Source organism: Yinghuangia seranimata (assembly GCF_029953285.1).
Taxonomy (GTDB): Bacteria; Actinomycetota; Actinomycetes; order Streptomycetales; family Streptomycetaceae; genus Yinghuangia; species Yinghuangia seranimata.
On the sequence record NZ_JASAOI010000040.1, the window covers coordinates 56,975 to 114,645 of the forward strand.

52 protein-coding genes (2 of these 52 running past the window's edge) are annotated in these 57,671 nt (G+C 70.6%); 32 read left to right on the forward strand and 20 right to left on the reverse strand.

All coding sequences use genetic code 11. The features are described from left to right. A protein-coding gene (locus QI554_RS25345; RefSeq protein WP_281472635.1) for an FAD-dependent oxidoreductase crosses the window boundary here: on the forward strand, positions 1-840 show its 3' portion. It extends 753 nt beyond the left edge of the window; 840 of the gene's 1,593 nt are visible here — the last part of the coding sequence; its start codon lies beyond the left edge, outside the window; its stop codon occupies positions 838-840. Next, on the forward strand, positions 837-1,091 hold the full coding sequence (locus QI554_RS25350) for a hypothetical protein (protein ID WP_281472636.1): 255 nt from the start codon (positions 837-839) through the stop codon (positions 1,089-1,091). Before QI554_RS25345 ends, QI554_RS25350 begins: the two co-directional genes overlap by 4 nt. 354 nt (positions 1,092-1,445) lie before the next feature. On the opposite strand, the gene QI554_RS25355 is transcribed toward QI554_RS25350, so the two are convergent. Then, complete coding sequence (locus QI554_RS25355) at positions 1,446-2,198, reverse strand: DUF3152 domain-containing protein (RefSeq protein WP_425528047.1); 753 nt, start codon at positions 2,196-2,198, stop codon at positions 1,446-1,448. A 310-nt stretch (positions 2,199-2,508) separates the two neighbouring features. Here QI554_RS25355 and QI554_RS25360 point away from each other — a divergent pair, with 310 nt between their 5' ends. From QI554_RS25360 to QI554_RS25370, 3 genes are read left to right on the forward strand one after another with little or no spacing between them, the layout of a single operon-like run. Then, entirely contained in the window at positions 2,509-3,183 is a 675-nt protein-coding gene (locus QI554_RS25360; RefSeq protein WP_281472637.1) for a response regulator transcription factor, read from the forward strand. Beyond that, positions 3,180-4,709 carry an ATP-binding protein gene (locus QI554_RS25365; RefSeq protein ID WP_281472639.1) on the forward strand — a complete coding sequence of 510 codons (1,530 nt, stop codon included), beginning with the start codon at positions 3,180-3,182 and terminating at the stop codon, positions 4,707-4,709. The genes QI554_RS25360 and QI554_RS25365 overlap by 4 nt, the downstream gene beginning before the upstream one ends. Continuing rightward, positions 4,706-5,272, forward strand: coding sequence for a GerMN domain-containing protein (locus tag QI554_RS25370; protein WP_281472641.1), 567 nt, complete (start codon positions 4,706-4,708; stop codon positions 5,270-5,272). Before QI554_RS25365 ends, QI554_RS25370 begins: the two co-directional genes overlap by 4 nt. Before the next feature lie 99 nt (positions 5,273-5,371). On the opposite strand, the gene QI554_RS25375 is transcribed toward QI554_RS25370, so the two are convergent. Continuing rightward, on the reverse strand, positions 5,372-6,097 hold the full coding sequence (locus QI554_RS25375; protein WP_281472644.1) for a FadR/GntR family transcriptional regulator: 726 nt from the start codon (positions 6,095-6,097) through the stop codon (positions 5,372-5,374). Between the two features lie 109 nt (positions 6,098-6,206). Here QI554_RS25375 and QI554_RS25380 point away from each other — a divergent pair, with 109 nt between their 5' ends. The 3 genes from QI554_RS25380 to QI554_RS25390 are packed head-to-tail and all read left to right on the forward strand — an operon-like array spanning position 6,207 to position 9,042. Further along, positions 6,207-6,947 carry a (Fe-S)-binding protein gene (locus tag QI554_RS25380; RefSeq protein ID WP_281472646.1) on the forward strand — a complete coding sequence of 247 codons (741 nt, stop codon included), beginning with the start codon at positions 6,207-6,209 and terminating at the stop codon, positions 6,945-6,947. Further along, positions 6,944-8,392, forward strand: coding sequence for a LutB/LldF family L-lactate oxidation iron-sulfur protein (locus QI554_RS25385; RefSeq protein ID WP_281472648.1), 1,449 nt, complete (start codon positions 6,944-6,946; stop codon positions 8,390-8,392). Before QI554_RS25380 ends, QI554_RS25385 begins: the two co-directional genes overlap by 4 nt. Then, positions 8,389-9,042: a LutC/YkgG family protein gene (locus tag QI554_RS25390; protein WP_281472649.1), complete on the forward strand. Its 654-nt coding sequence runs from the start codon at positions 8,389-8,391 to the stop codon at positions 9,040-9,042. The genes QI554_RS25385 and QI554_RS25390 overlap by 4 nt, the downstream gene beginning before the upstream one ends. A 3-nt stretch (positions 9,043-9,045) precedes the next feature. Here the strand turns inward: QI554_RS25390 and QI554_RS25395 are convergent, their stop codons facing one another. Genes QI554_RS25395 through QI554_RS25425 form a run of 7 tightly spaced genes read right to left on the reverse strand, consistent with a single transcriptional unit; the run spans position 9,046 to position 16,074 of the window. Beyond that, positions 9,046-9,927 (reverse strand): amidohydrolase family protein, encoded by an 882-nt coding sequence (locus tag QI554_RS25395; protein ID WP_281472650.1) that lies wholly within the window; start codon positions 9,925-9,927, stop codon positions 9,046-9,048. A gap of 40 nt (positions 9,928-9,967) precedes the next feature. Then, positions 9,968-10,939 (reverse strand): aldo/keto reductase, encoded by a 972-nt coding sequence (locus QI554_RS25400; RefSeq protein WP_281472652.1) that lies wholly within the window; start codon positions 10,937-10,939, stop codon positions 9,968-9,970. Between the two features lie 14 nt (positions 10,940-10,953). Then, entirely contained in the window at positions 10,954-11,709 is a 756-nt protein-coding gene (locus tag QI554_RS25405; RefSeq protein WP_281472654.1) for an SDR family NAD(P)-dependent oxidoreductase, read from the reverse strand. A 37-nt stretch (positions 11,710-11,746) separates the two neighbouring features. Then, entirely contained in the window at positions 11,747-12,916 is a 1,170-nt protein-coding gene (locus tag QI554_RS25410) for a Gfo/Idh/MocA family protein (protein ID WP_281472656.1), read from the reverse strand. Between the two features lie 36 nt (positions 12,917-12,952). Continuing rightward, the gene (locus QI554_RS25415; RefSeq protein ID WP_281472657.1) at positions 12,953-13,804 is read right to left on the reverse strand and encodes a carbohydrate ABC transporter permease; all 852 of its coding nucleotides are present in this window, start codon (positions 13,802-13,804) and stop codon (positions 12,953-12,955) included. Then, entirely contained in the window at positions 13,797-14,771 is a 975-nt protein-coding gene (locus QI554_RS25420; RefSeq protein WP_281472659.1) for a carbohydrate ABC transporter permease, read from the reverse strand. The genes QI554_RS25415 and QI554_RS25420 overlap by 8 nt, the downstream gene beginning before the upstream one ends. Before the next feature lie 4 nt (positions 14,772-14,775). Continuing rightward, positions 14,776-16,074, reverse strand: a complete 1,299-nt coding sequence (locus QI554_RS25425; protein ID WP_281472661.1) for an ABC transporter substrate-binding protein — start codon at positions 16,072-16,074, stop codon at positions 14,776-14,778. Between the two features lie 310 nt (positions 16,075-16,384). On the opposite strand from QI554_RS25425, the gene QI554_RS25430 reads away from it, so the two are divergent. From QI554_RS25430 to QI554_RS25460, 7 genes are all read left to right on the forward strand, one after another. Beyond that, the gene (locus tag QI554_RS25430) at positions 16,385-17,152 is read left to right on the forward strand and encodes a FadR/GntR family transcriptional regulator (RefSeq protein WP_281472662.1); all 768 of its coding nucleotides are present in this window, start codon (positions 16,385-16,387) and stop codon (positions 17,150-17,152) included. Positions 17,153-17,182: 30 nt separating this feature from the next. Continuing rightward, entirely contained in the window at positions 17,183-18,226 is a 1,044-nt protein-coding gene (locus tag QI554_RS25435) for an enolase C-terminal domain-like protein (RefSeq protein ID WP_281472664.1), read from the forward strand. 67 nt (positions 18,227-18,293) lie between these two features. Then, entirely contained in the window at positions 18,294-18,623 is a 330-nt protein-coding gene (locus tag QI554_RS25440; RefSeq protein WP_281472666.1) for an L-rhamnose mutarotase, read from the forward strand. Between the two features lie 97 nt (positions 18,624-18,720). Then, on the forward strand, positions 18,721-19,596 hold the full coding sequence (locus tag QI554_RS25445; protein ID WP_281472667.1) for an SIS domain-containing protein: 876 nt from the start codon (positions 18,721-18,723) through the stop codon (positions 19,594-19,596). Positions 19,597-19,598: 2 nt separating this feature from the next. Then, the gene (locus QI554_RS25450) at positions 19,599-20,504 is read left to right on the forward strand and encodes an ROK family protein (RefSeq protein ID WP_281472751.1); all 906 of its coding nucleotides are present in this window, start codon (positions 19,599-19,601) and stop codon (positions 20,502-20,504) included. Further along, positions 20,501-21,436, forward strand: coding sequence for a 1-phosphofructokinase family hexose kinase (locus tag QI554_RS25455; RefSeq protein WP_281472669.1), 936 nt, complete (start codon positions 20,501-20,503; stop codon positions 21,434-21,436). The genes QI554_RS25450 and QI554_RS25455 overlap by 4 nt, the downstream gene beginning before the upstream one ends. Further along, a complete protein-coding gene (locus QI554_RS25460; protein WP_281472671.1) occupies positions 21,427-22,263 on the forward strand; it encodes a class II fructose-bisphosphate aldolase in 837 nt (278 codons plus the stop codon). Before QI554_RS25455 ends, QI554_RS25460 begins: the two co-directional genes overlap by 10 nt. Before the next feature lie 154 nt (positions 22,264-22,417). Here QI554_RS25460 and QI554_RS25465 read toward each other — a convergent pair whose 3' ends face one another. Then, positions 22,418-23,557 carry an ROK family transcriptional regulator gene (locus tag QI554_RS25465; protein ID WP_281472672.1) on the reverse strand — a complete coding sequence of 380 codons (1,140 nt, stop codon included), beginning with the start codon at positions 23,555-23,557 and terminating at the stop codon, positions 22,418-22,420. Positions 23,558-23,858: 301 nt separating this feature from the next. On the opposite strand from QI554_RS25465, the gene QI554_RS25470 reads away from it, so the two are divergent. The 7 genes from QI554_RS25470 (at position 23,859) to QI554_RS25500 (ending at position 32,227) form a co-directional block, all read left to right on the forward strand. Next, entirely contained in the window at positions 23,859-25,151 is a 1,293-nt protein-coding gene (locus QI554_RS25470) for an ABC transporter substrate-binding protein (protein WP_281472673.1), read from the forward strand. 201 nt (positions 25,152-25,352) lie between these two features. Continuing rightward, the gene (locus QI554_RS25475) at positions 25,353-26,159 is read left to right on the forward strand and encodes a carbohydrate ABC transporter permease (RefSeq protein ID WP_281472674.1); all 807 of its coding nucleotides are present in this window, start codon (positions 25,353-25,355) and stop codon (positions 26,157-26,159) included. After that, positions 26,156-26,986 (forward strand): carbohydrate ABC transporter permease, encoded by an 831-nt coding sequence (locus QI554_RS25480; protein ID WP_281472676.1) that lies wholly within the window; start codon positions 26,156-26,158, stop codon positions 26,984-26,986. The genes QI554_RS25475 and QI554_RS25480 overlap by 4 nt, the downstream gene beginning before the upstream one ends. Before the next feature lie 28 nt (positions 26,987-27,014). After that, a complete protein-coding gene (locus QI554_RS25485) occupies positions 27,015-27,872 on the forward strand; it encodes a fumarylacetoacetate hydrolase family protein (protein WP_281472678.1) in 858 nt (285 codons plus the stop codon). A gap of 2 nt (positions 27,873-27,874) precedes the next feature. Continuing rightward, positions 27,875-28,867 (forward strand): aldo/keto reductase, encoded by a 993-nt coding sequence (locus QI554_RS25490; RefSeq protein WP_281472752.1) that lies wholly within the window; start codon positions 27,875-27,877, stop codon positions 28,865-28,867. Then, positions 28,867-29,607 carry a (Fe-S)-binding protein gene (locus tag QI554_RS25495; protein ID WP_281472679.1) on the forward strand — a complete coding sequence of 247 codons (741 nt, stop codon included), beginning with the start codon at positions 28,867-28,869 and terminating at the stop codon, positions 29,605-29,607. Before QI554_RS25490 ends, QI554_RS25495 begins: the two co-directional genes overlap by 1 nt. Positions 29,608-29,812: 205 nt before the next feature. Then, positions 29,813-32,227 (forward strand): SpoIIE family protein phosphatase, encoded by a 2,415-nt coding sequence (locus QI554_RS25500; protein ID WP_281472681.1) that lies wholly within the window; start codon positions 29,813-29,815, stop codon positions 32,225-32,227. Here QI554_RS25500 and QI554_RS25505 read toward each other — a convergent pair. Both QI554_RS25505 and QI554_RS25510 read right to left on the reverse strand, forming a co-directional pair. Beyond that, positions 32,180-33,172, reverse strand: coding sequence for a carbohydrate kinase family protein (locus QI554_RS25505; protein WP_281472682.1), 993 nt, complete (start codon positions 33,170-33,172; stop codon positions 32,180-32,182). The genes QI554_RS25500 and QI554_RS25505 overlap by 48 nt on opposite strands. Continuing rightward, entirely contained in the window at positions 33,169-34,443 is a 1,275-nt protein-coding gene (locus QI554_RS25510) for an AGE family epimerase/isomerase (RefSeq protein WP_281472684.1), read from the reverse strand. The genes QI554_RS25505 and QI554_RS25510 overlap by 4 nt, the downstream gene beginning before the upstream one ends. Positions 34,444-34,847: 404 nt before the next feature. On the opposite strand from QI554_RS25510, the gene QI554_RS25515 reads away from it, so the two are divergent. After that, positions 34,848-38,453, forward strand: coding sequence for an NEW3 domain-containing protein (locus QI554_RS25515; RefSeq protein ID WP_281472685.1), 3,606 nt, complete (start codon positions 34,848-34,850; stop codon positions 38,451-38,453). A 457-nt stretch (positions 38,454-38,910) separates the two neighbouring features. Here the strand turns inward: QI554_RS25515 and QI554_RS25520 are convergent, their stop codons facing one another. Further along, a complete protein-coding gene (locus QI554_RS25520; RefSeq protein ID WP_281472687.1) occupies positions 38,911-40,062 on the reverse strand; it encodes a hypothetical protein in 1,152 nt (383 codons plus the stop codon). 205 nt (positions 40,063-40,267) lie between these two features. Here QI554_RS25520 and QI554_RS25525 point away from each other — a divergent pair, with 205 nt between their 5' ends. Further along, entirely contained in the window at positions 40,268-40,660 is a 393-nt protein-coding gene (locus tag QI554_RS25525; RefSeq protein ID WP_281472688.1) for an integrase, read from the forward strand. Positions 40,661-40,940: 280 nt separating this feature from the next. Beyond that, on the forward strand, positions 40,941-41,780 hold the full coding sequence (locus QI554_RS25530; protein WP_281472689.1) for a class II glutamine amidotransferase: 840 nt from the start codon (positions 40,941-40,943) through the stop codon (positions 41,778-41,780). A gap of 941 nt (positions 41,781-42,721) precedes the next feature. Here the strand turns inward: QI554_RS25530 and QI554_RS25535 are convergent. The 6 genes from QI554_RS25535 to QI554_RS25560 form a co-directional block, all read right to left on the reverse strand. After that, positions 42,722-44,914 carry an NB-ARC domain-containing protein gene (locus QI554_RS25535; RefSeq protein ID WP_281472690.1) on the reverse strand — a complete coding sequence of 731 codons (2,193 nt, stop codon included), beginning with the start codon at positions 44,912-44,914 and terminating at the stop codon, positions 42,722-42,724. A 212-nt stretch (positions 44,915-45,126) separates the two neighbouring features. Further along, positions 45,127-45,573 carry a hypothetical protein gene (locus QI554_RS25540; protein ID WP_281472691.1) on the reverse strand — a complete coding sequence of 149 codons (447 nt, stop codon included), beginning with the start codon at positions 45,571-45,573 and terminating at the stop codon, positions 45,127-45,129. A 32-nt stretch (positions 45,574-45,605) separates the two neighbouring features. Next, on the reverse strand, positions 45,606-46,508 hold the full coding sequence (locus QI554_RS25545) for a GAF domain-containing protein (protein WP_425528048.1): 903 nt from the start codon (positions 46,506-46,508) through the stop codon (positions 45,606-45,608). Between the two features lie 257 nt (positions 46,509-46,765). Continuing rightward, the gene (locus QI554_RS25550) at positions 46,766-47,362 is read right to left on the reverse strand and encodes an Rv1733c family protein (RefSeq protein ID WP_281472692.1); all 597 of its coding nucleotides are present in this window, start codon (positions 47,360-47,362) and stop codon (positions 46,766-46,768) included. 252 nt (positions 47,363-47,614) lie between these two features. Then, the gene (locus tag QI554_RS25555) at positions 47,615-48,223 is read right to left on the reverse strand and encodes a DoxX family membrane protein (protein WP_281472693.1); all 609 of its coding nucleotides are present in this window, start codon (positions 48,221-48,223) and stop codon (positions 47,615-47,617) included. 85 nt (positions 48,224-48,308) lie between these two features. Continuing rightward, the gene (locus QI554_RS25560) at positions 48,309-48,449 is read right to left on the reverse strand and encodes a hypothetical protein (protein ID WP_281472694.1); all 141 of its coding nucleotides are present in this window, start codon (positions 48,447-48,449) and stop codon (positions 48,309-48,311) included. A gap of 375 nt (positions 48,450-48,824) precedes the next feature. Between QI554_RS25560 and QI554_RS25565 the strand changes: the two genes are divergently transcribed. From QI554_RS25565 to QI554_RS25590, 6 genes are all read left to right on the forward strand, one after another. After that, positions 48,825-49,493, forward strand: coding sequence for a response regulator (locus tag QI554_RS25565; protein WP_281472696.1), 669 nt, complete (start codon positions 48,825-48,827; stop codon positions 49,491-49,493). Positions 49,494-49,935: 442 nt separating this feature from the next. Further along, on the forward strand, positions 49,936-51,063 hold the full coding sequence (locus QI554_RS25570; RefSeq protein WP_281472698.1) for a site-2 protease family protein: 1,128 nt from the start codon (positions 49,936-49,938) through the stop codon (positions 51,061-51,063). Then, positions 51,060-51,722 carry a DUF4389 domain-containing protein gene (locus tag QI554_RS25575; RefSeq protein ID WP_281472699.1) on the forward strand — a complete coding sequence of 221 codons (663 nt, stop codon included), beginning with the start codon at positions 51,060-51,062 and terminating at the stop codon, positions 51,720-51,722. Before QI554_RS25570 ends, QI554_RS25575 begins: the two co-directional genes overlap by 4 nt. After that, positions 51,719-52,684, forward strand: a complete 966-nt coding sequence (locus QI554_RS25580) for an ABC transporter ATP-binding protein (RefSeq protein ID WP_281472701.1) — start codon at positions 51,719-51,721, stop codon at positions 52,682-52,684. Before QI554_RS25575 ends, QI554_RS25580 begins: the two co-directional genes overlap by 4 nt. Before the next feature lie 6 nt (positions 52,685-52,690). Beyond that, a complete protein-coding gene (locus QI554_RS25585) occupies positions 52,691-53,860 on the forward strand; it encodes an ABC transporter permease (RefSeq protein ID WP_281472702.1) in 1,170 nt (389 codons plus the stop codon). After that, positions 53,857-55,032 carry an ABC transporter permease gene (locus QI554_RS25590; RefSeq protein ID WP_281472704.1) on the forward strand — a complete coding sequence of 392 codons (1,176 nt, stop codon included), beginning with the start codon at positions 53,857-53,859 and terminating at the stop codon, positions 55,030-55,032. The genes QI554_RS25585 and QI554_RS25590 overlap by 4 nt, the downstream gene beginning before the upstream one ends. 202 nt (positions 55,033-55,234) lie before the next feature. Here the strand turns inward: QI554_RS25590 and QI554_RS25595 are convergent, their stop codons facing one another. Beyond that, a complete protein-coding gene (locus tag QI554_RS25595) occupies positions 55,235-56,128 on the reverse strand; it encodes a universal stress protein (RefSeq protein ID WP_281472706.1) in 894 nt (297 codons plus the stop codon). Between the two features lie 267 nt (positions 56,129-56,395). Here QI554_RS25595 and QI554_RS25600 point away from each other — a divergent pair, with 267 nt between their 5' ends. Continuing rightward, positions 56,396-57,671, forward strand: partial view of a cation-translocating P-type ATPase gene (locus QI554_RS25600; RefSeq protein WP_281472708.1) — the 5' end (the start) only. 1,481 nt of this gene lie beyond the right edge of the window; 1,276 of the gene's 2,757 nt are visible here — the first part of the coding sequence; its start codon is at positions 56,396-56,398; its stop codon lies off the right edge, out of view.

Sequence of the window (57,671 nt, forward strand, 5' to 3'; positions counted from 1 at the left end):
ATCCGGCAGGCGATGCACGAGGCGCGGGTCCGCCACGTGGTGATCATCGGCGGCGGGTTCGTCGGATGCGAACTTGCCTGTACCGCAAGAGAGCACGGCATGGATGTCACGCTCGTGGTCCACAGCGCGCCGTTGCTGCGACGGGTCCTGGGCCGCCAGGTGGGGGCCGTCGTAGGAGATGTCCAACGCCGGGCCGGCGTAGACGTGAGGCTCGACACGAAGATCACCGACTGGCGGGACTACGGCGACGTCCTGCGGTTGTTTCTCGACGACGGCGCCGTCCTCGACTGCGACTTCGTGGTGCTCGGTCTGGGCGGCGAGCCACGGACCGAATGGCTGCGCGGCAGCGGGTTGGAGATCTCCGACGGCGTGCTGTGCGGGCCCACGGGCCACGTGGTCGACCTAGCGGGGCGGACGGTTCCGCACGTGGTGGCCGCAGGTGACGTCGCCCGCTGGCCCAATCCGCGGTTCGACACGCAGCCGCGCAGGGTCGAACACCTCATCCACGCCGTCGAGATGGGCCAGCACGCCGCGGACTCGCTGCTGCGCGGCCCGCAACGCGCCGCCCGCTTCGCGCCGGTCCCACGCTTCTGGTCCGAGCAGCACGGCGTGCGGATCCAGGCCGTGGGCATGCCGGCCCTGGGTACCGAGGTCGAGATCGTGGAAGGGACCCTGCGTTCGGAGCGGTTCATCGCGCGATACACCCGGCAAACCCCGTACGGCCCGCAGATCGTCGGTTGCGTCGCGTTCGACATGCCGCTCGAACTTCTCGCGTACCGCGACCAGATAGGGGGAGCCCGCCCCCTTTCCAGTGGCGCGGGAAGGAGGAAGCGCCGATGAGCCATGCCGTCCACAACCGCAGACGCCGCTCCGCACGGGTCTTCACCACCGGGCCTGTGTCGCGGTTGCTCAGTCTGCCTGCCCGGCTCCATCTGCGATGGCTTGTCATCCTGGTCGTGACCGCGGTGGTCATGGGCTTCTATATCAGCATCCTGGTCACCGCTCCCCCGATGCCGCCGGGCAAGGCACCCGCCACCGTCGGCGGAGAGCCCGGTCTCTCGACGTCACCGGCAAAGATCACCCGGCGCTAGACCCGACGACGAGTCAGCGTGCTCGTCGGTCCGACTGCTGTCGGTGAGCCCGGTGCGGGAAGACGGAAGGCGAGTCACGACCGAGAACGCGCTTTTGATCGGTCGTGGCGGTTGTGGGCGCGCCGCGCCGAGTTTCCGGCCGGCAGCTGCGCGTCAGAGGTCGGGGTAGGAGCGCCGCAGGTGCTCGTCGACGGAGTGGGCGGGCACACCCATCACGGTCCGGGTCAGCCGAGCCGACGACGCGCTCACCATCCGCGCGCGCTCGGCCGATCATCGGTCCCGCCGACGCCGGCGTGCACGAGAACCCCTGAGCGCACGAGACACCTCCGCCCTCCGGGTAGCCCCCAGCCTGGGTTATGGCACATGTGGACCGCCGAGGTAGTGCCCCTGGGCGTCGTAGGGCCATGCGTTGGCGAGGCAGCCGTGCAGGCCGTCTATCTGCTGCATCATCGCGGGCGCCGGTTTGCCCGGTCCGGGGCAGCCTTCGTGGCCGTGGCCGATTCGATGGCCGACCTCGTGGTTGATGATCAGCGCGCGATACTCCTCCACCGGTCCGGGGAACTGCGGCGAACCGGTGTTCCAGCGTTTGAGGTTGACGATCACCTGGTTTCCCACGTCGCAGTTCACCTCCCCCCGGGTGTGCAGTCCCGCGGCGCCGCAGATCCTGTCCACGGTCGCCGGGGTCGCGATCTTCACCTCGAAGTCGTACGCGCCTGAGGACACGAGTTGGAAGCCGTCGTGGCCGTCGGCCGTCCAGCCGCGCGGATCGGCGAGGACGGCCGCTATCTGCTGGGCGGCCTGATCGGCGGGCACTCCCGTGCCGTCCTCGACCTCGACCTTGTAGCGCCGGATCTTGCCGGAGCCCACGGCCTTCCCGGTCGCGTCCGCGGTCACGAACACTCCGCTGCCGGATGCCGGGCCCGGGTCTGCAGTGGGCGGGGTGGGCGGGGACGCGGGGTGATCCGGCGGCTCAGGCGCGGGGCCGCTGTCGGAGTCCGTGTACGCGCTCTGCGCGGCCGCCGGCGGGCCGGAGCCGTCGGGTGCGTCGCCCCGCTTCAGGCGCGGCAGCGCCAGGGCGACGACGATGCCCAGCACGGCAGCGGCCACCAGCCACGCCCGTCGGCGTGAACGCCCCCGCCGTTGGCGGCGGTCCGGTTGCCTACCACCAGCCGCCCCGCGACCCGAGGGCCACCGAGGAGCAGACCGTGACAACCGTGACGAAGTCCGGCCGGGAGGAGCGCCCGAGGCGCCGAGGCGTGCGGCTGTCTCGACTCCGCGGTTCTTGACATGGGGCATGGGCCGACCATCCCGGGATGGCATGACCGCGTCGGGATCGCTACGAGACCGTCTTGTAACAGCCCTGCCAGCAAACGCTTTTGCCCGCTTTTGTTACTTCGGGCTGGCCGATACTGATCCGATGGTCCGTGTGCTGCTGATCGAAGACGACCCCGCCGTGGCCGAGGGGTTGGCCCTGGGCCTGCGACGGCAGGGATACGAGGTGGACGTTGCGCCGTGCGGGGAGGACGGCCTCGCCGGCGTGGACGCGTTCCCCCCGGAGCTGGTGGTGCTGGACCTCATGCTGCCCGGCATCGACGGCTTCGAGGTGTGCCGCCGAATACGCGCCGCCGGGACGCTGCCGATCATCATGCTCACCGCACGCGACCACGATGCGGACATCGTCCTCGGCCTGGAAGCCGGCGCCGACGACTACGTGGTCAAACCCGCCCAGGTCCGCGTCCTGGCGGCCCGGATCAAGGCAGTCCTGCGGCGCGCCGCCGGGTCGGGCGGACGCGCCGAAACACACGGCGACCTCGTGCTCGACCGCGCCGCACTCACGGTCGCCCGGGACGGCCGGCCGATCGCCCTCGCACCGTCCGAGCTCCGGCTGCTGCTCGAACTCTCCGCAGCTCCCGGCCGGGTCTTCAGCCGCGGACAGCTGCTGGAGACGGTGTGGGGCCATCCTTACCTGGGTGACACGCGTCTGGTCGATGCGTGCGTCAAACGGCTGCGGCTGAAAATCGAGGAGCAGGCCCGGTCCGCGCGCTACATCCAGACCGTGCGCGGCTTCGGCTACCGTTTCGGCCCGTTGTGACCGGCCCGACCGCGACGGCCTCGGAAGCGTCGGCGGACTCGACGTCGGCGGCGCCCCGCGGCGCCGCCGCGCGTCTTCGCCGACTGGGAGGACTGCGTCTGCGCCTGGTGGCCGCGTTCGTGCTCGTGGCCGCGTTCGCCTCACTGGTCACCGCCGCGCTGACCTACCGCGAGGCGCGCGCCGGGCTGCTCCAGCGCAGTCAGGACCGCATCGTCGGCGATCTGCGTACCGGTGTCGACGCGATCGCCCCCTCGATTCCGTTCCCGCCCGACCAGGCCGCGCTGGATTCGGTCGCCCGGGACATCGACAAGCAAGGCCGCGCACGCGGCTCCATCGTCATCGTCGTCTACCGCGATCTGCGCGCCGAAAGCGGCATGAGAACGGGCGGCATCGACATCCCCCCGCCGCTGCGCGCAGCCGTCACCCAACGCACCGCGACGGTGTTCCAGCGATTCCGCCACGGCGGCGAGGTCTGGCTGGCGGTCGGCGTCCCGATCACCTTCGTCAACCAGGGGCCCTCCGGTGTACAGGTGTACCTGCTCGCCCCGATGCGAGCCGAAGCACAGGACGAGGCGTCACTCGTCAAGGCCGCACGCCGTGGCGCGGTTCCGGCCGTGCTCTTCGCGCTGATTCCGGCCTTCCTCGCCGCCGCCGGCGTGCTGCGCCCCGTCCGAGCGCTCCAAGACGCGACCCGCCGACTGGCCCGAGGCCGCCTCGACACCCGGCTGAAAGCCAAAGGTGCAAGCGAACTCGCCGACCTGGCAAGAGACTTCAACCACACCGCGGCAGCATTGGAACAGAACGTGGCCCAGCTTCGAACGATGGAGGCCCGTGCCCGCGGGTTCGCCGCCGACGTCTCACACGAACTGCGCACCCCGCTCGCGGCCATGGCCGCCGTCACCGACCTGCTCGACGAGGACGCCGCCGCCGGGCACGTGGACGCGGACACGGCCTCCGCGCTGCGCCTCATATCCACCGAGACCGGCAAACTCACCCGCCTGGTCGACGACCTCATGGAGATCTGCCGCTTCGACGCGGGTGCCGCCACCCTGCACTTGGACGAGTTCGACATCGCGGAAGCCGTCCGCAGATGCTTGGACCACCGCGGTTGGCAGAACGCGATGACACTCGAACTCCCCGTCGGCATCCGTGTCGAGGCCGACCCACGACGCTTCGACGTCGTGGTCGCGAACCTGGTCCAGAACGCCCTGCGGCACGGCGCACCACCGATCGGAATCCGTCTGACCCTCGAAAACGGCGCCGACGGCACCTGGATCCTGCTGCGCGTACACGACCGGGGCCCCGGCATCGCCGCCGACCGGCTCGACCGGGTATTCGAACGCTTCTACAAAGCCGACGCCGCCCGCACCCGTTCGGAGGGCAGCGGCCTGGGCATGGCGATCACGCGCGAGAACGTCCTGCTCCACGGCGGGCGCATCCACGCCGCGAACCGGCCGGACGGCGGCGCCGAGTTCACCGTCGAACTCCCGCAGCGCGCGCACCACGCCCGGCAGGACCCGGAATGACCGCCCCGGCCCGACTCGCGAGCGCCACCGCGGCCGCGCTCCTTTGCACCGTCGTCACCGGCTGCGGCATTCCCCCGACCGGGCCGGTCGACGCGGGAGTCCCCGGCACCGGCATCCTGGCACCCGCCGAGGCGGGGCACCCTGGCGTGGTGTACGTCTACCTGATCCGCGACCGGCGTCTGGTACCGGTGTCGCGCTCGACGCCCGACGGCGGCGGTCCGCAGGCGGCGCTGGACCTCTTGCTGGCGGGACCCTCGCCGCAGGACCGGGAGAAGGGCCTGGTGACCGCGCTCCCCAAGGCCCTGGTCTCCGCGCGCGTGACACCCGGAAGCCGGGTCACCCGCGTCGACATCCCGACGGCGGTTCCGCAGCCGAGCGAACTGGCCATCCAGCAACTCGTCTGTACCGTCTCCGACGCGGTCAAACGCGGCATGGCAGTACCCGTCCCGACCGCGGGGCCGCAACCGGCGCCTGCACAGCCGCCGCCGGTGCCCGTGACGGTCTCCGCACCGGGCTGGCGGATGGAACCACAAACTTGCCCACCGGACGCCGCAACTCCGTGATCTTCGGCGGACGCAACCCGTCGTATTGCGCGCCACAAGCGCTTCGAGCGGCGAGGCCATCGCCGACACGCGCTGACTTCATGCCAACAGGTGGGCACGTCAGAGGTCGGGGTAGGAGCGCCGCAGGTGCTCGTCGACGGCTTGGGCCGCCTTGTCAGCGCGTCCGGCCGCGACGGCCTCGACGATGCGGTGGTGGTCCGTGCGCAGGAGTTCGGCCGACTCGGGCCAGCCGAGGCGTTCCACCGCTTCGACGGCGTGGCGGCCGACGGCGTCGCGCAGGCCGTGCATGAGCGTGGCGATCAGGGTGTTGCCGGACGCCTCAGCGAGGGCGAGGTGGAAGTCGGCGTCGGCCTGGTTGAACCGGTCCGGTGTGAGGTCGGGCCCGGCCATGCGGGAGACGGCGTCGCGCAGGCGCTCCACGTCCTCGGGGGTCGCCTGTGCGGCCGCCGAGCGGGCCGCCCACGTCTCGATGACGCGGCGGGTCTCGACGATGTCGTGGAGCGAGAAGGCCGCGAGACCGAGCTGCAGGCGCAGCACGTCGGCGAGGGCGTCGGCCGGGCGGGCGGTGAGGACCGCGCCCGCGTCGGGGCCGCGGCCGGTGGTGGAGACGAGGACGCCCATGGCCTCCAGGACGCGCAGTGCCTCGCGCACCGATGCCCGGCTCACCCCCAGGGACTCGGCGAGCTGCCGCTCGCCGGGCAGGCGGTCGCCCGCCTTGAGGCGCCCGGCGGCGATCTGCTCCTCGATGCGGGCCAGGACCTCCTCGTGCGCGCGCACGCGGCGGACCGGCCGCCAGTCGGGGCCGTCGGTCGGGGTGCTGCTCACGTCGCGGTCTCCTGCGGGCGGACGGATCGGTCGAACCACAGCATGGCATGGCCGAGCATGGCCAGACCCATGTATGGTCTGACCATTCATTCGCTCGTGAGGAGGTCCGGTGCGCGTCGGCTTGTTCATCACGTGTGTCAACGACACGCTCTATCCACGGACCGGGCAGGCGGTCGTGCGCCTCCTGGAGCGGCTCGGCTGCGAGGTCGACTTCCCCGCCGAGCAGTCCTGCTGCGGCCAGATGCACTGGAACACCGGGTACGGGAAGCAGATCGAGCCCCTGGTCCGCCGCTTCGCGGACACGTTCGCGGGCTACGACGCCGTGGTGACCGCGTCGGGCTCGTGCGGGGCGATGGTGCGCGACAACCACCCCAAGGCCGCGGCCCGCGCCGCGGACCCGACCTTGCCGGAGGCGGTCGCGGCCGTCGTCCCCCAGGTGTACGACCTCAGCGAGTTCCTCGTGGACGTCCTCGGCGTCACCGACGTCGGCGCGTACTTCCCGCACACCGTGACGTACCACCCGTCGTGCCACTCGCTGCGGCTGATGAATCTCGGCGACCGCCCGACGACGCTGCTGCGCAACGTACGCGGCCTCGAACTCCGCGACCTGCCCGGCGCCGAGGAGTGCTGCGGCTTCGGCGGTACGTTCGCGCTGAAGAACCCGGACGTCTCCGCGGCCATGTGCGCGGACAAAGTGCGGCACGCCGTAGGCACCGGGGCCGAGGTGCTGTGCGCCGCCGACAACTCGTGCCTGATGCACCTGGGCGGCACGATGGGCCGCCAGCGCAGCGGAGTGCGCACCCTGCACCTCGCCGAAATCCTCGCCTCGACAGAGGAGTTCCCCGCATGAGCAACGGAAGCGCCTTCCTGGGCCTGCCCGCCTTCCCCGGGGCCGCACGCGAGGCCGTGGGCAACGCGCAGCTGCGGCACAACCTCCGCAAGGCGACGCACACGATCCGGAGCAAGCGCGCGGCGGTGGTCGGCGAACTGGACGACTGGGAGGAGTTGCGGGCCGCCGGCAAGGCCGTCAAGGACCACACGCTCCGCCACCTCGACCACTACCTCGTGCGGCTCGAGGAAGCGGTGACCGCCGCGGGCGGCCACGTGCACTGGGCCGCCGACGCGGACGAGGCGAACCGCATCGTCACCGAACTCGTGCGCGCCACCGGCGGGCACGACGTCGTCAAGGTCAAGTCCATGGCGACGCAGGAGATCGGGCTCAACGAGGCCCTGGAGGCGGAGGGGATCCGGGCGTACGAGACCGACCTCGCCGAACTGATCGTGCAGCTCGGCGACGACCGCCCGTCGCACATCCTGGTCCCGGCCATCCACCGCAACCGCAGCGAGATCCGCGAGATCTTCCTGCGCGAGATGGCAGCATGGGGCGAGCCCGCGCCCGACGACCTGACCGACGAGCCGCGCGTACTCGCGGAGGCCGCGCGGCGGCACTTGCGAAAGCGGTTCCTCACCGCCCAAGTCGCGGTCTCCGGCGCGAACTTCATGGTCGCCGAAACCGGCACGCTCGTGGTCGTCGAGTCCGAGGGCAACGGGCGGATGTGCCTGACGCTGCCGGAGACGCTGATATCGGTGGTCGGCATCGAGAAGGTCGTCCCGACGTGGCAGGACCTGGCGGTCTTCCTCCAGTTGCTGCCGCGCTCGTCGACGGGTGAGCGGATGAACCCGTACACCTCGATGTGGACGGGTGTGGCGCCCAGCGACGGCCCGCGGAACTTCCATCTCGTCCTGCTCGACAACGGCCGCAGCCGCGTGCTCGCCGACGAGGTGGGCCGTCAGACACTGCGGTGCATTCGATGTTCGGCGTGCCTCAACGTCTGCCCCGTGTACGAGCGGGCGGGCGGCCACGCGTACGGATCCGTCTACCCGGGCCCGATCGGCGCCATCCTGACCCCGCAACTGCGCGGCACCACAAGCGAGTTGGACGCGTCACTGCCCTACGCCTCGACCCTGTGCGGCGCGTGCTACGAGGTCTGCCCGGTCGCCATCGACATCCCCGAGGTGCTGGTGCACCTGCGCGAGCAGGTCGTGGAAGGCGGGGGCCACCGCGCGGAGCGTGCCGCGATGAAGGCCGCCGGATGGATCTTCGCCGATCCGGCGAGGCTGGCCCGGGTGCAACGCGTGGCGGGACGGGCGCGGCGCATCGTCCCGCGACGACTCCCCGGCCCGGGGGCGGCCTGGACCGACACACGCGACCTGCCCGTCCCTCCCGAGCAGTCGTTCCGCGACTGGTGGGCCGCCGAGCGCGGCCGCCCCACAACCCCGAGGAGCAACCCGTGAGTTCACGTGACGCCGTCCTGGCCCGCATCCGCGCCGCCCTCGTGGACGTGCCGGCCGACGAGGCCGTCGACGGGCCGCGCCCCTCGGAGGCCTCCCCGCCGCGGGCCCGTGTCGCGCGCGACGCGGTCCTGCCGCTCCTGGTCGAACACCTCCGCGACTACCGCGCTGTCGTCCACGAGGTGGCGCCGGACGAACTCGCGGGCGCGCTGGCCGAGGCCCTGCGCCGCCGGGGCTGCAAAAGCGTGATCGTCCCGCCCGGCACCCCCGTCGCGTGGATCGCCGAGACCGACGGCATCGAACTCCTCGACGACACGACTCCCCTGACCGTCGACCGGCTCGACGCCGCGGACGGCACGGTCACCGGCTGCGCGGTGGCGATCGCCGAGACCGGCACGATCGTCCTGGACGCCGGGCCGGGCCAGGGCCGCCGTGCGCTCACGCTGGTCCCCGACTACCACCTGTGCGTCGTGCACGCGGAGGACGTGGTCGCGTCCGTTCCGGAGGCCTTCCCCCGCCTCGACGCCCGGCGCCCCCTGACCTGGATCAGTGGCCCGTCGGCCACCAGCGACATCGAACTCGACCGCGTCGAGGGCGTACACGGCCCGCGCACCCTGGAGGTTCTGCTGGTTCGGCCGACGCCGGGCAGGTGACTCTCACATCCGGTACACCGCGGCGGCGGTGCCGCCGAGCACCGCCGCCCGGTCGTCGGGACCGAGTCCGTTCAGGAGCTCCCGGTGCGTTTCCGTCACCGTCGCGTAGTCGGCCGCCAGTGTGCAGATCGGCCAGTCCGATCCCGTCATCAGCCGGTTCGGGCCGAAGGCGTCCAACGCCGTGTCCACGTACGGCTTCAGGCCCGCGACGGTCCAGTCGTCCCAGTGCGCCGCGGTGACCATGCCCGAGAGCTTGCAGACGGTGTTCGGAAGTCGCGCAAGCTCCCGCAGGTGGCCCGCCCAGGACGACGACGTTCCCGAGGCGATCGGCGGATTGCCGAGGTGGTCGAGGACGAAGGTCACCTCCGGGTGCAGTTCCGCCGCAGCGAACGCTGCGGGCAGCTGATGCTCCTGGACCAGCAGGTCGTACGCCAGGCCGGCCTCGCCCACCGCCGTCAGCCCCCGCCGGACCTCAGGCCGCAGCAGCCAGCCGTCGTCGCTCTCGTGCTGGACCTGATGGCGGATGCCCACCAGGAAGCCCCCGCCGGGCCCGCTTCGCAGCTCGGCGAGGGCGTCGGCGATGTCGGGGGCGGTGAGGTCCGTCCAGCCCACCACGCCGCGGACCAGGTCGTCCTTCTCCGCCAGGGCGAGGAGTTCGCGGGTTTCGTCGGCGACCGTGACGGTCTGCACGACCACCGTCCCGTCGACTCCCGCGGCCCGTGCGGCCGGCCGCAGGTCGTCCAGGGTGAAGTCGCGGCGGAGCGGGGTCAGCGCACTGCCGGTGATCCAGTCGTGACGGCCGCCGGCCAGCTCCCACACATGATGATGGGCGTCGATCACGACGCCCGGTCCGCCGGCCGGCTCGGCCAGCACAGACACCTGCATGTTCCTCCTGTCAGGGAGCCGGTCGGCGGGGCACGGTGCGTCAGCCGACGGACGCGCGGGACCCGATCGCGGCGAGGTCCTCCCACAGGCCGTCGGGTATCGCCCTCGTGAACTGCAGTGCCGCGTCGAGGACTTCGTCCGGATGGCGCAGGCCGAGGAGCACCGCCGCGACGGCGGGGTGGCGCAGGGGGAATCGCGCGGCGGCCGCGCGGAGCGGCACGCCATGGGCCGCGCAGGCGGTCTCGAGCCGCCTGGCGTGGTCCAGCAACGCCTGCGGGGCCGCCGCGTAATCGAAGGTGGCTCCGGGCCGGGGGTCCGCGAGCAGCCCGGAGTTGAACACACCTCCGACCACGACGGAAACGCCCCGGCGTTCGGCTTCGGGCAGGAGTTCGTCGGCCCCGGTCCGGTCGACCAGGCTGTAGCGGCCGGCGAGCAGGACGACGTCGATGTCCGTCTCGCGGACGAACCTGGTGGCCAGGGGCGTCTGGTTCGTGCCGATGCCGATCGCGTCGACCACGCCTTCGGCGCGCAGCCGTTCGAGGGCGGGGTACGCCTCGGCCAGGGCGTGTCGGGCGTGGTCGTCCGGGTCGTGGAGGTAGACGGTGTCGACGCGGTCCAGGCCGAGGCGTTTCAGGCTGCTTTCGAGGCTGCGGAGCACCCCCTCGGCGGAGAAATCCCAGACCCGGCGATGGGTGGCCGGCACCGCGAAGCCGTTGGCGAGGTCGTCGCCGCCCTCGCCCGACGCGGGTTCGAGGACACGTCCGACCTTCGTCGAGACGGTGAACGCGTGGCGGGGCCGCCCGACAAGCGCCTCCCCCAACCGGCGCTCGGACAGGCCCAGCCCGTAGTGCGGCGCGGTGTCGAAGGACCGGATGCCGCAGTTCCAGGCCGCTTCGAGTGCTTCATGCGCCTGGAGGTCGCCGACGGCCGTGAAGAGGTTGCCGAGGCCCGCGGCTCCCAGGGACAGTTCCGTCACCCAGGTGGTGCCGCGCCCCAGGGGTATGCGTCGCATGGCGTCTCCCGGAGTCACTTCGCAGCGGGGCGCAGGCGCAACCCGGACATGCCCCCGTCGACGGCGAGCGCGGTACCGGTCACCGCGGACGTGCTCGGGGCCGCGAGGTACGCGATGGCCGCGGCCACCTCGGCGGCAGTGACAAGACGTCCGTTCGGCTGGCGGGCGGCGAGCGCGGCGCGCTCGGCTGCGGGATCGGCGGACGCGGCCAGCAGCCGGGCGACCCAGGGGGTGTCGACGGTGCCGGGGTTCACGCAGTTGACGCGGATGCCCTCGTGGACGTGGTCGGCCGCCATCGCACGGGTCAGCGCCAACACCGCCCCCTTGCTGGCCGAATACGCGGCGCGCCCCGGCAGTCCGGCGACCGCCGCGATGGAGCACATGTTGACGACGGCCGCGTGCGCCGATCGCCGCAGGTGCGGAAGGGCCGCGCGGCTGGTGCGCACGATGCCGAGGACGTTGACGTCCAAGAGCCGGTGCCACTGGTCGTCGGTGTTGTCCTCGACGGTGCCGACGGCTCCGATTCCGGCGTTGTTGACCAGCACGTCGATGCCGTCCATCGCGGCGGCCGCCGTGTCGACCGCGGCGCGTATCGACGCGTCGTCGGAGACGTCCGCGGTGAAGCCGAGAAGGGGATCCCGGACGGTGTCGACGTCCAGGTCGAGCACGGCGACGAGCGCACCGCGGGCGGACAACAACTCCGCCGCGGCCCGTCCTATACCGGAGGCTCCCCCGGTGATCACCACGCGCAACCCCGCGAGTTCCGTCATCTGGTGTGTCTGTTCTGTTCGCATCCCTACAGCCGTCCTATCCCTGGCCGTGCGCGAAGTACGCGGCGACGGCCGGGTCCACGGGAGCGACGTCCATGGGCTCCCCTCCGTTCCGCAGCGACATCGTCGCCGCGTAGCCGGCGGCCACCGCCTCGCGGGCCGCCACGGGCGAGGTGACGGTGGCCCCGCCCTCCCGGATGAACCGCAGGAACTCCGCGACCAGCACCGGATCCGCGCCCGCGTGACTGCCGGGCGGGGTGTGGACGCGCACCACGACGTCCGCCTTGTCGCGGTAGGTGGAACGGCGGTTCCACACCCGCACCTCCGACCCCTCGCCGTCCCCGAAGTTCTCGAGCCGCCCCTCGGTGCCGATCACGGTGTAGTTGCGCCAGTTGTCGGGTGTGTAGTGGCACTGCTGGTAGCTGGCGAAGACGCCGTTGTCCAGCTGCATCTGCATCATGCTGAGGTCTTCCACGTCCACCACCGGGTTGAGGCCGGTCTGGCTGAGCGGCGGCCAGTTCTCGTCCGACAGCCAGTCGGTCATCAGCTCCCCGCTGCGGTCGCGGCGCGAGCTGATGTCGCCGTAGAGCGTCAGCCCGCCCATGGCGTTGACGCGCCGGGTGTAGCCGTCGGCCAGCCAGTGGATGACGTCGAGGTCGTGGGCTCCCTTCTGCAGCAGCAGACCGGTGGTGTTGCGTCGGTCGGCGTGCCAGTCCTTGAAGTACCAGTCCCCGCCGTTGCCGACGAAGTGGCGGCACCACACGGCCTTGACCTCGCCGACGGCCCCGTCGGCGATCAGCTCGCGCATGGCCACCACCACCGGCATGTGCCGCATGTTGTGGCCGACGTACAGCGGCGTCCGGTGTGCGCGTGCCGCCTCGAGGAGCCGGTCGCAGCCCTCGGTGGTGATCGCCATCGGCTTGTCCAGGAAGACCGGGATTCCGGCGGTCAGGAGGTCCACGCCGATCTGCTCGTGCGTGTGGTCCGGGGTCAGCACGAACACGCCGTCCAGCCCGGCGTCGAGCAGCTCGCGGTGGTCCGCGGTGATGCGCACCTGACTGCCGAAGCGCTCCTGGGCGCCCGCCAGGGCTCGCGGGTCGCGGTCGCAGGCCGCGACCACCAGCGAGCCTTCCCCGGGCCGGTGGGCCAGCTCGACCAGGTCGCTGCGGGCGCCGAGGCCGACGACGCCCAGCCTGATGTCGTTCAACGTGCTCGTCCTTTCAGGGGGTTGCCACGAGAGGCCCTAGCTCTTGCTGCCGGTGAAGGCGATGCCCTGGATGAAGTGGCGCTGGAGCAGGATGAACGCGACGATCATCGGAGCGGTGGCCATCAGCGATCCGGCCATCAGCACCGAGTAGTCGGTGAAGTGCTCGCCCTGGAGGTTGGCGAGGCCGGCGGAGAGGGTCATCTTCTCCGGGTCGGTGTTGATCACCAGCGGGAACATCAGGTCGTTCCACGACCACATCGCGGTCAGGATGGTGAGTGCCAACAGGGCCGGCTTGGCCAGCGGGAGCGCGATGCGCCAGAAGATCTGCCACGGGTTGGCCCCGTCCAGCCGTGCGGCCTCCTCGACCTCGTGCGGCAGCGCCATGAAGCTCTGGCGCATCAGGAAGGTGCCGAAAGCGGTGAACACCCCCGGGATGATCAGGCCCTTCAGGGAGTTCAGCCAGCCGAGGTCCTGGAGGAGCACGTACTGCGGGATGAGGAAGACCAGGCCCGGGACCATCAGCACCGACAGGAACAGGCCGAACAGCAACCCGCTCCCACGGAACCGCATCCGGGCGAACGCGTAGCCGGCCATCGACGAGAACAGCAGCTGGCCGACGGTGCGTGCGACCGTCACCAGCGCGGTGTTGAGGAACATCCGCCCGAACGGAAGCGAGTCGAACACCTTGCTGAAGTTCGACCACTGCCAGTGGTGCGGCAGGAGGGTCGGCGGCAGTCGGGTGGTCTCGGAGAACGGCTTGAGCGCCGTGACCACTTCCCAGAAGAAGGGGCCGAGGACCAGGACCGACGCGGCGACGAGCACCGTATGGGTGGCCACCGACCGGGCGCGGTGCCGCGGACGGGCCGAGCGGGATGCGTGCTCAGGCATAGTGCACCCACTTCTTCTGCAGGCGGAACTGGATGAAGGTCATCAGCACGATGAAGCCGACCAGGACGAAGGCCACAGCCGCTCCGAACCCGATGTCGTGCTCGACGAAGGACTTCTGGAAGAAGAGGTACGGAATCGACCGGACCTTGGGCAGCGCCGGATTGCCGTTGCCGGCGGGGGCGTTCGGGGTGCTCATCATCATGTAGGCGAGATCGAACATCTGCAGCGAGTTGATCAGCGTCAGCACGGTGACGAAGAAGATGCTCGGCGTGAGCAGCGGCACGGTGATGCGCAGGAACGTCCGCACCGGTCCGGCGCCGTCCATCCGCGCGGCCTCGTAGTACTCGGCGGGTATCCCCTGGAGACCGGCCAGGAAGATCACCATGTTGTAGCCCAGCGACATCCAGATGCCGATCGCGGCCAGCGCGTACGGCGCGTAGGCCGGGTCGGAGGCCCAGTGCGGTCCCTGGATCCCCACCGTGGAGAGCAGGTAGTTCACCAGGCCGTAGTTCCCGTCGTACATCCACCGCCACAGCATGGCCATGGCGACCGGCATGGTCACGGCGGGCAGGAAGAAGATCACCCGGTAGACGGAGCGGCCCCGCAGGTTCTGCTGGTTGAGCAGTGCGGCCAGCAGGATCGCGAGCGGTACGCCGACCAGCTGGATCCCGGTGTACACCAGCGTGTTGACCACCGCCTGGCCCACCGTCGGATCGTCGGCCAGCGCCTTGTAGTTGTCCGTGCCGGTCCAGGTGTGCCCGCCGAACGGGCCGGAGCTGGTGAAGCTGTAGTAGAAGGTCTGCGCGATGGGCCAGAGGTAGAAGACCCCCAGGCCGATGGTCATCGGCGCGACCATGAGGTAGGCCCAGGCGCGTTCGCGGCGGCGGCCGGGGCGCCGCCCGCGCCGGGTGGCGCGGGCGGCACGGGCGGCACGGCCCGTGAATTGCTGAGCCGCTGTGCTGGTCATCGGGTCACTTTTCCTTGCTCAGCGCCGCGTTCATCAGACCGGCCATGGTCTTCGCGGCCGCCGTGAGATCGGCCTTGCCGTCCCAGGCGGAGGTGAATGTGGGTATCTCCTGGCTCATCCAGGCGGAGGTGTTCTTGGAGGCGGGGAACGGAACGGTGTACGGCAGCTCGTCCAGGAACGCCTTCAGGTGGAAGTCCGGAGCGGAGTCCACCCAGGCCTGCTGGGTGTTGTTGAAGGCCGGGATGACGCCGGCCTCCTTCGCCGTGATCTCCGCGGCCTCCTTGGACCCGAGGTAGGCGATGAAGGCGGCCGCCTCGTTCGGGTGCTTGGTCTTGGCGTAGGCGACGTTGGCCAGGCCGTGGATCACCACCGCCCGCTTGGCGCCCTGCGGCAGGACCGTGACGTCGATGTCCTTCTTCGCGGTGGACTGGGAGAACTCCAGGCTGTTCCAGCTGCCGCCGTAGTACATGGCGACCTTGCCCGACTCGAAGAACTGGCTCGGGAAGGTGTCGGTCATGGCCTTGACGTCCGGCGAGGATCCGTCCTTGATCAGGTCGGCCCAGAACTTGAGGCCCTCGATGGTCGCGGGCTGCTCGTAGCCCGAGGACGTCCCGTCGGCCGAGATGACCGAGCCGCCGGCCTGGAAGATGGTGTCGTAGAAGTTCTCCTGGTTGGCCAGCGGCGCCAGGATGCCGTACTGCTTCTTGGAGGCGTCGGTGAGCTTGCGGGCGGCGTCCCGGACCGTCTGCCACGTCCAGGTCTCGTCGGGGTACTTCACGCCCGCCGCGTCGAAGAGCTTCTTGTTGTACCAGAGCCCGACGGTGTCGAAGTCCTTCGGGACGCCGTACTGCGTCCCCTTGTACTTGTAGAGGTCGACCAGGCTCTGCGGGTAGTTGGAGAGGCTCGCGCCGTTGGCGGCGAGCTTGTCCGACAGCGGCAGCAGGATGCCGTTCGACTCGTAGAGCTGGGCGTTGGGGCCGTTCATCCAGAACACGTCCGGCGCGCTGCCGCTGGTGGCGTCGGCCTGGAGCTTGGTCCAGTACTCCTTGTTCGCGGTGACCTGGATGTTCACCTTGATCGACGGGTGGGTCGCCTGGAAGGCGTCGATGATGTGCTGCATGGCCGGCTGCTGGGTCGCGTCCCAGATCCGGTAGGTGAGGTCGACCTCCTTGGCGCCGTCGGCACTGCTCTTCGAGTCGCTCGAACAGGCGGTGGCGCCGAGGGCCAGAGCGGTGGCCGCCGTGAGTGCCGCCCAGCGTCTGCCGTGCTGACCGGTACGTCCCTTGCTACGCCGAATGTGCATTGGAACATCCCATCCGTAGTGCGCGTGTGGTTACGCGATATAGATCTGATACATCTCGGCCGCATCTGGGCTGGATCTACGGAGTTTTGCTGTGTCATGTGTGGCGAGGCGGCCATCCAGAACGGGTGCCGACGCGAGAAGCGGGCGAATCAGCCCAGCTGAGATACGGAGAGTCTGGAGTCGTCGGACCGTGGCGTCAAGAGTTTGGTTATGATTCACTGAGCACGCACCGCTTGATAAATATGAAACATCTAGAGCCGACAGGCGCGAAGACGCGCGTCGAGTGACGGCAAGAGCGAAGGGGAGGGCCGTGGCCCGCTCAGAGAACAGATCCGCGACCGCGGGGGCGGATGGTGCCTACCGCCCTGGCTACGAGGTCGCGGCCGAACGCATCCTCGAGTACGTCGTCAGCGCGGGACTTCAACCCGGCGCGCGGCTGCCCACGGAGAAGGACCTCGCCGACGAGGTGCAGATGAGTCGGACGGTGGTCCGGGAGGCGGTGAAGATCCTCTCCGCCATCGGGCGGTTGTCCGTGCAGAAGGGCCGCGGCATCTACGTGGCCGAGCCCGAGCAGCCCTCCTGGCAGACGTCGCTGACCACGTTCCTCCCCGCAGACCTGCGGCAGGTCGACGAACTGTTCGAATTCCGTCAGCACCTGGAGACCACCGCCGCCGGCCTGGCCGCGCGGCGAGCCACCCCGGCTCAGGTCAAGGCGGTACGCGAAGCCGCCCGGCAGTCCACCGCGGCGGCGCAGCAGGACGACATCGACGCCTTCACGTCCGCCGACGACGCCTTCCACGTCGGAATCGCGGAGGCGGCGGCCAACATGTTCTTCGCCTCCACCGTCAACGACGTGCGGCGCCTGCAGCGCCAGACCACCGCCATCGGACTGGCCGGGGTCGCGGGCGGGTCGCTGCTGGTGGCCGCGGAGCAGCACGAGGCGATCGCCGCCGCCATCGCCGCCGGCGAGCCGGCCCGCGCCGAGGCGCTGATGACCGAGCACATTTGCATGACCGCCGAGCAGTTCCAGCGGGAGATCTGGCGTCGCGTCGTACCCGACAGCGACACCGACTCCTGAGCCCCGTCGTCCAGCACCGAAGGACAACCCGTGCGAATTACCGATGTGACCATCGAGTTGGTGGACCTGCCCGCCCAGCCGCCGTTCCGGTGGCGCGCCGGGCTTCCGGGCTCGGAGCCCGCGGTGGTGGGCGGCATCCTCCGCGTCCACACCGACGAGGGCCTGGTGGGCGAGGCGCACACGAGGCGCGGAGTGATCGTCGCCGACCTGGTCGCCCGTCGCATCCGCGAGGACCTCGTCGGCCGCGACCCCCTGGCGCGCGAGCTGTTGTGGGAGCGGCTGTGGGAGCTGGACCGGATCGAGGAGTTTCCGATCTATGCCCTCGGTCTGGTGGACGTGGCGTTGTGGGACCTGGCGGGCAAGGCGACCGCGCAACCGGTTCACCGGCTGCTGGGCACCTACCGCGAGGCCATCCCGGCGTACGCGAGCACGGTCACCTTCGGCAGCGTCGAGGAGTACCTCGACGTCGCCACCCAGTGCCTGGAGTTGGGCTATGTCGGCATCAAGCTCCACGCCTGGGGCAACCCGGCGGCGGACGCGGACCTGTGCCGGAAGCTGCGGGAACACGTCGGTCCCGACGTTCCGCTGATGTACGACGGTTCGGCGGGATTCGACCTCGCCGACTCCATCGCTCTCGGTCACGTGCTCGCCGAAGCGGGCTACATCTGGTACGAGGAACCGATGCGCGAGTTCAGCGTGACCGCCTACCGCCGACTGGCCGAACGGGTCGCGGTCCCGCTGCTGGTCGCGGAGACCTCCGACGGCGCGCACATGAACACCGGCGACTTCATCGCGGCCGGCGCGGCGGGCGGGGTCAGGACCAGTGCGCAGTACAAGGGCGGCATCACCGGGGCGATGCGCATCGCGCATCTGGCCGACAGCTACCAGCTCAGGGCCGAAGTACACGGCAGCGGAGTGGTCAACGCCCATCTGTGCATGGCGATCCCCAACACCACGTACTACGAGTCCCTGGTCTACACAAACCCCGTGGTGCGCGAACCGTCTGTAGGCGCCGACGGTCTGGTGCAGGCCCCCACTGCCCCCGGCGTCGGGTTCGACCAGCCTGGCTGGTGACCGACTCCCGCCGGCCCTCCCTGGCGGGGCCGGCGGGCCCTCCCACTCCCGCAGAAGGAGACGCGCCATGCCCGTCCAACGCTATGCAGCGGTCATCCGCCTGCGTCCCGAGCTGGAAGCCGGGTACCGCGCCCTGCACGCTGCACCTTGGCCCGAGGTCCTGGCGACGCTCCGCCGCGCCAACATCCGCAACTACTCGATCTTCCTGCGCGACGGCCTGCTCTTCAGCTACCTGGAGTACACCGGCGAGGACTTCGCCGCCGACACGGCGTCGATCGCGCAATGCCCGGTCACCCGCGAGTGGTGGGCCCGTACCGACCCCTGCCAGCAGCCGTTGGACAGTGCCGCCGAAGGCGAGCACTGGGCGCCGGCCGAAGAGGTCTTCCATCTCGCGTAGTCCGGACCCGGGTCGCCCGTCGTCCCGCCACCCGCGGTGAGCCGTCGCAGGCTCCCGTACGCCTTCGCTCTCATCGACCACGAACCGAGGAGGGGCCATGAGCCACGTCGAACACGAGATCGCCGAACAACCCGAGTGCTGGCGGCGGGTGTTGGAAGCGGCCCCGGCGGGCCTGCCGGAGCACGGCGAACGCGTGGCCGTCATCGGCTGCGGTACCTCTCTCTACATCGCCCAGGCGTACGCGTCGCTGCGCGAGTCGGCCGGACTGGGCGAAACGGACGCCTTCGCGGCGTCCGAGTTCCCCGCCGCCCGCGACTACGACCGCGTGCTCGCCATCAGCCGATCGGGCACCACGACCGAGGTCCTCGCCGCGCTCGGCCGCACCGAGCACACCCGTACAGTCGCGATCACCGCGGACCTGGACACGCCGATAACCCCGGCCGCGGACATCGTGGTCGACCTGACGTTCGCGGACGAGAAGTCCGTGGTGCAGACGCGGTTCGCCACCACCTGCCTGGCCCTGCTGCGCGGCCACCTGGGCCTCGTCCCGACCGACCTTGCAGAACAGGCCGAGCGCGCACTCGCCGCCCCGTTGCCGGAAGGGGCCACCGAGGCACGGCAGTTCACGTTCCTCGGTACGGGTTGGACGGCGGGCCTCGCGCACGAGGCGGCGCTCAAGGTCCGCGAGGCGTCCGGCTCCTGGGCCGAGTCGTACCCGGCGATGGAGTACCGGCACGGCCCGATCAGCGTGGCCGGGCCCGACAGCCTGGTCTGGTTCCTCGGCGAGCCGCCGGCGGGTCTGGTGGGCCAGGTCCGGCAGACCACCGGTGCCGCGGTCTCGGTCTCGTCCCTCGACCCGATGGCGGACCTGATCCGAGCGCAGCGCCTGGCGGTCGAACTCGCCAAAGCCCGCGGCCTGGACCCCGACCGGCCCCGCAACCTGACCCGCTCGATCGTCCTGACAGGGCCGTGACCGTGCCGAGAGTGATAGCCCTCGACGTCGGCGGCACGTTCATCAAGGCCGGTGTGGCCGGGCCGGACGGCAGCCTCCACAACGTCGAACGGTGGCCCACCCGCGCCGAACTCGGACCTGAGGCGGTCCTGGAGGCGACGCTGGACCGCGCCGCCCGACTTGCTGCGCGATACCGGCCGGCCGCCGTCGGCATCGTGGTACCCGGAGTCGTCGACGAGGGGTCGGGGACCGCGGTTCTCGCCGCGAACCTTGGTTGGCGGCAGGTTCCGGTGCGCAAGACGTTCGCCGAGCGCCTGCGGCTGCCGGTCGCCGTCAGCCACGACGTACGGGCCGGCGGTGTCGCCGAGGCACGGGTCGGCGCCGGCCGTGACAGCCGCGCCTTCCTGTTCGTCCCGGTCGGCACCGGGATCGCGGCCGCGGTCATGGTTGACGGGGAACCGTTGCCCGGCACGCACCACCGTGCCGGCGAACTCGGCCACCTGGTGATCAGGCCCGGGGGGCCTCAGTGCCCCTGCGGCGCCAGGGGCTGCCTGGAAACCATCGCGTCGGCCACCGCCGTCGCGCGGCGCTACGCCGAGGCCACCGGGCAGAGCGGCGTGACCGCGAAGGACGTCGCCGCGCGCGTCGCCACAGGTGACCCGACCGCGGTACGGGTCTGGCACGAGGCTGTGGAGGCCCTCGCCGACGGACTCGCCTCCGCGATCGCTCTTTTCGATCCCGAACGTGTCGTGATCGGCGGCGGTCTCGCTCGGGCCAGCGAGGCATATCTTGCGCCCGTGCGGTCGGCGGTCCGCGCGCGCCTCGGTCTCTCGACGGAACCGTGCATCGTCCCGGCCCGGCTCGGGGACGACGCGGGCTGCCAGGGCGCCGCGTTCCTCGCCCACGACCTGCTGGGGAGGGCGGCGTGATCCTCACCGTCACGCTCAACACCGCGCTCGACATCACCCACAGCCTGGCCGCGCTGCGCCCGTTCGCCGCGAACCGCCCGCACACGGTGGCGCAGCGCGCCGGTGGCAAGGGCGTCAACGTCTCACGCGTGCTCCACGCCCTGGGGCAGGAGACGGAAGCGACCGGCCTCGTCGGCGGCCTCACCGGGGTCGCGGTGCGCGGCGACCTCGAGGCGTCCGGGCTGACGGACCGCATGCTCCGGATCGACGCCGAGACCAGGCGCACAGTCGCCGTGGTCGACGACGGCGTCGGCGACACGACGACGCTGCTGGAGCCCGGGCCCGTGGTCGGTCCGCAGGAGTGGACGGCCTTCCTGGAACACTTCGAGGCGCTCCTTCGCGGGGCCGCGGCCGTCGTGCTGTCCGGAAGCCTCCCGCGCGGCGTGCCTTCCGACGCCTATGCAGTGCTCGTGCGGATGGCGCACGACCACGACCTGCCGACGGTGGTGGACACCGAAGGCGAGGCGCTACGCGCCGCGTTGACAGCGCGCCCCGAACTGGTCAAACCGAATCAGGACGAGCTGGCCGCCACCACAGGGCTCACCGATCCCGTAGCCGCCGCCCGGTCGCTGCGAGCCGACGGAGCGGGCACCGTAGTGGCCTCGCTCGGAGCCCGCGGTCTCATCGCGCTGACCCCACAAGGCGATTGGCACGCCTACCCGCCCAGGCGGCTGATCGGCAATCCCACCGGAGCGGGTGACGCCGCGGTGGCCGCACTTGCCCTCGGCATGGTCGCCGGCACGCCCTGGCGGGAGCGGCTGGCTGAGGCGGTCGCGCTCTCCGCCGCCGCCGTCGCGGCCCCGTTGGCCGGCGACGTCGATCTCGCCGTCCACCGCCGTCTGCGTCCTTTGGTACACGTCGAACCCTTGAGGAGTCTGACCGCATGCCCCTGACCGGAACCGGGGACGTCGTCGCCGCCGCGCGCGCCGCCGGCCACGGCGTCGCCGCCTTCAACGTCATCCAGCTGGAGCACGCCCAGGCGATAGTCGCGGGCGCGGAGGCGGCCGGATCGCCCGTGGTTCTCCAGATCAGTGAGAACGCGGTTCGCTATCACGGGGCCCTGGCGCCCGTCGGTCTCGCGGTCCTGGCGGCGGCCCGCGCCGCGAACGTGCCCGTCGCGGTCCACCTCGACCATGCCACGTCGGCCGAACTCGTTGATGAGGCAGTCGAGTTGGGCTTCGGGTCAGTGATGTTCGACGCCTCGGCCACGGAGTACGAGAAGAATGTCCGGGCCACCGCCGACGTGGTGGCCCGGTGCCACGCGGCCGGCGTCTGGGTGGAGGCCGAGCTCGGCGAGGTCGGCGGCAAGGACGGCGTGCACGCGCCCGGCGCCCGTACCGACCCGGCGGAGGCCGCCGCGTTCGTCGCCGCGACCGGAGTCGACGCGCTCGCCGTCGCGGTCGGCAGCTCGCACGCCATGACGACGCGCGACGCGCGGCTCGACTTCGGGCTGATCGCCGCTCTGCACGCGGCCGTTCCGGTCCCTCTGGTCCTGCACGGCTCCTCGGGTGTGGCCGACCGGGACCTGGCCCGCGCCGTGGAGGCCGGCATGACCAAGATCAACATGGCCACCCATCTCAACCGCGTGTTCACCAACGCCGTTCGGAGGGCTCTGGCCGACGACGGAAACCTCGTCGACACGCGTCGCTACCTCGGCGCCGGCCGCCTGGCCGTCGGCACCGAGGTGACCCGGCTGATCGCCGTTCTGCGGGCCGCGTAAGCGGGCCGACCCCCAGCCCCCGGTCGGGTCCGCAGTTGCCCTGGCTGCGCGACCCGACCGGGCCCAACCTCTGCGAGTGTCCGGAACAACCGAGGAGTCCCAGGTGCCACGAGCCCCGCACCCGACCGGAGCCGGCGGGCGCCCCGCCGCGGGTTCAGGCGCCGAGCACCGCGGCGAGGAGGGCGGAATGCGGATCGAACAGATCGCCCTCGACGTGGTCGAGCGCCACGCGGACGGCTCCGAGGCCGACCGCGTCGCGGTCCAGCTCGGAGGTGCGCAGGGGGATCGGGAACAACGTCCTGCTGTCGAGGTGACGGCGCAACGGCTCGAGCAGCGTGTCTCCCGCACGGCTGAGGCCGCCCGAGAGGACGATGCACTCGGGGTCGACCGTCAGCGCCACCGCCGCGATCCCGACGGCGAGCTGTCCGGCGAACCCGTCGACGCGACGCACGGCGGCGGGGTCACCGTGCGCCGCCGCGCGGACCGTCTCCTCGACGCCTTCGGGCCAGGCCGCCGCCGTGTCGAGGGCCGCCTTCCACCCGGACTCGGCGAGGAAGCCGATCTCGCCAGCCGCGCCGCGGGCACCCCGGAAGAGCTGTCCGTCCAGGACGATGCTGCTGGTGATGTGGCGGCCGGCCAGGATGTTGACGAAGTTGTCGAGGTCGCGGGCGACGCCCACCCAGCGCTCGGCGAGCGCGGCCAGACGGGCGTCGTTCCCGACGATGACCGGTGCGTTCGGAAACACCGCCAGGTCGTCGGCGAGGTTGCGCCCTTCCAGGATCGGCAGTCGGGAGCTCCGAACCAGCCGCCCCGCGGCGTCGACGATCCCGGTGGTGGCCACGCCCACCGCAAGAACGTCGGATCGCCGGACTCCGGCGCGGCGGACGGTGCCGCGGATCGCCTCCCGAGCCGCCGCAACGCGGTCGGCCGCCGTCGCCTCGGGGGCCAGCGGGCGGTTGCGGACGACGCGCTTGCGGCCGCGGAGGTCCGTCACGAGCACGTTGATCTCGTAGACCCCGAGGTCGACGCCCACGACGTGGCCGTATTCCGGTCGCAACCGGTAGCGCTTGGCCGGGCGGCCGATGGGGCGCTGGTCGTCGCCGTTGGGGGCGACCTCTTCGGCCAGCCCGCTCCTGACGAGGCTCACGAGGGCGTCCTCGACGGTGTTGCGCGAGACGCCCGCCGCGTCGGCGATCTCGCGGAGGGTGACGACGTCCGCGCCGAAGAGAACGCGGAGCACCGCCACCGCGTTGATCTTCCTCAGGAACGCTCCGCTGCCACCGGGTCGGTGCACTGCCCGTTACCCCCTTGACAGGCGCTCTCCATGGTCATCAGACTTTAACATCAGTTTTTTGATTCAGTGAATCAAAAAACTTTCCGCAGGTAATGCGATTCCTGCCCAGAAATTACACAGACTCCGGTTCCCGCCTCGTCGTGAACGTGACCCACGTCACCACCGAGTTAGACTCGGACGCGTTCCGACCTGGTCGCGGTGCACTTGGCCCCTCCGCCCCCCGCTGGTTGGCGGCACATGTCTGGCCTCGAAGAGCATTTCCCCGGCAGACGGGCCCCCTCCCCCACGGAAGGACCAGACCATGCACAGACCCCTCCGTCTGGCAGCACTCGTTGCGGCGGCCGCACTCACCGCAGCAGGGTGCGCTGCGGGCGGGAGTTCGGTCTCCGGCGGGGGCGGAGACAAGGTCACGATGACGTTCCTGACCTTCGAGACGCCGAACCTCAACGCCAAGTATTGGGACGACGCGATCGCCCGGGCCTCGGCGAAGGTACCCGGAGTCACGATCAAGAAGCTGGTCGCGCCGAGCATCGACCGCACCGGGTACGCCAAGCAGCTCGCCGCCACGGGCCAGCTGCCCGACATCATGATCGCGGTGAACCCGAACGGGTTCGCCCAGTCGGGCCAGCTCGCCCCCTGGACCGACCAGGAACTGGCCGACTTCACCTACCCGCACGCGAACCCGATCGGCGGCAAGGTCTACGTTCTGCCGTTCAACACCCAGCCCACCCCGCTGGTGTACTACAACAAGCAGGACTTCGCGAAGGCCGGCATCGCCGCTCCGCCGACCACCTACGCCGACTTCCTCGCCGACTGCGCCAAGCTCAAGGACGCCGGAATCAACCCGATCGTCGTCGGCGGCGGAGGCAACGACACCTTCGCCGCGACGTACCCGTGGGTCGCCTCGGTCGGCACCGACGTGTACCAGGGCACCCCGGACTGGCTGTCCCAGCGGGCCGACGGCAAGGTCAAGTTCGACAGCCCCGACTTCACCAAGGCCACCCAGAAGGTCGCCGACCTGGCCAAGGCGGGGTACATCGACACCGCGGGTCTGAGCCGGTCCTACGCGGACACCGAACAGGCGTTCCGCGACAACAAGGGCGCCATGTACCCGATGGGTTCGTGGTTCGCCGCCTCCGCCGACCAGACCAAGCCCCCGTTCGACGTCGGCGTCTTCGCCTGGCCGTCGGACGACGGACGGCCGACCGTGCCCGCCTATACGGGCGGCGGCATGAGCGTCAGTTCCAAGGCGCCCAACGTGGACCTGGCGAAGAGGTGGGCGCTGGCGTTCATGGAGGACAAGCAGAACCTCGACGCGAGCGTGCACGCGGACGGCTCGATCATCGCGATCAAGGGCTACATACCCCCGACCGACATGGGCCCGGTCTACAACGAGACGTTGAGGGCCTACAACGAGGCGGCGGCCAGCGGCAACGTGGTCAACGCCTTCAACTCCGAAACGGGCGACGGCTCCCTGCCGCCCGGCATGTCCGACGTCGTGAACTCGGCAGCCGTCGACCTCATCAGCCGGCACAAGTCCGCCCAGGACACCGTCTCGTTCCTGGACGCCCAGTACGACAAGGCCAACCGCTGATCCCGAGTGTGGAGCGGCACCGCCCGCCGCGCTCACCCCACGCCCCGACCGCTGGAGTTCACGGTGGCCGCACGTTCCACCCCTCTTCGCCACGCACCACCGGCCGGACCCGGTCCCGCAGCCCGGCGTGCCCGGCGGTGGCCGAAGGTTTCCCGGGCCCTGCTGTTCGCGGCGCCCGGACTGGTCATCTACACGGCTTTCGTGCTGGTGCCACTGATCACCAACGTCGCGAACAGCTTCACCGACCTCAACACCTTCCGTCCGTCGACCCACTGGGTGGGTCTCGCCAACTACCGGGCGCTCCTCGACGACGCGGACTTCCACCAGGCGCTGCACAACACCGTGGTGTTGACGCTGATCGTGACGATCCTGCCGAACGTGGCGGGCCTCGGCATCGCGATGCTGCTGGATCGGAGCGGCTGGTTCACCAACGCCCTTCGCAGCGTGTTCTTCGTGCCGACCGTGCTGAGCGCGGTGGTGGTCAGCGTGGTCTGGCAGAAGATCCTCACCGACGACGGCCTGTTCAACCGGGCGCTACACGCGGTCGGCGTCGGTTCGCCGCCGGGGTGGCTGTCCGATCCGGACCTGGCGCTCTATTCGATCGCCTTCATCATGTCCTGGCAGGTCCTGGGCTTCTGCGTCGTGGTGTACCTGGCGGGACTGCAGAGCATCCCGGCGGAACTCCACGAGAGCGCCGTGATCGACGGCGCCGGCGCCCTCGCCAGCTTTCGGCACGTGACGTGGCCGCTGCTCGCGCCGGCGGTCACGATCAACACGGTCATGCTGATGATCACCGGGTTCAAGGCGTACGACTACATCCAGGTCATCACCAACGGCGGGCCCGGCAGCGGCACCACGAGCACGATCGCGTTCTCCATCGTGCAGACCGCGTTCACCGGAAACCACGTGGGCTACGCGGCGGCGATGGCGACCGTCATGTTCGTGGGCATCGCGCTGCTGTCCGCCGGGGCGCTGACGGTTCTGCAGCGGCGCGAGGTGACGCTGTGAGCTCGAGCACCGCAAGCTGGCTCCGGCCGCTGGTATCGCTGTTCCTCGCGGCGTGCTTCTTCCTGCCGCTCTACCTCGTGCTGGTCAACGTGTTCAAGCCGAGCCAGGACATCGTGGCCCACCCGGCCGCCCTGCCCGTCCCGGCGACCACCGCCAACCTGCAGGCCGTGCTGGACCGCCCCGACCGCCTCTTCTGGTACGGGCTGGTCAACAGCGTGGAGATCACCGCGTTCTCGGTCACGATCGTGGTGGTGCTGTCCGCGATGCTCGGCCACTACCTGGCACGCACGGCGGGCCTGGCCGCGAAGGTCACCCTGCTGATCCTGTTGAGCGGGCTCACCATCCCGTCCGCGGTGATCATCTCCTCGCTGACCAGGGTGCTGGACTCCTTCGGCCTGATGGGCACGATCCCGGGCATCGTGCTGGCCGACGTCGGCTATTACCTGCCCTTCGGCGTGTTCGTGTTCATGGGGTTCGTCAAGACCGTGCCCGTAGAGATGGAGCAGGCCGCCGCGATCGACGGCGCGGGATACTTCCGCACGTTCTGGCAGATCGTGTTCCCCCTGATGCGGCCGGCGACCGCCAGCGTCTTCATCTTCCTCGGCGTATGGATCTGGAACGACTTCCTCAACCCGCTGATCATTCTCGGCCCCGACACCGGAACCACGGTCACCGTCGGCGTCTACCGCGCCATCGGCGAGCACCAGACCGACTTCGGGGCCCTGTTCGCCTTCATGTTCCTCGCATCGTTGCCCGTCCTCGTGCTCTTCCTGCTGTTCCAGAAGAGCTTCGTCAAGGGCCTCACCTCAGGAGCCACCAAAGGATGACCACGTCCGGCACGACAGGAGAAACACGTTGAAGCTCATGCGCATCGGCCCACTCGGCGCGGAGGTACCCGCCGTACGCCTCGACGGGCGGACCTACGGCCTGTCGGGGCTCACCGACGACATCGACGGCGCCTTCCTCGCCGCCGGCGGCATAGCTCGCGTCCGGGCGGCCTTGGCCGCGGAAGAGCTGCCGGTGCTGGACACCGCCGGCCAACGGATCGGCTCCCCGGTCGCCCGCCCCGGCAAGGTCGTCTGCATCGGCCTCAACTACCGCGACCACGCGGAGGAGACCGGCGCCGACGTCCCCAGCCGCCCGGTGGTCTTCATGAAGGACCCCTCTACGGTCGCGGGGCCCTACGACTCGGTACCGATCCCCCGCGGTTCGGTGAAGACCGACTGGGAGGTCGAACTCGCCGTCGTGATCGGCAGCGAGGCCCGCTACCTGCGCTCCCCCGAGCAGGCACCCGGTGTCATCGCCGGATACACGATCAGCAACGACGTCTCCGAACGCGAGTTCCAGCTGGAGTACTCGAGCCAGTGGGACCTCGGCAAATCGTGCGAGGGATTCAATCCGCTCGGGCCGTGGCTGGTCCCCTCGGACGAGGTCGGCGACCCGCAGGCCCTCGGTCTCAGCCTCGCCGTCAACGACGTGCCGCGGCAGGACGGCCACACCAAGAACATGATCTTCGACGTCGCCTACGTCGTCTGGTACCTCAGCCAGTACATGGTGCTGCGGCCGGGCGACGTCATCAACACGGGCACCCCGGCCGGCGTGGCCCTCGGCATTCCGGGCACGCCCTATCTGCGACACGGCGACACGGTCCAGCTGTCCATCGACCGGCTGGGCGCCCAACGCCACACCTTCAACGACGTGTGGGCGGTATGAGTCTGCGTCAGATCCGGTTGGGGCGCGGCGCCGTGTGTGTCACGGAACTCGCGTTCGGCGCCGCCGGCATCGGCAACATGGGCTCCATGGTCACCGATCCCGAGGCCGAGAGCACGGTCGACGCCGCCTGGGCGTCGGGCATGCGCTACTTCGACACCGCCCCGCACTACGGACTCGGCCTGTCCGAGCGGCGGTTGGGAGCGGCACTGCGGCGGTTCGCCAGGGAGGAGTACACGGTTTCGTCGAAGGTGGGCCGGCTCCTCGAACCGGTTGGCTTCCCTGACGGCGACGATCTCGCCAACGGCTTCGCCGTTCCTGCGACGCACCGCAGGGTCTGGGACTTCAGCGCTTCCGGCGTGCGGCGCTCGATCTCGGCGAGTCTCGAACGGCTCGGCCTGGACCGGATCGACGTCGTGTACATCCACGACCCGGAGGACCACGCCCGGCAGGCGCTCGACGAGGCGTACCCGGAACTGGAACGGCTGCGTGGCGAGGGCGTGGTCGGAGCCATCGGCGTAGGAATGAACCAGCCGGAGCTGCTGACCAGGTTCCTCCGCGAAACCGATATCGACGTCGTGCTCCTCGCCGGTCGCTACACCCTGCTCGACCAACGTGGACTCGCCGACCTGCTGCCACTGGCCGCCGAGCGCGGTCGCGCCGTGGTGATCGGCGGCGTCTTCAACTCGGGCCTTCTCGCCGATCCCCAGCCCGGTGCCACGTTCGACTACGCCGCGGCTCCCGAGCATCTGGTGACGCGGGCCGTGGAGATGAAGGCCGTATGCGAGAAGCACGGCGTGCCGCTGCGTGCTGCGGCTCTGCGCTTCCCGTTCGGGCATCCCGCCGTGACATCGGTGCTCGTCGGCGCACGCAGTGCGGCTGAAGTCCGGGACGCCGTCGCCCTCCACAACAATCGGGTGCCGGCAGCGCTGTGGGAGGAGCTCAGAGAACGCGCACTGCTGCCCCCCGGCGTTCCCGTCCCCGAGGAGGACCGCTGATGCGGGTCACACTGTTGATCACGTGTTTCAACGACACCATGGTCCCCGGCACGGGCCGATCCGTGGTGTCGGTGCTCGAACGCCTCGGTCACACAGTGGAGTTCCCGCACGAGCAGAGCTGCTGCGGACAGATGCACCTCAACGTCGGCTACCGCCCCGACGCCCGCCTGTTAGTACAGCGGTTCGTCCAGATGTTCGCGCAATGCGACTTTGTGGTGACTCCCTCGGCCGCCTGCGCCGGGATGATCCGCGCGAACCACCCCGTTCTCGCCGAGCGCTACGGTAGTGCTGATCTCCACCGGGAGGTCACAGAACTAGCGGGCAGGGTCCACGAGTTCAGCGAATTCCTGACGGCGGTGCTCGGCGTCACGGACGTCGGCGCCGCATTCCCGCACCGAGTGGCCTATAGCCCGACCTGCCAGGTGTCGGACGGTCCTCGTCTGGGCGAACCGCCGCTGCGGCTGCTGCGTGCGGTGAAGGACATCGAACTGGTCGACCTGCCCGCGGCCGGTTCCTGCTGCGGCCTGGGCAGCACCGCCGCGGCCGACGACCGCGAAACCCCTGCGGCGATGCTCGCCGACAAGGTCGCCGCGGTCCTGCGAACCGAGGCCGAGGTGCTGTGCGGCGCCGACGACACGTGCCTGATGCACATCGGCGACGGGCTGTACCGGCAAGGAAGCCGCGTACGCACCATGCACCTGGCCGAGATACTCGCCGCCACCGAGGGCGCCGACGGATGACCAGACCGGACCACCGGGGCCCGTGGGGCTCGGCAGACGGAGACCCTCAAGCCACTGCTGCACCACCGACCACACGGTAGGCGCGCGCCACGGCTGGCGACGCCATCGGTTAGGCAACAGACTCGAAGTACGGAAAGTTCTTGGAGGTCCGATCATGGACCACTCCGACATGCTTGGGGGAGGAGGCCGACCGGCTCCTTTCGACATGCTCCGTGTCGCCACCGCGGCATTGGACGACAGCGGGCGTATTGTCGGCTGGTCGAACGAGACGACCCGCCTGCTCGGCTGGGAACCCCCGGAGGTTCTCGGCCTGCCGGCGACCGAACTACTCGCCTCCGACCAGGACGTCTCCATGCTCCCCGCCCGCGGACGGGGTGACCCTGCCGGCACGTCCGCCGAGGTCGTGGAGCTGGTGCTCAGGGTCCGCCACCGGGACGACGGCGTACGGTTGCTCGGAGTGACCGCCACGCCCCTGACCCACGCGTCCGGCGGTGCGGGGTGGCTGCTGTCCGCCATCGACCTCGCCCGTACGTCGTGGTGGGACAACAGCCGCTCGGTGCTGGAGCGCTTTCTCACCCACTCCCCCTACGGCATCGCCGTGCTCGACACGGAGCTGAGGTACGTCTGGATCAACAAGACCCTCGAGCGCATGGCCGGGGTCCCGCTGGGCGAACGCATCGGCCGCCGGATGCACGAGGTGCTCCCGGGGCTCTCGCCCTACGCGGTGGAGGACCAGATGCGAGCCGTCCTCACCACAGGTGTCCCCATCCTGGACTTCGAGTACCAGGGCCACATCCCCGCCGACCCCGAACACGAGCACGCCTTCTCGACGTCCTTCCTGCGACTGGACGATGAGGACGGCCGCATCGCCGGAGTCTGCTACATGGGTGTCGACATCACCGAGCGTCGTCGCACCCGGCAGCGCCTGGCCCTGCTCACCGAGTCCGGCGCCCGCATCGGCATCGCGCTCGACTTCGAGACGACGTCCTGCGCGCTGGCGTCGGTCGCCGTGCCCCAGCTGGCGGACTTCGCCGCCGTGGACCTGTTCGACGGGGTCCTGCGGGGGGAGGAGCCCGCTCCCCCCGCCACTGCGGGCAGCCGCCTGGAGCTGCGCCGCATGGCGCACGCCTCGGCCCGCCCCGGGGACCCCGAGGTCGTGGCGGGAGTGGGAGCCGAACCGAACTACCCGCCCGCCTCGCCCATGATCCAGTGCCTGCTGCACGGCAGCGGAGTGCTCCAGACGCGACTCCATGCCAACGGCCTGTCGTGGCTCGCCGACGATCCCGCGCGCAGAGACGTCGTCGACGCCTGGGACTTCCACTCGTTGATCGCCGTGCCGCTGCGCGCCCGTGGCATCGTGCTGGGGCAGATGGTCCTGCTGCGCGCGAAGCGGTCGCAGCCGTTCGATCCGGAGGACCTCGCGCTGGCCGAAGAACTGGCGTCACGCGCCGCGCTGGGGCTGGACAACACGCGCATGTACACGCGGGAACGCGAGACGGCCCTGGCGCTGCAGCACGACCTGCTGCCGCAGGTCCTCCCGGCCGCCTCCTCACTGGAGGTCGCCCACCGCTACATCCCGGCGAACGCACGAGGCGGGGTCGGAGGCGACTGGTTCGACGTCATTCCCCTCTCGGGCGCCCGCGTTGCGCTGGTCGTGGGCGACGTGACCGGGCACGGTCTCACCGCCGCAGCCACCATGGGACGGCTGCGAACAGCTGTCCACACCCTCGCGGACATAGACCTGCCGCCGGATGAGTTGCTGGCGCATCTGGACGACCTCGTCCTGCGTCTTGTCGACGAGGAATCGGCGCTCCAGCAGTGGCACCCCGCAGCGTTTGCCGCCTTGGGGACGACCTGCCTCTATGCGGTCTATGACCCCGCCACACGGCAATGCACCATGGCCCGGGCCGGCCATCTGCCGCCGGCGATCGTCACTCCGGACGGGGAGGTCACCCTGCCGGACCTCCCGGCCGGTCCCCCGCTCGGAATCGGGGCGCTCCCCTTCGAGTCCGCCACGGTGCACCTGCCGGACGGCGCACTCCTGGCGTTGTTCACCGACGGCTTGCTGCTCGGGCACAGCGCGGACTACGACACCGCCATCGAGCGACTGCGCACCGCACTCGGAAGCGCCGCCGGATCCCTGGAAGCCACATGCGACGCCGTGGCCGCGGCAATGCTGACCGGCGTCCAGAACGACGACGTCGCGCTGCTGCTGGCCCGCCCCCACGGGCTCAGCGCGGACCACATCGCCACGTGGGACCTCCGCAGCGACCCCGCCATCGTGTCCGAGGCGAGGTCCCTCGCCTCGGACACGCTCAGCGCGTGGGGCCTGGACGACCTGGCCTTCACGACGGAACTGGTGGTCAGCGAACTGGTCACCAACGCGATCCGCTACGCCTCCGAGCCGGTGCAACTACGCCTGATCCGGCGTGAGAACGTCGCACTCATCTGCGAGGTCTCCGACGGCAGCAGCACCTCACCCCGGCTGCGCCACGCGCGCACCACCGATGAGGGCGGACGCGGGCTCTTCCTCATCGCCCAGCTCACCAGCCGCTGGGGCACCCGCTACACGTCAGGCGGGAAGGTCATCTGGGCGGAACAGGCGATCGAGCCCTTGTGACCACGCCCAAGTCTCCGCGCGGCCTCCCGTGACGAGGAGTGCCCTCAGCTCGGCCGCCGTGGGCGGATCGGCACCGGGGCGGGCGCAGGTGAGTGCGGATATCAGGGCGGCCTCGGTCAGCAGATCGTCGAGCAGGCCGGTGTCGAGACGGGAGGCCAGGTCGGCGGCACCCAACAGGGCCCGGCGGTACAGGGCGTTCAGAAGGCCCGAGGTGAACGCGTCGCCCGCGCCGATGGTGTCGGCGACCGTCACCGGCACGGCCGGGGCGGTCACGGAGCCCGCGCGGCAGACAGCGTACGAACCCTGCGCTCCGCGCGTCACGACCACCACGGCGGGACCGGAGGCGAGCCAGTCCGCCGCGATGTCGGTGACGTCCCGCGCGGGATGGAGCCAGGCGAGGTCCTCCTCGCTCACCTTGACGACGTCGGCCAGTGCGACCAAGGCCTCGACGCGTCCGCGCGCGGACGCCGGATCGCCCATCAGCGACGGGCGGCAGTTCGGGTCGTACGACACCGTCATCCGCCCGCGCGCCCGCTCGATCAGGGTCCCGACGGCGAACGCGCCCGGCGCGAGTGTGGCGGCGATCGAACCTGTGTGCAGGCACAGGGAGTCGGCCGCGGCTGCTGCGGTCACGGCCGCGCCGAGGTCCCAGGTGATGTCGAACTCGTAGGACGCCACCCCGGACGCGCCGACGCGGGCCCGTGCGACGCTGGTCGAGCCGTCGTGCACGGACTGCGGTGCGACCGCAACCGAGCTCGCCGCAAGGTGCTTTGCGAGCAGCCGTCCGTATGCGTCGCGCCCGAACGATGTGACCAGCCGCACCGGCGCGCCCAGCCGTCCCAGGCCGACCGCGACGTTGGCCGGGCTCCCGCCCGGATGCGCCACCGGCTCCCCGCCGGCGGGGTGGACGATGTCGACGAGTGCCTCTCCGACAACGGTGATCACGGCCCCGCCTCCCCCGGCCCCTCGACGACGAGCCCGGTCGGCATGCGGCTGTGTCGCCCTGCAGTCCTCCGCCGCAACGTCTCTGCCGCGGTGGGTGAGACCGGCAGGAGCGGCAGGAGCGTCGCCTGGAGCGCGTGGTACGCGTCAGGTTTGCCCTTCCATACCGTGGCCGACGGTCGGCCGTCCGTGTCGAGTTCGTGGTGCCAGCTGCCGCGGGTCCGGTCGAGGAAGTGGGTGTCGGCGTGGGTCCACCACGCGCGGTACAAGGCGTCGTAGCCGGGGTCGCCCGTCGCCTGACGCAGCGCTGCGGCGGCCAATACGGCCTCGGCCAGGACCCAGTGCATGCGGGTCGAGACGACCGGCCTTCCGTCCCAGTCGACGGTGTACACGAAGCCCGCGCTGCCGTCGGCGTTCCAGCCCTCACGTACGGCGGCGGCGAACAGCGCCGCCGCGTCGTCGCGCAGCCACGCCGGCGAATCCGGTAGGGACGCGGACAGGGAGACCAGGAGCCGAGCCCACTCGAACCAGTGCCCGATCGTGGCGCCATAGGGCCGGAACGGGTCGTCGGGACGCGTGCGGTTGTAGTCGGGCAACGGGCGCCACATGGCGTCGAAGTGCTCGATCAGCCGCCAGGAGTTCCGGCGCGCGTAGACGTGCACCACGCGCTCGGCTATGCGCAGCGCGCGACGTCGCCAGACGGCGTCGCCCGTCGCGTCAGCCGCGGCCAGGAAGCACTCCACGGCGTGCATGTTGCTGTTGGCACCGCGATACGCCTCGCAGGTCGTCCACGCGCGGTCCCACGACTCGACACACGCGCCTTCGCCCTCGCTCCAGAACCGTAGATCGAGGATTCGCAGTGCCTCGCCGAGGAGCTCGTCGGCCCCGGGGCGTGCGGCGACCGCGGCGGTGGAGGCGGCCAGCACGACGAAGGCGTGGTCGTAGGCACGCTTCTCGCTCGTCAGCGGCCGTCCGTCCCTGTCCACCGCCGGAAACCAGCCGCCGTGTTCGGCATCGCGCAGCAGTCCGGACAGCGCGGCGACTCCGTGGTCGACCAGCGGTGCGGTGTCGGGGAGCCCACGCAGGTGGGCGAGGGCGAACACATGCGTCATGCGCGCGGTGATCCACGTGTGCACGACACCGTCGGGCGTCGGTACGCCCTCGTCGTCGAGCCAGGCGAAACCGCCGCCGTCCCGGCGGGCGGCCCGCGCGAACTCGACGATGCGTGTGAACTCGGCGTCGAGCCACGGTTCCTGCCCGGGTGACCTTGGCATTGCAGCCTCCACGTCGAAACCGCCCCTCGTTGCCACTGACCTGTCCGCGCCCGCTGGCAGCCCTGCCGAGGACCATGTGTCGCCCCGTTCCGCGGACACCGCCGAACGATACATGGTTCGGATCTATTTTGACACTTGCCACCAATGAGTCAGATCTAAAGCCTTGACGCTGAGACATCCGACTTCCAGACTCGTGCCACCTTGACGAGACACAACTCATGGGCAGCAGCACTCAGTTCCCAGATTTGCTGGGGCCGGCGAGAGCCGGGCTCCATGTTCGACATGACGTGCGCAGCGGCGTCGACGGTTTGGCGGCAGTCAAAGAATCAGATCTATCTGCCACACGGCTTCTCGGTCGCGACGGTGGATCGCGGCGACATCGACTCGACAGAGGTGATACCGAGATGACAATCCGCAGAGGCGCCGTTGCCTGTCTGCAGGCGATGGTTCTCGCCACAGCAGCGGTGGGGGTGGCCGGCCCCACGGCGTCGGCCGCCCGTGCCACCTACACCATCCGGGCCGGTTCGCTGATGGTCGCGCTGGACGGCTCGGGGACGGTGACCGACCTGGTGGACCTGGCGAACGGCCGCGACTACGCGAGCGGGGCCCATCGCTCGCCGCTGATCAAGCTGGTTGCCGACGGCGCGCAGCAGACGCCCACGTCCCTCTCGTACGACGTGCCGTCGTCCACCTACACGTTCGAATTCGGGGGGAAGGGGATCAAGGTCGCCGTCCGGGCGGTGTCCCTGCCGGGGTACGCGACGCTCGAGGTCACCAGCGTCAACGCGCCTGCCGGGGTGGACGTGCAGACCCTGTTGTGGGGCCCGATCACCACGGGCATCACCCAGACCGTGGGCGAGACGGTCGGCGTGGTCCACGACAACGACTTCGCGATCGGGATCCACGGGCTCAACGACAAGACCGTCGGAGGCTGGCCCGACGAGTTCGACAAGCTCAGTTACCCCGACGGGCCGGTGAAGGTCGGCACGCCGTCCAGCTGGCCCTTCGGCTGGTTCAGTGCCCACCAAACCACCTGGGGCAGCATCCTTCAGGCGTACACCTACGACTACACGAAGACGCGGCAGCGGTACGTGGGTTGGGGGGACGTGAACGAGCCCAATGTGGCGGTCCCTCCGCTCAGCGGCGACGACGCGGTGATCAAGGGCTCGAAGATCGCCCTGTTCGGTACCGCGCCGGGCGACGTCCTCGGCACGCTGTCCCGGATCGAGACCGGTGAAGGCCTGGTGCACACCAGCATCGACGGGCAGTGGGGCAAGACCTCACAGGGGGCCTCGCAGTCCTTCCTCGTGCTCGGCGACCTGAACACCAAGAACGCCTCGCAGGCGAGCACGTACGCCAAGGACGCCGGGATCCGCTACATCTACTCCCTGCCGAACGCGGTGGGGCCCTGGCAGTCGACCGGGCACTATCAGTTCGACTCCTCCTTCGGCGGCTCCGACGCGGGCGCGGCCGGGCTGGTCCACACGGCGGCGGCCGGTGGGGAGTCGGTCGGCGTGCACACGCTGTCCAACACCATCGACACCGACGACCCGTACGTGACGCCGGTGCCGGACCCGGGGCTGGCGACCATGGGTTCGGTCAAACTGACCCGGCCGCTGGACGCGTCCGCCAAGACCGTCTACGTCGACGGCGACTCCGTCTTCACCGGCGGGTATGGGAAGGCCGTTCGCATCGGCGACGAGCTGATGACCTTCGGCGCGGCAACGAAGGTGGCCGGCTCCTCGAACGAGTACCAGGTCACCCTCGAGAACCGTGGCGGATGGGGTACCGCTGCGGCCGCCCACCCCGCGGGCGCCGACCTGGCCCGCATGCAGTGGTACGCCTACGGCCAGTTCGACGCCGGCATGCCGATGATCCCCAAGATCGCCGAGCGGTTCGCGCAGATCTTCAACGCCACCGGGATCAAGGCGATGTCCTTCGACGGCCTCGAGACCGCCACCCTCACCGGATACGGGACCTTCGCCACGAACAAGCTGGTGAACGGCATGTACCGCCGAATCACCGACACCGACGACTTCATCTCCGAAGCGAGCAACGTCCTCCCCGGCATCTGGGACGCGGTGGGCCGGGCGAGCTGGGGAGAGACCTGCTGCACTCCCCTGCAGGAACGCTACGACCACCAGGCCTACTACCAGCGCAACTACCTGCCCAACATGATGGGTTGGGTCTCCTACAGCCCGACCGACTCGGTCCTCTCCCAGGAGTGGCAGCTCTCCAAGATGGCCGCCTTCAACGCAGGCGCCGGGCTTCAGGCCAGCGTGTCGGCCTTCAACAACAGCGGCAACACCGCCGGCGTGCTGGACGCCTGGAAGCAGTGGGAGGCCGCCCGTAACGCGCATGCCTTCACCGACGCGCAGATGAAGGCGATGCAGGACCCCAACTCGTACTGGCATCTGGAGAACACGGATCCCGGCAAGGCGTGGAACCTCTACGAGGTCCAGTACCCGGCGAACGCGCTGAGCGCGCCGAGCGACGGCACCCCGAGCAGCTGGCAGTACACCAACACCCACAAGTCACAGCCCCTGCAGTTCCAGCTCCAGGCATCCGGCGGAAGCGTCGTCAACCCGTCGATCACCCTGGGCGGGCAGACCGTGACCTTCAACACCACCGTACCGCCGGGCGGTTACCTGGTGGCCGACGGCACCGCCACCGCGAAGGTGTACGACGGCACCTGGCACGAGCTCGCTTCCGTCACGGCACAGGGCTCGGCGCACTACACCGAGGGCACCCAGACCATCAGCTACCGCGCGGCCGGCTCCGCCGGATCGACCGCCAAGATCCGCTTCCTCAGCGTCGGCGCCCCCCAGAAGGTCACGGCGCCGATCGTGATCGCCGCGCCCGCCACTGCGGCCCGCGGCGGCACCACGACAGTGACCACCACGTACACCAACACCGGCAGCGGCCCGGTGAAGGACGCCGAGATCGGTTTGGCCGCCCCTGACGGCTGGACGGTCAAGGCAGTCGGTCGGGCTTCCTTCCCACACATCCCGCCGGGTAAGACGGTCACCGCTACCTGGCAGGTCACCGCGCCCGCGAACGCCGCCGTCGGCGACGGCTGGCTGGTCGCCCACATCATGTCGGCCGGGGCACGGACCAGTTCGGAGGCGACCGCGCGGATCACCGTGCCCGACCCTCTTTCGGTCCACGGTCCTCAGATCGTCGAGGCCGGCAGCAGCGCCACGGTGACCACCACGTACGTCAACGGCACCTTGCAGGCCCTCTCCAATCTAACCGTCACCCTTGCCCCGCCCGCCGGTTGGAGTGCCAAAGCCACCACACCCGCGAACTTCCCCTCCCTGGGCGCCGGTCAGACAGCCACCACCACCTGGCAGCTGACGGCCCCCGCGAACGCCGCGCCCGGCACGGCCACGTACACGGCGAGCGCGGACTATCAGAACACGCCCGTCAAGGACCAGGTCAGCGGCGAATTCAAGGTGCCATACCCGTCACTGAGCAGCGCGTTCGACAACGCCGGCATCAGCGACGACGGCAACCCGGCCGCGGCCAACCTGGACGGCGGCGGTCGGAGCCTGTCCGCACAAACGCTGGCGGCCGCCGGCCTGACCCCCGGCGCGACGGTGTCGCACGACGGCTTCTCCTTCACCTGGCCGAACACCGCGCCCGGCAGCAAGGACAACGTCGTCGCCAACGGCCAGATGATCAAGCTCGGCGGCTCCGGCGGAAAGCTCGGCATCCTCGCCACCAACACCGGCGGCCCGGGCTCCGGCACCGGCGTCGTCACCTACACCGACGGGAGCACCCAGAACTTCACGCTCGCGGTCTCCGACTGGTGGGACAACTCCGCGGCGGCCGGGGCCGACATCCTCGCCACCCTGCCACACCGCAACGCCAGCCAGGGAGGCGTCACCGACCACCCCGTCAGCATCTACGCCTCGACCGTTCCCCTTCAGGCGGGAAAGACCGTCGCCTACCTGACCTTGCCGGCCTCCGGCGGCCAGACGCACATCTTCGCGACCGCAGTCGGCTGACCCGATCTGCCGGTGCCGGTGACTTCCCCCCGGCACCGGCACCAGCAAGACGTTGTCCAGCAGGAACCTCGCCCTTCGTCACGGCCCGGCGGCAGCACCACGCCGCCGGGCCGCGCGCTTCGCTTCCCCAGCCGCGCCTGATCAAGTGCTGACCTGCGGGAACGCCGGAACTGGACGACTCGACAGTCGAGTTGCCGCGTCTCCACGTACGTGCGGCGCGGTAGGGACCGGCTGGAGACTCCCGGTGTGCTCCCAAACTCTGATCTGCGCTCAAACTCTCGCAGATGCCCTCTTCGGCCTTGACGTCGACGAGATCGAAACAACTACCCACCGCTGACGCTGCGATCGTCCGGTCTGCGCGACCCTGGCGGTTGAGGATTTCGGCACCCACGGGCGCCACCAGCAGCAGCGCGGCGCGGCGGTCCGGCCGAGCGTGCGGCCGACGCGGGGCGTCCGGTCAGCTCTTGGTGACGCGGGTCCAGCTGAACGGCCCGAACGAGGTGTCGGTCGTCGGGTTGTGCGCGCCCGGGGTAACGGTCAACTTCAGCCACTCCAGCGGCACGGTGCTGCCGTGAACGACGATGCGATGGAAGTTCGGGACGTCGTAGCTCGGGTGGCTGTTCCAGGCGTCGTACGAGCAGACACCCGCGTCACCGGTGCACGGAGCGCCCTGGCTGAGCGGGTTGTCCGAGCGGTACACGTGCGAATCGCCCATCAGCAGCAGCACCGGCTTGCCGAAGGCGGCGGTGTGCGAGGCCAGGCTGGCGACGATCGGCTCGTAGTTCGCCACGTGCGAGGCGGGCTTGCCGTCCAGGTCCCACATGTCGGCCTGGGTGGTGACCACGACGCTGGACATGCCGCCGATGCGGGCGAGGCCGAACGCCGTGTTCAGCCAGCGCAGGTCGGCGGCGGTACGCCGAGCGGACTCGTCCAGCTGCTCCTGGGAGGCGGTCGGCGCCCCGTACCAGGCGTCGGCGTCGTTGTTGGAGCCGCCGGGCACGTTGACCGTGACGAACAGAGTGCCGTTCTTCACCCACAGCACGTTCTCCACGTACGTGGCGTCCTCGGGGTGAGCCGGGTTCGGCAGCTGCGCCTGCGACAGGACGCGCAGCGTCCCGCTGCCGAGGGTACGGCCCGGCTCCGGGAAGAACGTCCGGCGGATCAGGTCGAGGTTGGCGACCGGGTTTCCGGCAGCGTAGTCCACAGGGCGGCCGGTGGCCGGGTCGAGCACCGGGTCGACCTGTCCGGTGACCGTGTTGTACTTGCCGCCACCCTCACCGGCCTTGTGGCAGTCGGCCCACTCGTTGTCGCCGGGCGTGTAGACCAGCGGGTCGGCGAAGGTCTTCCACAGCGCGGCGATGGACTCGTCGTAGCCGGCGGTGCAGTACTGCTTGCCAGAGTGGATGTCGCCCACGTGGATCACCGTGCTGACATCCGGGTCGGCGTTGACGGAGGCGATGAACATCGGCGTCGCCTGGAACTCGCTGGTGTCACTCGGCGAAGTGCCGTACGGGGCGTCGCCGTACACGGCGAGCGTGAAGGGCGCGCGGGCGCCGCGCGTGTGACCGTCCTCGTTCCCCGCGGCAGCCGTCGCTGGCACCACGCTCATCGCGAGGGCGAGGCTTGCGGCTGCATAGAACGTTCTATTCATCATGACTCCCGGTGATTCCGCCATGTCGGAGCATTGTGTTGGGCGGTACACACCGCGCGAGGAACGGCCAGATGAACGGAAGTTCAATACCGCGTCCGGAGAGCGAGCGGCACCTGGCCGGCCGGCCTGAGCATTCGTTCGCCGGGTCTGACGATCATCGGCTGTGGCTGTTCGGATGCTGTACCGGCTCGTCCACGTGTTCTCGTGGATGGCGCTGCTCGCGCGCTCGTCCGCGTCGAAGGACGCGGAGATACTCACGCTGCGTCACGAGGTCGCGGTCCTGCGCCGGGCGAACCCGAGGCCGGGGCTGTCGTGGCCGGACCGCGCGCTGCCTTCGGCATTGGCCCGGGTGTTGCCAAAGGCACTGCGCGCACACCGGATCGTCACGCCCGGCACACTGCTGCGCCGGCACCGGCGCCTGCTCGCCGCACGCTGGGGGCTAAGCGGGCAGGACGCGTTCGCGGAGCAGGGGCAAGCGGGCCCGGCCGAACATTTGCCGGGCGGCGACATCACCGCCAAGTCCCAGGCGGCCCGGCTGGTGGTCACCGGCGGATGACCACCGCCCTGGTCGTCCTCGGTCTGGCCATCAAAGTCATCATCGGTGCGGCCAGGACGAGAAGGAGCCAGCCGACCGACCCCGACGATGCCGCTCGCGCGCACCACGGGTGAGCCTGCGCGATCGGGCGGTCTGGGCCGTGCCGGACTGCTGCTCGTGGGGTGTGCTCCCGCTCTGCACTGCTTTCGGGGCTGATCGACAATTGGGTGGTGAGCGACGCCTGGCGGGGCTCGGTGTGCCGAGGGCTCCCGCGGGTTCCGACGTCCGAAGGAGGTCGACCATGTGCCGATGGCTCGCCTACCGGGGCTCTCCCGTCCGGCTGACGGAAGTGCTCTACACACCCGTCCACTCACTGATCGATCAGAGTCTGCACTCCAAGCTCGGTGCCGAGACGACCAACGGCGACGGCTTCGGCGTGGGCTGGTACGACGAGGGCACCGACGCGCCGGGGGTGTTCCGCAGCACGGAGCCTGCGTGGAACGACACGAACCTGCGCGAGTTGTCGGCGCACATCACCTCGCCGCTGTTCTTCGCGCACATCCGCGCCGCCATCGGGTCGTCCGTCCAGCAGACCAACTGCCACCCGTTCCGGCACGGGCGGTGGCTGTGGATGCACAACGGCTTCATCGACGGGCTCAGCGACATCAAGCGCGATCTCGCCTTCGCAGTCGACCCCGCGCTCTACCTGAGCATCGGCGGCACGACCGACTCAGAGCTGATGTTCTACCTGGCGCTGACCTTCGGCCTCGAGGACGACCCTCCGGGCGCTGTCGCGCGCACGATCGGCCTTGTCGAGACGCTCGGCCGCGGGCACGGTCACCAGTCGCCCTTCCAGGGGACGATCGCCACCAGTGACGGCGAGACCCTGTGGGCGTTCCGGTATTCGAGCGAGGGCCGGACCCGCTCGCTGTACTTCAACCGGAGCGTCCCGCAGCTTCGGGACCTGTTTCCCGACCGGGCCGCCCGCCTGGAGAACGTGGCCGACGACGCGCGCCTGGTGGTCTCCGAGCCGGTCGGGGACCTGCCGGGCGCCTGGATCGAGGTTCCGGAGGCCACCTACGGCGTGGTCGGCAAGGGCCGGGAGGAACTGCTCCCCTTCGCCCCCCAGGCCGCGGCCTGAACGGGACGCCCGAACGACGGCCCCAACGTCATCGCGTTTCCGGCACGACCCGACCGGATACGCCGACGCCGCGTCCTCGGAGGACTGCTGAACGAGTACCAGTCAGCCGCATGAAACCGCTGGTCAAGCCCCGTGGCCGAGTCGACCACCACAGGCCTCGGCGTCCACAATCCGGGACCTCCCCCCACCCGAGCCGCGCAGCTGGTTCCAGCAAGTCACCGAACTGAAGACCTCGAGCGCGGGCACGACAGGACAACCATCCCTTGCACCCGGGCACACGACCACCGTGCGACCACCGTGCGACCACCACACAGCGGACCCGACTCCGACGGAGCAGCTGATCTCCCCTGACACTCCCCGGATTTCGAGAACGGTTCTTGTCGCCCTGCACAGGACGGCGACCACACTGCGACCACCAGGGGTCCAGAACGCCGGAAAGGCCGCCCTCTTTTAACGGAGAGAACGGCCTAGGACCTGCGTAAACGCTGGTCGGGACGACAGGATTTGAACCTGCGACCCCTTGACCCCCAGCGCGCCTGATCACGCGCTGACCTGAGGACACGCTCGAACTTTCCACCTGCCAGCTGAATTGAAATCCAGGCTTGCCGGCCCGGGTACGCATCAATTGCGCGCTCCCCTTGCGCTCCCATCACGGGCACACCGGCGTCGGAGGAGGTCTCACCAGGCGTGCGGGGAGAGCGCGGGTCAGGGCCGACGGCGTCGCGGAGTTGGGCTCGGGCTGTGATGCCGAGTTCGGGGAAGATCAACCGTGGCGAGTTGGGCGCCTCGCGGCCCCCGCCGACCGCGTCGCTCGCAAAATCACCCAGCTACTCGATCAGCCAAGACGCCGTCCCCACGGCCGGCTTCCTCCTGTAACCCTCCGCGTCCCTCTCACCCGCTGCTGATTTCGGCCTACGAACTCCGCACTCGGAGCACGCACTTCACCCTCCACCTTTCGGAGGGCCGGAGCCACGTATGGCAGCTTGCTCTGCCGCGTTTCGGGCCGTCCGGGCGCGCATTGCGTCAGGGTGGTTCCCTCCGTAGCGCCGCTGCCAGTCGGCGGTGATCGTGGTCAACGCCAAGACGCGTGACCATGCATCGCCGCTGTACCGCGCCAGCAAGGCGCGGGCGTCGAGGACGTCAGGGTGGTCCAGGCCCAGGTGGCTCGAGGTCTTCACGGTTTCCTGGGCGAGTGCGGCGATGGCCGCGCTGCGCGCGGTCGCGTCGTCGGCCGCCTCCTCGACGGCCCGCTGGGCGACGGCCATGGCTGTGACGAGTGCCAGTGGGTGTGTGTACCCCAGACAGGCCCGCCAGGAACCACACAACCGGGTGAGCGCGTCCGCCGTCAGCCCCTGGGCGACTGTCGTGGCGAACCGCAGCTCGGCGTCGATCACACGCGGGTGCCTGCGCCCGAGGACCGCGGTCGCCTCGCTCAGCATGGCGAGGTCGTCCTCGATCGGTGTCGCGTCATCCGCCCGCGCCCGCAGCTCCAGCGCCAACGCGATGCGGTATTCGGCGGTGACACGATGCTGTTGGCCGAGTCGGGCGGTCATCTCAGCCACGGCGCCGTCAAGTGCGTTCGGCGGCTCGTCGGGGCGCGCCTTGGCGAGGGCGATTCCGTGGCGCCCGAGAGCGATCAGCCGTTCTTCGTCCCACAGGTCGACGTGACGTTCGAGCACCGGTATCAGGGCTGCCAGTTCCCGCTCCGCGTCGGCGGGTCGCCGATCCGTGGTCATCGCGTGCGCCAGCTGCGACCGGGTGATGAGCACTTCCACGTCGTCCGCGCCGAGCGTCGTGGTGTACTGCGCCACCAGCTCCGACAGCTTGAGCGTCTCGAACCGCGCGTGTCCGGACTCGCCGAACCAGCGAAGCGCTTCGCGGCGCAGGCGCAGGCACAGGTGTGGGGCCGGGTGGGAGTGAAAGTCGGGGTCGAGGTCGGCGTCGGGGCCCTCGACGCACTCAAGGCATTTCCCGGCCAGCCTCTCCGCAGCCCAGCGGTCTCCCGAGTTGCCGAGTGTGGCGATGAGCGGGAAGACGAGTGGGGGGATGTCCGGGGCGTCGCCGTGGCTGTCCTCGCGAGGCTGGTATGCGTGCAAGCTGATGTCGATCATGTACCGGGCGCTGTCGACGAAGCTGTCCGTGGTCTTGTCGTCCCCCAGACTGTGGGGCCATGACTCCAGCAGCCCGTCGGCGACCACTCGTGCGCGCGCGAGATCGTCCGGCTCGCCGGTCCCGGGCCCCCAGGTCACGCAGAGCAGCGCCGGCGCGGGCCAGGTCGGCGCGTCGTCCGTTCCGTCGACTATCGAATACGTCCGCAGCAGCGACAGGGCCTCCTCCGGATCGGCGTCGCCAAGATGTCGTCGCACCGCGTCGCTGGTGAACGCCGCCACCGGGAACGGGCCTGGTGGCAGCATGCTCAACAGTCTCGCCATCGCCCTAGCGACGCCAGCGTCGGGCAACGCGACGCTTACGGCAGCCGTCAACTCCTCGCGTGCGGCCGCCGTCCACACGTTCGCGTACGCGTCCAGGCTGAATTCGCGCGTGCCTATGTCCTCCGGCCAGTCGCCTGTCTCGACAGCTCGGCTCGCGATACGTTCCACCAAAATCGGCAGGTTGCCGATACGGGCCAGGAGCCAGTCGATCTCGCCGGGCCACAACGCAAGGTCGTTTTCCTCGACCACGGCCCACAGGAAGTCGGCGCACTCGTCGTCGGTGAACCCGCCGACCTCGACCTGACGCCACGCCGGCCCCGGGGGCGGGACGTCGCGGCGTCTGGTCGTCAACAGCGTCAGCCCGTTGGCGCGGCGTGGCGGCAGCAGGCCGCGCACGTCGGCGGGCTCCCGCACGCCGTCGAGCACGATGACCCAGCTGTGCTTCGTGGATTCCGCCCAGTTCAGGAAGCGCTCCGCCGCACGGTTCCGGTCCGCCGGCGCCGGCCTGACGACGTACGCGCAGGCTTCGGCGTAGGCGTCCAGGACGGCGTCCCGCGTCGATGCCGTGATCCAGACGACGAGGTCCTGGGAGTCGGCGAGTTGCCGGGCGAAGTGGGCGGCGAGACAGGTCTTTCCGGTTCCGAGGCCGCCGACCAGGGCGATGTACGGCGTCTCGTGCGTCTCGAAGCCGTACGTCGCCATGGCGAGCCGGGCGAGGGCCTCGGTCTCGACGAAGTGCCGGGGCTTCCTCGGGATGACGCCCAGCTCGGCCGGGAACGTCGGCGGCGCGTACGAACCCCCATAGTGCGTCACATGGTTGACGTGGTTCGCCTGGCCGACCGCGACCGATCCGTGGTGCGCCACCACGGCGTTGCCGGCCACGACCGACGGGGCCGCGGCTCCTCCGGACGCGGTCAGGCCTGTGCCGCGTCCGGCCGGGAAGGGTTTGTGATCGACACGTCGCCCATCACCACCGCCGCGGCCGAACCGCGGTCGGCGTCGACGTACACGTCCCCCGCGACCGCGATGCCTCGACCTGCCGCCCCGAAGGTCCGACGCAACTCGGCGGCCAGCATTTGCCGTTCCTGTTCGTCGAGGCTCTCGAGCAAGTCCTCGAAGCGGGTCTGCCACGACGCCGCGGCCCGGTCCCGTGTCACCGTCAGCGCCACCGGGTCCGCGGCCGCGAGTTCGGCGGCGGTGCGGTCGAGGCGTTCCGCGGTGACCTGCACGTCCGTCAAGCGACCGCGCCCGAACAGCCGCGCCACCCGGTCGCGGAACCCCTGCCACGCGTCCGTCCCGGCGGCCTGCACCACGGCAGCCCCGCCCGCCGACGCCAACGCGATCATCGCCTGGTCCAGCACTCGCCCCCCAATGCCCGTTGGTACCCCGAATTTTACGACCGTCGACGCGACGCCGCCCGTACATCGCCGGAGCTGTAGACCTTCCCGGCCAGCGTCGAGTGGCCGCTGAGGACGAGGCCGCGGACCGCTTCGGCCTGCTCGCCGTCGGCGGCGTCCACGACGAGGTCGTCGGTGCCCGGCACCGGGACGGCGATGGCGACCAGGTCGGCGCCGGCCATCTCGCGCACGGTGGCCGCGAAGGCCCGCAGCGCGTCGGACGGAGCCGCACCGGACAGCAGGCTCCGGGTGAGGTCCGACGCTGCGGTCAGCCACTGCTCGCGCCGCTTCGCCTGGTCGTACAGGCGCGCGTTGTCGATCGCGACGCCCGCGGCGGCGGCGAGGGTGCGCAGCACCGCCTCGTCATCCTCGTCGAAGTCGGCGCCGCCGCGCTTCTCGGTCAGGTAGAGGTTCCCGAAGACCTCGTCGCGGATCCGGATCGGCACGCCGAGGAACGTGTGCATCGGCGGATGGTTGGCCGGGAACCCGAACGAGTCGGCGTGCTTGGAGATCTCGTGCAACCGGATCGGGTGCGGGTCGCGGATGACCAATCCGAGGATGCCCTGGCCGGACGGGAACGGGCCGATCTTGGCGATGGTCTTGGCGTCCATGCCGACCGGCAGAAAGCGCGCGAGGCGCTCCTCGTCGCCGATCACGCCGAGCGCGCCGTACTGCGCGTCGACCAGCGAGACCGCGGATTCGACGATGCGCCGCAGCACCGTCTCCAGCTCCAGGTCGCTGCCGACCGCCAGCACCGCCTCGAGGAGGGTGTGCACCCGGTCCCGGGTGGCGCGAACGACCCCGATGTGGGCCTGGAGTTCGTCCAGAAGCTCGTCCAGGCGCATACGCGGGATGGGCGTGCGCTCGCGCGCCGTGGTGGGTTTGGCTTCGTGCGGCATGACTCTCCCCACGCGGCTGAGGCAGCCCATGATCGCCTCGACGCAGTCGTTGTCGCCATTGTGCCTGGCTGACGACGTCGCTTGCGTGTGGGACACCGCATGTGAGAGTGCCCGTTCCAGCGGAACGGGCACTCGGAATTGCGCGGAGGCTCACGTGGGCTGCAGCTGCACGACCCCATCCTGCGGAGGCATTCGGTCGTAGGGGATGTGTCGCTCGGAGTCAGCCAGGCGGTCGGCCGGGTCGTGCTCGACGGGGTTCAGGCCCTGGACCACTCGGGCGCGAGTTGCTCCCACTCGCGGGCCCAGGCACCCATGCGCGAGCGCATGAAGGCGGTGTGCTCGGCGGCGTAGATCACGAGCACGACCCCGAGGCCGCCGAGCAGCGTCAGCAGTCCCGCGCCGATCGCGTTCAGGACGACCCGGTCATGGGGCGCCGGGGCGCCGGCAGGGTTGCCGGCGGCGTCGAGCCAGATGGTCGTCGTGTCGCCCTTGTCGCCGGATGACTGGACGGCGGCCGTCCCCACACGCACGGTGCCGTCGGCGGCCGTCCAGGACACCGCCGCGGTCGTCTTTCCGCCGCGCAGGGAGGAGCCGGAGCCGTAGACGTTGTTCTGCAGCACCGCGGTCACGGGGTGGTTCTCGGCGGCGACGCGTCGGCTGCGGGCGTCCGCCACGTCGAACTGGGCGCGTCCGGCGATAAATCCCAGTGCCGGAAGGGCCAGAGCCGCGAGCACGAGCATCGTGACGAACAGTTCGTGCGCGGCCTGGCCGCGGGTGCGTATCGGGTTGCGGTGCCAGCGCCACCGAAGACGGGTGGGCCGGGCGCCCTGCGACTGTTCTGCCTTGGCGCTCATGGGGGTTCCTCCGCTCGGCCGTGCCGTTGTCAGGGATCGTTCGGGGTGGCGGACACTCGGCCTCGGGCCACGGCGTCCCGCCGTCTGGTGTCCAATCTGCCGGGACGTCCACCGCCGCACATGGGGAGTGGGGCCCGCTCGGGCAGGCCGTTCGGCCTACCCACGGCGCCGCGCCGGCATAGCAGTTCGCGCGTGAACGGCCCCGCGGGAGGAAATCCGGCGGGGCCCGTTCGGACGCTTGGTCGCTGCCCGTCAGCGCAGCCAGCGGTTGCGCTCGACGATCGGGAGCTTGGCCCAGCGTTCCCCCAGTCCGTAACGGCTGCCTGCGGCGACCGCGGCGAGAGCAATGAGCGCGATGGCGTAAATGACGTGGTAGTCCGCGAAGGGGTTGGTGGAGGCGGTCAGCGCACCCTTCTCGGTGTGCTTGGCGGGCGGCCACTCGGCGATCCACATCAGCGCCATCATCACGGTGCCGGAGACGGCGGAGACGCGCAGGCCTATACCAAGGATGACGGCGACGCCGATGCCGAGCAGGCCCATCATGAACATCCAGTCGGCCCAGGTGTCGCCGGCCCAGCCGCGCAGGGTCGAGGCGAACGGCCCGGTGTCGACGTGGGAGAGGAAGCCCTTGGTGGGCGAGCCGCCGTCGACCCAGCCGCTGCCGGACTTGGTGGCGTAGCCCAGGCCGAAGGTCTTGTCGAGGAAGGCCCACAGGAAGACGAAGCCGAGCAGGACCCGCAGCGCGGCGACCGAGGCCTCGCGCACGGTGGCGGCGCTGAGCGTGGCGGTCGCGGCGTCGGTGCGGGAACGGCGGTGCAGGTGGAGTCCGCCGGTGAAGCGGGAGGTGTGCGGCGTGGCCATGGTGGTTCCCCCTGGTGGGTGGGCCGCCGGGCGGTGGTACCCGGCGCCGTGGGTGAACGGGACGAGAGGGGTGCCGGGGTGCCGGTCAGTGCTGGCGGCGGTAATGCCCGTGGTGGTGGTGCCGGGTAGGTCCGCCGAGCGCGGCGGCCGCCAGCGCGGCGATCACCATGGCGCAGCCGATGACCAGTCCGAAGACGGTCCAGAAGTACGTGCCGAGGACGAACACGGCCAGCCTCCTGTCGTGCGTCTGCGAGGCGAGCGGCTTGCGTTCTCGCCCGCAGGAACACCGTCTCGCTCAGGGGGAGTTCGCCCCCAGTGCTGGGCGGCCCGACCAACGGGGACTAATGGCCGGTTGGTTCCGGGTCGGCCCACTGCCGGCCGCTGATCTCGGGCATGTCCTCGCCGTGGTCACGGATCCACGCGTGGCGGCGCAGGCGTATGTCGACCATCAACTGGCGGACGTCGGCAGCTTTTCCGCCGAGCGCCGGACCGACCATGACCTGCTCGGCATCCTGGCCGCGCTCCTGCGCGACGACGCCTGACGTACCCCCGTACCGCCTGCGACACTGAAAGCCTCCGCAGCGGAAGAGATGAGCCTGTCATGACGTCCCCGAGCGCCCCGATCCGCGTGTTCCTGCTGGACGACCACGAGATCGTCCGCCGCGGCCTGGCCGACCTGCTCGGCGCGGAGCCCGACATCGAGGTGGTGGGCGAGTCCGCGTCCGCGCAGGAGGCCATGCGCCGCATCCCCGCCCTCAACCCGGACGTCGCGGTCCTGGACGGCCGGCTGCCGGACGGCAGCGGCATCGACGTGTGCCGCGAGGTCCGCTCGCGGTTCCCGCACATCCAGGCGCTGATCCTGACGTCGTACGACGACGAGGACGCCCTGTTCGCCGCGATCATGGCGGGCGCCGCGGGCTACGTCCTCAAGCAGATCCGCGGCACCGACCTCGTCGACGGCGTCCGCCGCGTCGCCGCCGGCCAGTCGCTCCTCGACCCGGTCATCACCGCCAAGGTCCTCGAACGCGTCCGCACCGGCAACACCGTCGACCCCCGCCTGGCCGACCTCTCCGCCCGCGAACGCGAAGTCCTCGGCTTCGTCACCCAGGGCCTGACCAACCGCCAGATCGCCGAGAAGATGCAGCTCGCCGAGAAGACGGTGAAGAACTACGTCTCCGCCCTCCTCAACAAGCTGGGCCTCGAACGCCGTGTCCAGGCGGCCGTGTTCGCCACCGAGGTGCAACAGGACAAGGCGCACGGCGCCGGCTGACCACGCGCCACGGCATACCCGCCATGCGGGTGGCAACGCGCTGCACGTACACCTTCCGGGCCGCCACGGCGGTCGCCTCGTCGCGCTCAGCCGCGTTCCGGAAGGTGCGCAGCGTCACCGCGAACACCCCGGCAGGACGGCTCCGAGTTCCTGCGGCCGGCCCACGCGATCGGGCTCGATGCGGCCACCTGGACGTACCCCTCGACCACGCCGACCGGGCGCTCGCCGACCTGGCCGCCGACCGCGTACACGGCACCGCGGTGCTACTCGCCTCCTCAGCGCTTCCTGACCGCCGCACCGGGGCGACGGGCCCGCCGGACAGGGCCGGTCGGCCCTGATGGCGCGGCTGGTCGCGGCGCCACGGTGAGGCATGTGGCGACTTTCGCCGATCCGACGCGTGGTACCGGCTGCCCCCGGACCGCGCCTGTTCCGGGAGCCGAAGATGAGGCAGTCGATCCGACTGGGCCGGGTCAAGGGGGTGCCCGTCGGGGCGCACTGGTCCGCGCTCGCGGTGCTCGTCCTGATCGTGACCGTGCTGGCCACGCGGATCCTGCCCGCAGCGGACAGCCACCCGTCGACCGCGCTGGCCTGGGCCGTCGCGATCCCGACCGGCGCGGTCTTCCTGGCATCGCTGCTCGCCCACGAGGCCGCGCACGCCGTCGTGGCCCGGCGGCACGGGATGCGGGTCAAGTCCGTGACGCTGTGGCTGCTGGGCGGCATCGCCGAGCTGGAGGACGAGCCGCCGGACTGGCGCACCGACCTGCGGGTCGCGTTCGCAGGCCCGGCGACCAGCCTGGCGATCGGCGCGACCGCGACCGCGGGGGCGTACGCGGCGCACGCCGTCGGCGCCCCTGACCTGGTCGCGCTGGCCCTGATGTGGACCGGCGTGATGAACCTGATCCTGGGCGTGTTCAACCTGCTGCCCGGCGCACCCCTGGACGGCGGCCGGGTACTGCGCGCCCTGGTCTGGCGGCACACCGGCGACCGCGAGCGGGCGTTGCAGTCCGCCGCGCGGGCCGGGCGCCGGCTCGGCGGGGCGTTCCTGGCTCTCGGCGTCCTGCTGATCCTCACCGGCGCGACCGGCGATGGTCTGTGGTTCGTGCTGCTCGGCTGGTTCGTCATGACCGCGGCCCGTGGCGAGGCGGTGCAGAGCACGCTGGCGCATTCACTTGATGGGCTGACCGTCGCCGACGTCATGACCCCGCACCCGGACACCATCGCGTCGTGGACCAGCGTCGCCGACGCCGCCGACCGGGTGGCGCTGCAGTCACGGCAGACCGTGTTCCCGCTACTCGACCTCGACGCGTTCCCTGGGGGCGCCGTGACGCTCGACGCCCTGGGTGCGGTCCCCGCTCCCCTGCGCGCCGCGACCCGGGTCTCTGTACTTGCCCTCCCGACGCCCGCGCCGCTGACCCCCGACGACCCTGCCGACAGCGCACTTGCCGCGCTGCGGACGGCACCGGCAGCCGTACTCGTCACGCAGGACGGCCGCCTGGTCGGCATGGTCACGCACGACGACGTCAACCGGGTGCTCCACCAGGCACCCCTGCGCGGAAGGAAGGCGGCATGACCGAGACGACCCCGAACGCGCCGAAGACCGCCGCCGCGCACCCCGTGCGCGTCGAAGGCGACCTGCAGCCCGAACTGTCGCGCTGGCTGTGGCTGGTCAAGTGGCTGCTGCTCATCCCGCACGTGATCGTGCTGGTGTTCCTGTGGATCGCGTTCGTCCTCACCACCGTCGTGGCGTTCTTCGCGATCCTGTTCACCGAGCGCTACCCGCGCGCGTTGTTCGACTTCAACGTCGGCGTGCTGCGCTGGACCTGGCGCGTCCTGTTCTACGGCTACGACGCGCTCGGAACCGACCGCTACCCGCCGTTCAGCCTGGGCACCGAGCCCGACTACCCCGCACGCCTCGACATCGCCTACCCGGAACGGCTCTCCCGCGGCCTGGTCCTGGTCAAGTGGTGGCTGCTCGCGCTGCCGCAGTACCTCGTGGTCGTAGCGTTCACGTCCGGCTTCTGGCGCGGTCCGGGCCTCATCGCCTGCCTCGTGCTGATCGCGGCGGTCGCCCTGCTGTTCACCAGCCGCTACCCACGGGGCCTGTTCGACTTCGTCATGGGCCTCAACCGCTGGACGTGGCGCGTCGGCGCCTACGCCGCGCTCATGACGGACGTGTACCCGCCGTTCCGCCTCGACCAGGGCGCACGTGAGCCGGAGGCCTCGCCATGACGGACAGCAGCAACGACGGCGAGCTCCTGGAATGCGCAGGGCTTGTCCGCCGCTTCGGTGAACGCACCGCGGTCGACGGTGTCAGCTTCGAGATCGCCCCGGGCGAGACGTACGGACTGATCGGCCCGAACGGGGCCGGCAAGACCACGACCATCCGCATGGTGTGCGGCCTGCTGCACGCCGATGAAGGCTCGGTGCGCATCGCCGGACAGACGGTGAGCACCGCCGCCGACCCCGCCAAGAAGCTGATCGGCTACGTGCCGCAGGACATCGCGCTCTACCCCGACCTGACGGTCCGCGAGAACCTGCGCTTCTTCGGCCGCCTGTACCGGCTGCGCGGCCGCGCGCTGGAACGCAGGGTCGACGCCGTGCTCGACCTCGTCGACCTGACCGAGCGTGCCCGCGACCGTGTCGACAGCCTCTCGGGCGGCATGCGTCGCCGCCTCAACATCGGTGCAGCACTGGTGCATTCACCCTCGCTGTTGGTCCTGGACGAGCCGACGGTCGGCGTCGACCCGCAGAGCCGCCACGCGATCCTCGGCAGCGTCCACCGGTTCGGCGAGGAGGGTATGGCGGTGCTCTACACGACCCACTACATGGAGGAGGCCGAACGGCTCTGCGACCGCATCGGCATCATCGACCACGGCCGCATGATCGCCGAGGGCACCCAGCGGGAACTGGTCGCGACGGTCGCCGAACGCGACCGCGTGCTGCTGACCGCCTCCGGTGAACTGGCCAAGTACGTCTCGGAATGCCGCCTGCTCGACCGCGTGGACCGGGTCGACGTCGGCGGCGACCACGGCGACACCGTGCAGATCCTCGTCCGCGACGCACGCAGCCTGCTGCCCGAACTCCTCGACCTCGCCCACCGCGTGGACGTCCGGATCCGCGGTGTGGAAATCGTCGAGCCGGACCTGGAGGCGGTGTTCCTGCACCTGACCGGCACCGCCCTGAGGGAGTGAGACGCCGTGTCCGCGCTGTTCGCCATCGCACGCAAGGACCTGCGCCAACGCCTGCGTGACAAGTCCGCGTTCGTGCTGTTCCTGCTCGCCCCGATCGTCGTCGCCGGCCTGATGGGCCTGGCGTTCTCCAACATCAACCTGCACGCCAAGGTCGGCGTCGTCGACCTCGACGGCGGACCCGCCGCGGCCGGCCTCAGCCAGGTGCTCGGCAGCCCCGAACTGTCCGACACCGTCACCTTGCGCGGCTACCCGACCGCCGAGGCCGCGCGCAGCGCCGTCGACGCCGGGGACATCGATGCCGCGGTGGTCGTTCCCGCCGGGTTCACCGCGGCACTGGCCGGTGGCGGCACCCCGCCGTCGCCGACCGTTCTCGACGACGTCGACCACGCGCTGGCTGCGCAACTGGTGCGCGGTGTCACCGAGTCCTATGTCGCCCAGATCAACGCCGACCGGCTGTCCGTGCAAACCGCACTCGCGGCCGGCGTACCCGCCGCTAGTACCACCGAACTCGCCGCCAGAGCAGCACAGTTGCATGCCCCCGAGCGCATCGAGGCACGCGGCCTGACCGACGACCCGCTCAAGACGGTCAGCTACTTCGCACCTGGCATGGGCATCTTCTTCGTCTTCTTCATGGTCGGCTTCGGCGCCCGAAGCTACTTCACCGAACAACAACAGGGCACCCTGGACCGGATCTCCGCCGCACCGATCGGCAGCGGCACCGTCCTGCTGGGCAAGTCGCTGTCGACGTTCGTCTACAGCCTGGTCAGCCTCGGCACCGTCACCACCGTCTCGTGGCTGGTCTTCGGCGCCCGCTGGGCGGACCCGTTCGGCGTCGCCGTACTGTGTGCCGCGATGGCGGTCGCCGTCGTCTGCCTGACCACGCTCGTGACCGTGCTAGCCCGCACCGAGCGTCAGGCCGAGGGCATCGCGTCCATCATCGTGTTCGCCCTCGCCCTGCTCGGCGGGAACTTCGTCTACGCCTCCGCCTCGCCGCCCGCGCTGCGCAGGCTCGCCTTGTTCACCCCCAACGGCTGGGCATTGCGCGGGTTCACGGACCTGGGCACCGGCATCGGCGGCTGGAGCGCGGTCGCCGCGCCGCTCGCCGGGATCGCGGTGTTCTCCGCGGCGACCGCTGTACTCACCCTCGTCCTGCTGCGGCTGAGGAGGCCGGCATGAGCATCCCGCTGCCGCCCGCGTTCGCGGTCACCCGCGCCACCCTCACCCGGATGCTGCGCGACCGCACGGCGCTGTTCTTCATGGTGATGCTGCCCGCCGCGATCATCATCGTGATCGGCGCGACCGTCACCGACTTCGACCGCTTCCGGGTCGGCGTCGTGGCGCCGCCGTCCGGCCCCATCGCCACCCAGCTGACCGACCAACTCTCGCACGACCCCGGGCTGAAGATCCGGCGGTTGGACGGCGAATCCGCGGCCCGCACCGCGCTGCGCCGCGGTGAGCTGGACGCCGTCGTGGTCATTCCCGCGGGCCTGGACTCCGAGATCCGCGCCGGACACGACATCACGGTTCCCGTGCTGGTCGAACCCCGGGGCGGCAGCGGCTTCGCGGCCGTCTCCTCGGTCGCCGCCGTGGTCGCCGACCACGCGGGGCGCCTCCAGGCTGCGCACTTCGCCGCCGTCGAGACCGGCGGCCCGTTCGACACCATGCTCGACCAGGCGGCCACCCAGGAGGCGCGCGCGGCCCCGATCACCGTCGCCACCGACGCCGCAGGCGGCGACAGCCGTGTCCTCCCACTCGGCTTCAACTACAGCACTCCGACCATGCTCGTCCTGTTCGTGTTCCTCAACTCGCTCGCGGTCGGCTCGGTGATCGTGCAGAACCGACGGCTCGGCGTCTACTCCCGTGCGCTGGCCTCCCCGATCGGCACCCGCGACCTGATCTTCGGGGAAACGCTCGCCTACACAGCGCTGGCGGTGTTCCAATCGCTGGTCATCGTCGGCATCGGCGGACTGCTGTTCGGCGTCTCCTGGGGCGACCCGGTCGCCGCGGCCGCGCTCGTCGCCATGTGGGCGCTGGTCGGCACCGGCGCGGGCATGCTGTCCGGCGCGCTGTTCCGTACGCCGGAGCAGGCGAGCGCGATCGGGCCCGCGCTGGGCATCGGCCTGGGCATGCTGGGCGGCTGCATGTGGCCGCTGACCATCGTCCCGACGTGGCTGCGAACGGTCGGCCACGCGGTGCCGCACGGCTGGGCCGTGGACGGCTGGACGGTGCTCCTGTCACAGCACGGCGGCCTCGCCGACATCAGCCGCCACCTGGCCGTGCTCGCGACGTTCGCGGCCGGACTCCTCACCCTCGCCGTGGCCCTGCTGCACCGGAGGCTGACCCGGTGAACCCCAAAGCCCGTTCGGCCCGTGCGGCCCCGCCGGCCGGCCCGGACGCTGAAGGCGTCGCGGCCGTCGCGACGCCGCAGAGGAGGCGACGAGAATGAAGCGACCGTGTTCGGTGCCACGCGCGGCAGCCGCTCGGCGGCCCTGCGCGCAGGTCAGGCCGCCGAACGACTCGGGTGGCGCGGAGGCGAGCGCCCACGGGCGCTCAGTCGCCCTCGGCACTCCGCGGGACCACGATCAGCGGGCACTGGGCGTGGTGGACCAGCCCGTGACTGACGGAGCCGAGCAGCATGCCGCGGAAGCCGCCCAGGCCGCGTGTGCCGACGACGACGGCAAGCGCCGTCTTTGAGGCGTCGGCGAGCATCCGTACCGGGTGGTCGAAGCCGATCTGCCTGCGGACGGGCACATCGGGGTACTTGCCGACCACGTCGGCCAGCATGTGGTCCATCGTGTCGCGGGCGTCCTGAGCCAGTGCGTCGGCGGCCATTCCCGCAACCGGCATCATCGGCAGCTGGCAGGCCCACAGCGCGAGCACGCCCGCGCCGCGCGGCGCCGCTTCCTCGAACGCGTACGCCAGCGCCTGCTCCGACTCCGGCGAGCCGTCGACGCCGACGACCACCGTCGGCGGAACGGACGCGTCGTGTGCGGGATGCCGCACGACGACGACCGGGCAGGCCGCGTGGGCGATGACCGGGACGGCGATGCTTCCGGTGGTCAGCGCCTCGCGCAGCGACGACAGGCGGCGCGAGCCCAGGACGACGACGGAAGCCTCCGCGGACACCGAGCGCAGTACCTGCTCGGGCGTCCCGTCGTAGAGCTGCGCGGCCACCGTCAGCTCGGGCCGGCGGGCGAGTGCCTGCGCGCGTGCCGTGTCCAGTGCCTGCTGCCCGGCGGTGCGGAAGCGCCCGCTCCAGGTCTCCCAGGGTCGGTCGTCGGCGGGCTCCGGGTTCGCCCCGGGCGGCCAGTCGAGGGCGCGGACCAGGAGGAGGCTCCGCTCGCGCAAGGCGGCCTCGTCGGCGGCCCATTCGACGGCCAGACGTCCGGCCTCACTGTCCTCGACACCGACGACGATCGGTGCGGTTGCGCTGTATCCGGCCATGGGTCGGCCCCTTTCACCGATGACCGACCCGTGCCGGCCTTGCTTCGACTGTGCAATCCGCCCGGGGAACCCGACAGAGCCGTCCGGCCCTGTCCTCGGACCGTCTCCCCCTGCGCCGTCTCCCCCGCTGCACGCCGCCTGAGACCTCCGGCACGTGCCGGGCCGAACGGCCCTGCACGCCTGGCCGCAACGGCCACACGCTGGACCCTTCGACGCCCGCGGCAGCCCGCATCCCGGGACGCGCGGCACGCCCCGCACGGAGACGAGATGGCTTTCCACGGAACCGCGGAACACACGCGCGACGACCGGTCCGACGCCGTCGGCGAGTTCGCCCCGCAGGCCGACCCCGACCCGCGCGAGTCGCTGCAGCGTTTGACGCGCGACCTGCGGTGCGGCGCCGACGGGCTCGCCGAACGCGAGGCCATGCGCCGGTTGGTCGCATACGGGCCGAACGCCATTCGGCGCCGGGGCGGCCGCCATTGGTGGCGCGACCTGGCCGCCCAGTTCGTGCACCCGCTGGCTCTGCTGCTGATCGGCGCCGGGGTGCTCGCCTTCGTGGCCGGGACTCCCGCGCTCGGCTACGCCATCCTCGCCGTGGTGGTGCTGAACGCCGCCTTCGCCTTCGTCCAGGAGCGCCAAGCAGAACGGGCGGTCGAGACACTCAGCCGCTACCTGCCCGAACAGGCCAGGGTCGTCCGCGACGGGGTGCCTCAGTCCGTGGACACGTCCACTGTCGTCCCCGGCGACCTGCTCATCCTCGCCGAAGGCGACCGGATCTGCGCCGACGCCCACATCGTCGACGGCACCCTCGACGTCGACATGTCCGCCCTCAGCGGCGAATCGGTCCCGGTGCGCCGCGGCGCGGACCACGGCGACGGCACCGCAGCACTGCTCCAGGCACCCGACCTGGTCTTCAGCGGAACCGCGTGCGTCGACGGCAGCGCCCACGCCCTCGTGTACGCGACCGGCGACCACACCGAACTGGGTCGGATCGCCGCGCTGAGCCACCGTGTCACCCGCGAGCCGAGCCCGCTCGAGGTCCAGGTGAAGCGGGTGGCGTGGATCATCGCCGCGGTCGCGGTGGGCATCGGCCTGGCGTTCCTTCCGCTGGGTGTGCTGGCCGGGCTGTCGGTCAAGGACGCGTTCCTGTTCGCGGTCGGGCTGCTGGTCGCCAACGTCCCCGAAGGCCTCCTGCCGACCATCACCCTCGCCCTCGCGGTCGGCGTACGGGCGCTTGCCAAGCGCGGGGCCGTGGTCAAGCGGCTCAGTGCCGTGGAGACGCTCGGCTCGACTTCGGTGATCTGCACCGACAAGACCGGCACGCTCACGCAGAACCGCATGAGCGTCGTGGCCTTGCGCGGCGCGTCCACCATGTCCGACTGTGTGCCCGATGACCGACTCGGCGGCGACGAGAGGCAGTTGCTCGACGCGCTTACCACCTGCACCACCGCGACCAGCGCCCGCAACGACCGTCCGGCGGGCGGCGACCCCATGGAACTCGGGCTGCTGAGCGCCGGACGCACCGCGCAGGTCGGGGCGTCCG

Bases quoted from the DNA above. Each gene is read 5' to 3' on its own strand.
- QI554_RS25350 (WP_281472636.1), top strand. From the start codon at position 837: ATGAGCCATGCCGTCCACAACCGCAGACGCCGCTCCGCACGGGTCTTC.
- QI554_RS25360 (WP_281472637.1), top strand. From the start codon at position 2,509: ATGGTCCGTGTGCTGCTGATCGAAGACGACCCCGCCGTGGCCGAGGGG.
- QI554_RS25370 (WP_281472641.1), top strand. From the start codon at position 4,706: ATGACCGCCCCGGCCCGACTCGCGAGCGCCACCGCGGCCGCGCTCCTT.
- QI554_RS25385 (WP_281472648.1), top strand. From the start codon at position 6,944: ATGAGCAACGGAAGCGCCTTCCTGGGCCTGCCCGCCTTCCCCGGGGCC.
- QI554_RS25395 (WP_281472650.1), bottom strand. From the start codon at position 9,927: ATGCAGGTGTCTGTGCTGGCCGAGCCGGCCGGCGGACCGGGCGTCGTG.
- QI554_RS25400 (WP_281472652.1), bottom strand. From the start codon at position 10,939: ATGCGACGCATACCCCTGGGGCGCGGCACCACCTGGGTGACGGAACTG.
- QI554_RS25405 (WP_281472654.1), bottom strand. From the start codon at position 11,709: ATGACGGAACTCGCGGGGTTGCGCGTGGTGATCACCGGGGGAGCCTCC.
- QI554_RS25415 (WP_281472657.1), bottom strand. From the start codon at position 13,804: ATGCCTGAGCACGCATCCCGCTCGGCCCGTCCGCGGCACCGCGCCCGG.
- QI554_RS25420 (WP_281472659.1), bottom strand. From the start codon at position 14,771: ATGACCAGCACAGCGGCTCAGCAATTCACGGGCCGTGCCGCCCGTGCC.
- QI554_RS25425 (WP_281472661.1), bottom strand. From the start codon at position 16,074: ATGCACATTCGGCGTAGCAAGGGACGTACCGGTCAGCACGGCAGACGC.
- QI554_RS25440 (WP_281472666.1), top strand. From the start codon at position 18,294: ATGCCCGTCCAACGCTATGCAGCGGTCATCCGCCTGCGTCCCGAGCTG.
- QI554_RS25445 (WP_281472667.1), top strand. From the start codon at position 18,721: ATGAGCCACGTCGAACACGAGATCGCCGAACAACCCGAGTGCTGGCGG.
- QI554_RS25460 (WP_281472671.1), top strand. From the start codon at position 21,427: ATGCCCCTGACCGGAACCGGGGACGTCGTCGCCGCCGCGCGCGCCGCC.
- QI554_RS25470 (WP_281472673.1), top strand. From the start codon at position 23,859: ATGCACAGACCCCTCCGTCTGGCAGCACTCGTTGCGGCGGCCGCACTC.
- QI554_RS25495 (WP_281472679.1), top strand. From the start codon at position 28,867: ATGCGGGTCACACTGTTGATCACGTGTTTCAACGACACCATGGTCCCC.
- QI554_RS25500 (WP_281472681.1), top strand. From the start codon at position 29,813: ATGCTCCGTGTCGCCACCGCGGCATTGGACGACAGCGGGCGTATTGTC.
- QI554_RS25510 (WP_281472684.1), bottom strand. From the start codon at position 34,443: ATGCCAAGGTCACCCGGGCAGGAACCGTGGCTCGACGCCGAGTTCACA.
- QI554_RS25515 (WP_281472685.1), top strand. From the start codon at position 34,848: ATGACAATCCGCAGAGGCGCCGTTGCCTGTCTGCAGGCGATGGTTCTC.
- QI554_RS25520 (WP_281472687.1), bottom strand. From the start codon at position 40,062: ATGAGCGTGGTGCCAGCGACGGCTGCCGCGGGGAACGAGGACGGTCAC.
- QI554_RS25530 (WP_281472689.1), top strand. From the start codon at position 40,941: ATGTGCCGATGGCTCGCCTACCGGGGCTCTCCCGTCCGGCTGACGGAA.
- QI554_RS25535 (WP_281472690.1), bottom strand. From the start codon at position 44,914: ATGGCGACGTACGGCTTCGAGACGCACGAGACGCCGTACATCGCCCTG.
- QI554_RS25545 (WP_425528048.1), bottom strand. From the start codon at position 46,508: ATGCCGCACGAAGCCAAACCCACCACGGCGCGCGAGCGCACGCCCATC.
- QI554_RS25550 (WP_281472692.1), bottom strand. From the start codon at position 47,362: ATGAGCGCCAAGGCAGAACAGTCGCAGGGCGCCCGGCCCACCCGTCTT.
- QI554_RS25555 (WP_281472693.1), bottom strand. From the start codon at position 48,223: ATGGCCACGCCGCACACCTCCCGCTTCACCGGCGGACTCCACCTGCAC.
- QI554_RS25565 (WP_281472696.1), top strand. From the start codon at position 48,825: ATGACGTCCCCGAGCGCCCCGATCCGCGTGTTCCTGCTGGACGACCAC.
- QI554_RS25570 (WP_281472698.1), top strand. From the start codon at position 49,936: ATGAGGCAGTCGATCCGACTGGGCCGGGTCAAGGGGGTGCCCGTCGGG.
- QI554_RS25575 (WP_281472699.1), top strand. From the start codon at position 51,060: ATGACCGAGACGACCCCGAACGCGCCGAAGACCGCCGCCGCGCACCCC.
- QI554_RS25580 (WP_281472701.1), top strand. From the start codon at position 51,719: ATGACGGACAGCAGCAACGACGGCGAGCTCCTGGAATGCGCAGGGCTT.
- QI554_RS25590 (WP_281472704.1), top strand. From the start codon at position 53,857: ATGAGCATCCCGCTGCCGCCCGCGTTCGCGGTCACCCGCGCCACCCTC.
- QI554_RS25595 (WP_281472706.1), bottom strand. From the start codon at position 56,128: ATGGCCGGATACAGCGCAACCGCACCGATCGTCGTCGGTGTCGAGGAC.